The following is a 57,671-nucleotide window of genomic DNA, read 5'->3' as shown; positions in this document are numbered from 1 at the left end:
ACCAGGGCTACTCCCTCCTGGGAGTTGGCATAAATATGTTTAACACCGGATATTTGCCCGATGGCCTCTTCTAGCTTATATACCACCTTGGTTTCAATTTGCTCCGGCGAAGCTCCCGGTTGTACAACGGTTACTGCCACATAGGGAAATTCAGTCTCAGGGTAGTCATTGATATTGAGACCTAGCCAGCTGATAATCCCTACGGCCAACAGTGCCAAGATCGTAACTGTCGCAAAAACCGGCCTTTTTAAACTGAGGTTTGTTAAAAACATAAATTTTCCTCCTGTTACCTGGCGACTTTGATCTTATCCTGGTCTTTTAATTTGTTGGCATTGGTGATGACTACCTCTTGTCCTTCCTTAAGGCCCTGCTTTATCTCAACTAATTGATCCATGATTTGTCCTACTTCCACCGGAACCCTTTTAGCTTGGTCACCTTCGGAAATAAAAACAAAGTACATACCCTGTTTAGTTGTTAGCGCTGCTTGGGGTATCGCTAAGGCATTATCAGCCTCTCCGGTTTTAATGTTTACCTTGGCAAACATGCCGGGTTTTAACATAAATTCTGGGTTAGGTACCTTGATTTTAGCTTCAAATACTCTGGCATCTTTGTTTGCCACCGGGTTAATAACTGCCACCTCACCGATAAATTGTTTATTTCCATAAGCATTCACAGCTATCTCCGTTTTAAGACCCACTTTAAGGTTTGACAGATCCCCTTGGTCGATATTCACCACCACATAAACTGCTGCTATATCCTCCACTGTCATCAGGTCAGGCCCTTGCAGAGAAACCATCTGACCGGTGGTTACATTCCGATTGGCTACAAGGCCGCCAATCGGCGAGGTGATGGTGGTATTGCGCAAATCCTTCTCAGCGTTGGCCACGGCTGCAGTAGCAGAACTGACTTCTGCCTCGGCTAACTTCCGTGCAGTTTCCATGCTTTCAAATTCCTTTTCAGAAACTGCCCCCTGTTTATAAAGCTCCTGGTATCTTTGATAATCAGCACTGGCAGTGGCAAGTCCTGCCTCCGCCTTTTTTAAACTAGCTTGATTAATGGCTAGGGAATGGGTCATGCTATCACTCTTTATATAAACCAAGGGTTGACCCGCAGTTACCTGATCTCCATTATTAACTAATACTTCACTTACACGTCCTGCGGATAATTCAGCACAAATAATTGCTTGATGAAAGGCCTCAATATTTCCGGTCAGAGAAAGGATGTTTTCAATCTTTATTTTGCTTACCGGCTGGGTGGACACAATCTGCACCGGTTCCTCCTGCTTCATTTCATTCTTGTGCCAGAATCCACCTTTAAAGATACCAAGGGCTAAAATAGCTGCCAATGGTATTAGCCAGAGCTTCCATTTCCTCTTCATACTCCTTTTGCTCCTTTATTAAATTCTCTACCCTTCAGAGAAACTGCTACACTTTGCCCACCTTCCTCCCTTTGGGAGACCCTCGTCAAAATTCAAAAGGAACGCCGAAAAAGCCATGGACATTTTTCCATGGCCTTAGCCTCCATTCTCATCGGTAAGCTCCTCTTGCTCCCTGCGTAATCTTCTTAAATAATGCCTGCCTGCTCTGGTTATTCTGTAGTAGGTATGGTTCATGTGCTTTACCCAGTCTTTTTGCCGATGGTAACCCACCAGCATATTACCCTGCACCTTTTCCAACAGGCCCTTATTCAATAAATTTTCCAAACGGCTGCGGGATTCTTCCACATCCAAACCCACATTAATTCCCAAACGCCAGGCATACTCCGGCCCTGCATAATCAATGAACTGTAAAATCTCTAAATCCTTTTCATCTTCAATTTCTTCCGGCAGCAGTCCCAATTCCATTAGCAAAGCATAGACTTGGCCCGCTAACTCTTGACATTCCTTGGCATATTCATGATGCAGGGGGCCTAATTCATGTTCTTCGGGCAATTCGTTGCCGATTAACTCATTTATTTCTTTAAGATCCTGTGCTGCACCTTTCAATTGATCAAAAAGAAGGCATTTCTGATTCAATTCATACAGTCTCTTGGCGAACTGGGGCATTCTTTCTGGATCGGTACTAATCACCGGGTCCCCCAGCTTGCTTTCTACTTCGGAACGTTCCGTATAGAAGGAATCAATCCTCGACCAAATCTCCTCATCGGAAAGGTATTTGGCATTGAAAATGGACATAGGGTTCCTCCATATTAAAATTTTTTTACTGCTTGGTTTCCCCTTTAATTTGAGTAGCCTTTAAGTAAAGAGTAATTTTTTCATCGATGACAACCAGATACGATTTCAGCCTGTACTTATTTCCATTGGCTTCTATTTCACGGTTATCAATTACCCCGGGAATCCATAGTATGTCCAGGCCCTCTACCTCCTGTCCTATTAAGGGAGCAAGCCAGGTTTCTACATTCTCATTGGCTTCTATATTTACGCTAAGTTCATCATATTCCGTTAAACCTTCCCGGGAAGACAGGATCACAAAGGTTTCAATATTGGTTATGGTCCGCTTCTGTCTCTTTTTACTATTATCCCTTAATTTTGTCAATTCGCTTTGGGTGTCAGCCAATTGACCGCTTAGAGTTAGATTGGCCAAGGTAAGATGATCCACCTGTTTGCCAATTACCATATTGGTTGCCGCCGCCCCCACTAAACAACCCAGTATCAGAAATGCCAAGCACCTGAAAAATGCTGCCCTCATCTAGAGTTACCCCCGCAAAGGGTCAGAATCAGGTAATATCCCGCCTGTGTACCGGCCAGGGCACTAACAATATAAAAAATCTGTTTAATCACTGCCCGGACCTCCCCGTTAAAAAGACCACTTTCAAACACTTCAAAGGTGGAGAAGGTGCCACCGATGGCAGCAGCAATGGCCCATATTTTCATATCCCGGGACAATTTTAACATAACTCCCAAGGATGGTTCTCGTACCAACAAGGCCGCCAGGGAGCCGATAAGCACTGAGCCCAACATAATACCAAGGGCTGTAAAGAAAATTAAGATCACTTTATGTTCAAAGGTCTCTATTTTTATCACCCCTCATAAGGACAATCTGTTAAACCTTATTTGGGAAACCATAAAAATATACCCTTGAGATACTATTTCTTTATGAAAAGAAAAAGACCTTCCCAATTACTTTGGCAAGGTCTTTTATACTTACAGGTATTCTTTTATCTCTGGTTCATAGTACTCTTTGCTATGATTGCAGAGGGGGCATTTTTCCGGTGGTTCATTACCCTCATGGAGATAACCGCATTCCCGGCACTTCCATTGGATTTTTTCATCCCTTTGCAGCAGCTTATTATTCTCTAGTAATTCCAGCAGCTTTTTAAAACGCTCCGCATGGTGATATTCTACCTGCTGTACCGTGGTAAAAAATTTAGCCGCCTCCTGTTCCCCCTCTTCCTTGGCTATCTGCTCAAACTCGGGGTACATATCCTTCCACTCGTAGGATTCCTTATCAATGGAAGCCAGTAGATTTTCCTTGGTACCCTTGATGCCACCTAACAGTTTTAAAATGACCTCGGCATGTTCCTTTTCATTCCTAGCGGTTTCTTCAAAAACCTCCGCTATTTCGTGCCAGCCTTCCTTACGGGCCACGGAGGCAAAGAAAGTGTAATAATTTCTGGCCATACTTTCCCCGGCAAAGGCTGCCTTTAAATTGTCCACGGTTTTCTTGCTCATATTTGGTACCCCCAGTATTGGTAATATAATACCATTTTTACCAAATGCCACCTAAATCATACAGCACTTGGCACATTAATATTGACCTGCTACCCGTTTTTTCGCTACAATTTATAGTATGTACCAGACTTATGTATAGGAGTGTTAGCTTTGGTTAAAAAGCAAGAAATCGAATTTACCGTTTCCGGCCACGAAGTAGATAAAGATTTAGCCCGTGTGCCCATTAAGGTATCACCGTCACTTCAAGCACTGATTGCTAACCAGCTTGAATTAATGGAAATTGTAGAAAAAGGCCACCCTGACTACACTATTTTTGTGGAGCAGCACCGTATGGAACTGTTGCAAATTGAACAGGAAATAGCCTATGCCTTTAATAACTATGTCCAAAAAAAGGAAAAGGCGCGGGAGAAGAGAGAGCAAAGAAAGTCTTCTCTGGCCACAGAACCACCAACAATTGAAGAAGAATCTCCCTTTATGGAAGTAGCTTTTTCCGGTGGGCAGACCTCTTTACCTACTAAGGATGATCTTCCCTGGGATGATTCACCCAGACAGTCCGCTGAAGAACAAAATATATCCGATCAGGGTTATGTTGATGAAAGGCCACAACCCTCCCTGGATGCCATGGCTGCCGCCATTAGTCCGGGCCTCCCCTCTGCCAAATACGAACCCAGAACTGCCCCGGTGGAACCAAAGCCTGAAATTGATGTAAGAAGGATTGCCATTGGTGCCGCTATCAAAAGCCTAAGCAAGTTTTTGGGAAGGCAACTGAGCGAGGAAGAGATAATACAGATTGAAAACCAGGTTGATTCTTATTTAAAGTAAACGTAAACAGGGAGCGTCGCAGCTCATAAAGCTGAGACACTCCCTTGCTATTTACTGTCGATTTGATCTCGCAGGCAATGGTCTTGACCGTTCCCCACACAGTCCGATCCATTAGAAACTATATTTTTTATCCTTAGCTGCTTCCTCTTCAACAAGTATCCGCCGCAGAATTTTACCCACGGTGGATTTGGGTAATTCCTTGCGAAACTCGACCCTTTTGGGTACTTTATACTGGGTTAAGTGCTGCCGGCAATACTTGATTATTTCGTCCCTTCTAGCCTCCTCACCCTCATGCAGGACAACAAAGGCCTTTAATACCTCCCCCCTGGTGCGGTCCTTGATTCCAATGACAGCAGCTTCCTTTACCTTGGGGTGGCCATAGATTACTTCTTCTACCTCTCTTGGGTAAATATTATAACCCATACTGATCACCAGATCTTTCTTACGATCCACAATATGGGTGAATCCCTTCTCATCCAGCCGGGCAATATCCCCGGTATGCAACCAGCCATCCCGCAGAACCCTGGCTGTTTCTTCCGGCATATGCCAATAGCCCTTCATGATTTGTGGTCCCCGAATGCATAACTCGCCAACTGCACCAATGGGTAATTCCTGACTGCCAGTTTCCAGATCAACAATCTTTATTTCCGTGTTGGGCATCGGCAATCCAATGGAACCATCCACTTTCTGGTCATTCAGGGGGTTGCACTGGGTCACCGGCGATGCTTCCGTCAGCCCATATCCCTCAACCAGCTTGGCACCAGTAAAAGCTTCAAACTTTTGTTGTACTTCCGCCGGTAAAGGTGCTCCACCGGACAGGCAGATGCGAATAGAAGAAAGATCGTATTTTTTAACCTCAGGGTTGGCAATGACAGCCACATATAAGGAGGGTACTCCCTGAAAGACTGTGGGCTGATACATGACAATTTGTTTTAGTAAATTCATGGCCTCTAAACGGGGAATTAAAATCATTGTGGAAGCCAAGTAAACAGACAAATTCATACAAGTGGTCATGGCAAAGATATGAAAAAAGGGAAGTACACAGAAAAATCTTTCCTTGCCCTCCTGGCACTCCTTCAACCAGTGCCTGGTTTGAATTGTATTTCCTGCTAGGTTACGATGGGTCAGCATGGCACCCTTTACTACCCCGGTGGTTCCCCCAGTATATTGGAGAACAACAATATCCTCATCTATATCCAGAGCCACCTCTGGTGGGGCTGGCAGGGATTTCACCAGCAGCTGTTCAAAGGAAAGGATCTCCTTCACCCCACCATCGCCAACTGTCTGATTAAGATCATTGCCAAGGTCTAGGTACTGCTGCACGCTGGTAGCAATTAAAATCTCTATGGCGGTATCGGGAAGTATCTTCGCCACCTTTGGCTGCAGCTGATCAAGATAAATTAAGGTAGCTGCCCCAGAGTCCTTTAGAATATACGCTAATTCCCTTTCTGTATACATGGGATTCACCATCACTGCAATGGCCCCCAAACGCATGATCGCATAATAAGAAATGACCAGTTGTGGACAGTTGGGCAACAAAATGGCCACACGGTTTCCCTTTTTTATGCCCAGATCACTCAATGCTGTGGCAATACGGTCCACTCTTTCTTTTAATTCAATATAGGTCAGTTCATGGTTTTGAAATATAATGGCGGTGTTATCAGGGTACCGATTGGCCGATTGTACTAAAAAATCATAAAGGGAAACATTCGGAAGGTCTATATATTGGGGTATTCCTTCCGGGTAATGTCTATGCCATAGTTTGCTATTCATTTTGTCACCCTCCTTAAGAACTGGTTAAAATAAAGCCATGGGAATTTTTTCTGTATTAACACCGATTTTTCCTTTAGAAATTATGTCGAAAGAGCATTTTTATCATCACAAAGAGAGTGACTCATCATAAATATTTCCTGTCCAGGGGATGCTATCCTTTATTATCCTTGTAAACAAATCAGAGGTGAAAAATCAATGTGGGATGGCTGGCCAATTTCCAGGGTAATCGTTTTATTTGCAGCAATGGCTTCACTATTAATTTTTATTCAGGTAACTCTTTTTCATTACCGTCAGAATTTTCGTCATTGGGCCATGTGGGGACCTGTATTAACAACGCCCATTATCGGCCTGTTGTTACTGGCTTTGGTTTTCTATAACATGTCCATACTAAAAACTGTCACAGGTATTTTTTGTGCCCTGGGAGTTTTGTCTGGTTTAGTTGGCTTTGGCTTCCATGTAGAAGGTGTTGGTGAACGTGTGGCTGGTTATCGGATGCAAAATTTCCTGGTAGGACCCCCTGTAATACTACCCTTGATGGTGGCGGCCATTAGTACACTGGGCCTTATTGGTCTTTATTGGAGGTACTAGGCTATGGAAGAAAAACGAACCCGTTACCCTTCCTTTGATTTACTAAAGTATCAAGATGAGTGGGATCCCCATACCAGGGAAATTGTGCTTAAGAGGCTGGGGCCCTTTGATCAACCAAAGGTATTAAAAGACGTTGAGGTTAACCTAATTAAAACTATTGCCAGCCATCTGGTGTACGATGACCGGCATGATCTGCTGGATTACATGGTGCATCACATGGACCAAAAACTAACAGCCAAAATGGGTGAGTCCCAACGTAAACCAACCATACCACCAGAAAAACAGTTAATCCAAGAGGGACTAACTGCCATTAACAATTATGCCAAGGGTTCCTATCATCAAAGCTTTACAGAGCTGACTACCGACCAGCAGTTTTCTATCCTTTCCTCCCTTCAGGAGGGACAAATTAAACCTTTACCCGGCTGGGATAAAGAAAAGCAGCAGGCATTATTTAAAAAACTCAGCTCAGAAATTATCAGCGCCTACTTTTCACACCCGATCGTTTGGTCTGAAATTGGCTACGGCGGTCCGGCCTATCCCCGGGGATATGTACGGGTAGAGCAGGGACTTACTGATCCATGGGAGGCCCGGCAAGATGAAAAATAATCATGACTTTGTCACTCATAACTGTGATCATTACGCCGGCCATCGCTACCATGATTTGGACCACCGTAAATATAAAGACGATGCAGATATTTGCATCGTTGGAGCCGGCGCCGCCGGTGGTGTGCTGGCCTATGAACTAAGTAAAGCTGGCTTTAAAGTGATTGTACTGGAGGCAGGACCCTACTGGAACCCCCAAACAGATTTCGCCAGTGATGAACTGTCCATGAATTCCCTGGGCTGGCAGGACACCCGCCTTTCCACCGGCCAAGATCCCATCAGCTTTGGTCATAACAATTCCGGCCGGGGTGTTGGGGGAGGCACAGTCCACTTTACCGGTGTTTTTCTCCGCTTCCACGCCAGTGATTTTAAAGTTAAGACCCTGGATGGTGTGGCTGAAGATTGGCCCATAACCTATGAGGATTTGGCACCCTACTATGATAAAATTGAACGGGACATAGCCGTTTCCGGCCCCAAGGAATTTCCCTGGGGGGAATTTGCCGGACCTTATCCTTACCCCGTGCGGGAACCAATCAGTGCCAATGCCCAGTTATTTCGCCGGGGTTGCGAAAGGTTGGGCATCCGAAGTGTGGTGACACCTCTGGCTATTCTCTCAGCCCCCTTTGAGGGCCGTCCCCCTTGTATCAACCGAGGGTTTTGTAACCAGGGTTGTCTGCCCAATGCCAAGTTTAGTACCCTTATCCACCATATTCCCAAGGCCATTCAACTGGGAGCAGAGGTCCTAAGTGATTGTATGGTCACCCATCTTGATTTAAACAAAGCAGGCCGGGTAAGCAGCGTCACCTTTGTGCATGCTGGCAAGGAATATGCCCAAAGGGCCAGGGTTTTCATCCTTGCCAGCTTTGTGGTAGAAACACCGCGTTTGCTGCTTCATTCGGCCTGTCCCAAGTTTCCCGAGGGCCTAGCCAACAGCAGTGGTCTGGTGGGGAAATGCATTATGCCCCACAGCAGCCATGACCTCTATGCCAAATTTGACCAGGAGGTCAGACTTTATAAGGGTACACCCGTGCTGGCTTCTACCCAGGAATTCTATGAAACGGATCTCTCCAGGTGCTTTGTGCGGGGTTATACCCTACACGCCCACGGTTCCCGGCCGGTGGCCATGGCCAAGGGAATAGCCACCAAGGCTGGCATCTGGGGTAAAGATCTTTACCAAATTATGCGGGACTATAATTATTATGGTCGGGTTACTCTGGTGGGTGAAGTGCTGCCAAACCCAGCCAACACCCTTACATTGGGCGATGAGAAGGATGCATATGGCATACCCCGTGCAGTGTCCACCTTTCGCTACGGTGATAATGACAACAAATTAATTGCCCATGCCATGGCCAAAGCCAAGGAAATCATGGAAGCAGTGGGGGGTAAAGCAGCCTTTGTGACACCGGATTCCGCCCACTTGATGGGCGGCACCAGAATGGGTCAGGAGCCTGCCACCTCTGTGGTTGACCCCTTCTGCCGCAGCCATGATATTGCCAATCTATACATTTGCAGTGCCAGTGTCTTTGTCACCTCCGGCGGCGGCAACCCCACCGAAACAGTCATGGCCCTGGCCGCCCGCACCGCAGACCACATCATCGAGCAAGCAAAGATCAGAGCCTACTAGGTATTCAACACTTATGCAACAAAGGGTGCCAGGCACCCTTTGTTGCATAAGTTCCACTGACTTTTCTATTTAAATAAATAAATTTACATCCGATTCTTCCGCCTCTGCTAAATAAGAAGCCACCCCGCCATATTCAATGCCCTCAATGAGTTCCTCCGCCTTAATACCCATTAGGTCCATGGACATGGTACAGGCCACTAACCGTACACCACTATCCTTGGCCTGTTGAATTAATTCCTCCAGCGAGGCAACATTTTTCTTCTGCATGATATTCCGAATCATCCTGGGACCCATGCCAGCCATATTCATTTTGGATAGTCCCAGCCTTTTGCTGCCCCTTGGCATCATAAAGCCAAACATTCTTTCTATAAAGTTTTTTTCAACCCTGCCCACCACATCTTTTCTAAGGATATTTAGTCCCCAGAAGGTAAAGAACAGAGTCACCTTTCTCCCCATGGCGGCACCACCATTGGCGATGATGAAAGAAGCAATGGCCTTATCTAAATCACTGCTAAAGACAATAATGGATTTGCCGTGGGGAATATCCAGCGGGTTTTGATTATGGGCAGGTACTGGCACCTGAGCATTCCCCTTTTTAATCATCACTCGGTACCCCTTAGCGGTGGATTCGGAACTAAGCAGGGTGTTTCCTGTCCGTTCACACCAGGCCTTCGCGTCTCTGGGAAAGGAAGGATCCGAGGCCAGAACCTCCAGGACCTCCCCTATCTGAAGATTTTCCATTTCTTTATAGACCTTCATAATAGGCCCAGGACATTGCAAGCCACAGGCATCCACTTGCACGGTTTTTCCTTCTAGTGTTGCTACGGGAGAAGGTATATGTTCAAATTTTGTCATTTGCTCATTCAAATCAATACCCTCCGCATATTTATATTGTTCCGCCAAATGCATCTCATAGCCACCACTGAGGTTATATACCTCATACCCCCGCTGGGCCAAAATCCGGTAGGCGATATACCCCCTGAGACCTACTTTACAGTAAATAATAATCTTTTTATCCCTGGGGATTTCCGCCAGTCCCTGTCGAATACGATCCACGGGCATTAGCACTGAGCCTGCTAAATGACCATTATCATATTCTTCTTTGGTGCGAACATCCAGAATCAGATGGTCTTCTCTGGCCAAGCCCTTTAAATCCTCCCAATGCAGGACCTTAACATCGCCTTTCAGGATATTGGCAGCGGTAAAGCCTGCCATATTAACAGGGTCCTTGGCGGAAGAGTAAGGCGGGGCATAGGACAGTTCCAACTCCTCCAGATCATAAACTGTCAGCCCATGTTTGATGGCTGTGGCCAAAACATCAATTCTTTTATCCACACCCTGCCGACCCACAATTTGTGCCCCCAGAATTTTCCCATCGGTGGGTGAGAAAAGAAGCTTCATGGTCAACATAAAGGCCCCGGGGTAATAGCCCGCATGGGAACCAGAGTGGGTAAAGGATTTTAGATAGGGAATGCCAGACCTTTGGAGAAGCTTTTCATTATTGCCTGTGGCTGCGGCAGTAATATTAAATACCTTGATAATAGAAGTTCCGAGGGAGCCTAAATATTTGTCCTTGGCCCCACAAATATTATTGGCAGCAATGCGCCCCTGTTTATTGGCTGGGCCTGCTAAGGGGATCAAGGCATTTTGCCCGCTTAGCCGATCTTTTACTTCAATGGCATCACCTACGGCATAAATCGCCTGGTCCGAGGTCCTGAGATATTCATCCACCAGGATGCCGCCCTTGGCCCCAATTTCTAAGCCTGCCTCTTGGGCTAGCTTTGTCTCTGGCCGTACCCCCGCGGCCATAATAACCAGATCCACCTGCTCCTGCCTGCCACTGCCCAATAGGATATCAATTTGCGTCTCACCTTGGAAGCTTTGAACGGCATCCTTTAGTATCAGGTGGATTCCGTTCGCTAGCAATTCCTGCTCTACTATCCGGGCCATTTCTACATCCAAAGGTCCCATCACCTGTTCCGCCGCTTCAATGACCACCACAGCAAGCCCGGCATGTTTAAGATTTTCCGCCATTTCAATGCCAACGTAGCCGCCGCCTATCACAGCAGCCCGTTGGGGCTTCTGTTCCTCAATAAAGCCCTTAATCTTATCTACATCAGCCATGTTTCTCAGGGTATAGATGCCTTGCCGCTGCATCCCCGGTATAGGAGGTAAAATGGGTGCGGCACCGGGAGATAGCAGCAAATAATCATAGCTTTCCCGGTAGGTCTGACCCCCCGCAAGCACTTCGACTTCTTTGCTTTGCCGCAGAATCCTAGTCACTTCACTTTTCACTCGAATATCAATGTTAAACCTTTCCTGCATCCCCTGAACGGTCTGTACCAACAAATTTTCCCGTTCCTGAATAACCCCCCCGAGGTAGTAGGGCAAACCACAATTGGCAAAGGAAATGTATTCTCCCCTTTCGAAGAGAATAATTTCTGCACTTTCATCTAGCCTTCTTAGTCTGGCTGCGGCACTGGCACCACCAGCAACCCCGCCTATGATTAACACTTTTCTTGACATCTTAATCAACTCCCGCCTCCCATACCCCTAGGGGTATGGGTACTTGTTATAATAAAAATAACACCCTCTACCAGTTAAGTCAACGTTTATTTTAGTGAATTATTGACATCAATTAAAGGAAATTATACACTAATACCATAGGGGGTATGGTAGTAATGCAGGCCAATGTTAATCTTGAATTACAACAGGAGTTAATGAGCCGCTTAAAAAAAATCGAGGGTCAAGTGCGCGGCATCCACAAAATGATTGACCAGAATCGCAGTTGCAGCGATGTAGTGATACAACTTGCCGCCGTTAAGGCCGCCATCAATCGGGTAGGCTTCTCTGTGTTGGCCTGTCATCTAGCCAATTCTATTCAGGAGAACATGGAGCAGGGCATAGAACTCAATGAATCACTGGATGATTTTATGAAGGTATTTAAAAAGTTTTCTTAGCTGTTGGGAAAAGAGCGGGGCAAACACATGGGACATGGGTGAGATAAGGGAACAGGTTGAGACCACTGAAAAAGTCCTGTTTTTTCAGTGGTCTCAACCTGTCCCTCTTGTCCCTAGGCTAACCAATACCTACGGGGTAACGGGCTGTGAAGGTAGTGCCCTTGCCTGGTTGGACGGTGAAGGAGATACTCCCTTTGAGGTAGCGTTCTGTAATTAACTTCATGCTGTAAGTTCCCAGGCCTCTGCCACTTCCTTTGGTGGAAAAGAATCTGTCAAATATCTGTAGTTGAACCTCCCTGGGCATTTCCTTGGAATTATTGACCGAAAAATGCAGTTCATTATCCGTTAGGCTGAGCCCTAGGGTTACAACCTCACCTTGCCCCGAAGCCTCTAAGGCGTTTTTTACCATGTTGCCCAATACCCTTTTCAAGAGTACAGGGTCACTGACCATCGTAATCTCTTCGGCAACCCCTATAAATTCCAGGGTAACTCCTTGGGCAATGGGCTGCCTGACATACTGATCCATAATGCTGTTTAACAATTCCACCGGATCAAAGGGTTCCGGGCTTACCCTTAGCTCGTTATTTTCCGCACTGAGTAAATCCCTTTGGTCGAGGATCTCCTCAATTAAATCCCCGGCTATTTCCTGCAAATCCCTCATCATTTCCTGCACCTTGCCAGAATCTTTGACGGTACTTAATAGTTCTACAATACCCCGAAGACTCCCGGCGGTATTTAAAATATCATGAAAGAAGATGCGCTCCAACGATTTTCTTCGTTTTTCATCACTGATATCGGTAACAAAAATAACAGTAAAACTCTTCTCTTCCAATATCAGGGGTTTAGCAGTAAAAAGCAGTTCCAAAGAAACAAGCTCCCCTTGTCTTTTGACAACCGCCCGACACTCCATCGCTGCCGCTTGACCTGACAGGGCAGCTAGAATGGCTAAGACAGCCCCACAGGTGGAACAATGCTCACTGGTACCGCAACCAGCTTCATTTTCGAAGGCATGAATACAATCCAACACTTCCCCGGGCCTGGCCCCCAAAACCTTATAAGTGTCTTCGATTTTTAGTGCATCTAATAATGCTTCATTGCAATAAACAATCTGTCTGTACTGATTTAGAATTAGAATAATGTTGGGAAAGGATTCAAAAATCGGGTGCACAGCATAAATCTTATTAACCGTTTCCACCTGTTCCAATACCCTATCCTTTGGTAGCCGAGCAGCCGGGGCAAAATGGGTAAAGTGGTCGTTAAACAATAGTTCATTCATCTATCTGACACCTCCTTTAAAATTTGCAAGCCCAAACCTTGCTCCTTTTGTTTTGATACATATTTTTATCTGCAGTATTTATCAATTCATCAAGGCTGCAGGGTAGCTCTGCATCAAAAAAGGCAATCCCAAAACTAAGGGATATACCATATTGCCTGATACCCTTGGCATTGTGACGATTTACGTGATCTATTAGACGAGTTGTTAATTGTGGTACCCTATCTTTCTGGTCCCCTAAAACCAGCACAGCAAATTCATCGCCGCCCAATCGGCTAATGATATCTGATTCCCGAAAGGTTTTGGTTAAAATATTCGCGGTATCAATTAACGCCTGATCCCCCTCGTGATGGCCGAGCTGATCATTTATCATTTTCAGCTTATCAAGGTCAACAAAGAACAGCATTAATTTTTCCCCGGCACGTTTGGTCACCTTTAGCTGTTGCTCAGTCAAAGTGATAAATCCCCGCCTGTTATACAAACCGGTTAACTCATCACGCAGGGATAGATTACGCAATTTCTCCCTTAATTGTACATTTTCCGTAACGTCCCGCAGGGAAGCAAGATAAGCGTTTTTTCCTTCCCAGTTTATTTCCACCACATGCATTTCAGCCACCAGCAGGTCTTTATTCAACCGCTCAATGGTAACTTCCTTTTTTTCTCCTGAAGCCATACTATATTTAAAGGGCTGATCCATTATTTCCTTGGCTGGACACCCAAAGAGGGTTTCTGCAGCAGGATTAACATAACACATTACACCTTGACGGTCAGCCACCACCATCGCATCACTGTTTTTTTCCAAAATTGTGCGGTAATTGTGTTCAAGTATTTTAATTTTATTTAAAGCATCCTTTAGCTGGTTATTGGACTGTTCCAATTCCAGATTCTTTTGCACAGCATTTTCGAAGGTAGAAAGCAGCAGGTCGATAATCTGCATCCGTTCGGAGGTAAGGAAATGCTTTTGCCCCTCAAAGAAAACCTCCATACCCATTTCTGTACTGCCGCAACGTCTCAATTCCTGATTAATTAAGATGTGACGTATGCGTGAGAGTAAAAATTGTTCATTAAAGGGCTTCGTCACAAAGTTATCTGCACCACAGGATAAACCCTTAATAACATCCTTGGCATCGGAGAGTCCGGTTAGCAAAATAACTGGTATACCCTTGAGACCTTCGTTTGTTTTAACCGCTTTACAGAGATCATAGCCATCCATTTCCGGCATAATTATGTCACTGATGATGATGCTGGGTTTATTACTGCTTATATAGTCAAGGGCCTGTACCCCATTATAGGTCACATGAACTTGATAGCCGTTTTGTTCCAGAATATAGCGCAGTTGTTCCGCTTGGGTGCGACTGTCCTCTACCACTAGAATCTTTACTTTATTATTCAACTTTGTCCCTCCAAACCCAAGTTAATTAGTTAAAACCTTGCTCAGATGAACCAGTCACCAATTCCTTTAAGGTTAAAGCAATTGCCTCTGGGGATAGGACATAGGCAGCAGCTCCAATTCGAATGGCCTCCCCGGGCATACCAAAAATAACGCAGCTTTCTTTATTTTGCGCGATGGTAATTGCCTGTCTTTCCCGCATGGTCTTTAACCCTTGGGCACCATCTTCGCCCATGCCAGTCAAGAGTATGCCCACCGCAGAGGAGCCAAAGGCCTTACTGACAGAGCGAAACAAAAAGGAAACCGCTGGACGAATATTCTTTTCCGGTGCCTCCTTTGAAAGCACCAGTCGGCCATTGGATTGTATCCCTAAATGAAAACTATCCGGTGCAAAGTAGACATGTCCCGGCAGGGCATATTCCCCGTGGTAAGCGATGTGAATTGGCAGGGCTGTGGTTTGGTTTAACCAATCAACTAACCCCTTTAAAAATCCCGTAGTAATATGCTGGACAACCAAAATAGGTGCTGGAAAATCGGCCGGTAGTTGAGAGAAAATTTCTTTAAGCACCAGAGGACCACCTGTGGAAGCGCCGATGGCAATGCATTTAATTCTTTTTCCGATATTTTTAGGCCTTATTTGGGGAAGTGATGTCTTTAAGGGTAGTGACAACATTTTCGTTCGTACCTTGACTCTGGCAATGGATTTGATCGTTTGGATCAGCCTTTTACTTTTTTCAGCAAATTCCCGGTGACCAATTCCCGGTGGTGCCTCCTCCACTGCCACTGCACCTGCCTCGAGGGCCTGGAAGGTCATGGCTAGGTTTTCCTTTTGATAATGAGAGCTAACAATGATAATCGGTACAGGGGCTTCTTCTAAAATCCTTCTGGTTGCTTCAAAGCCATTCATACCGGGCAGCTCAATATCCATTGTGATTACGTTGGGCTGATACTTCTTAGCAAAAACCACCGCATCCAAGCCATTACTTACAGTACCAATTACCTTTATTTCCGCATCGGACCGAAGTATATGCTCCAGCAAACTTTGCACAACTGGTGAATCTTCAACGATTAAGACCTTAATCATTTTTGGTTACCCCGCTATTTTATATAAGTCTATTAATAACTGCCAGCAAATCACTATGGTCAAAGCTACTTTTAACAATATATGCGTTGGCACCAACATCAATACCCCGCTCCCGATCTGCCCTTGAATCCAGACTGGTGACTAAAATAACCGGAAGATGCGCTAGTTTTTCATCGGACCTGATCTTACTAGTCAGGTCAAAGCCATTCAGTCTTGGCATTTCCACATCCGAAACAACCAAGTTAAACTCCCCTGTCTTCAAGGTTGTTAATGCATCCACTCCGTCCACCGCAGTGGTTACACGATAACCAGCCGATTCCACAATGTTTTTCAGCAGCATGCGGGAGGTTATGGAATCCTCCACAAGCAGTACAGATTTTCTTTGGTCCGTCTGCCCTGGCTCATTGGTCACCGCCTTTGACTTGTGCGTGGGATATTTGATGGCCGACTTAAGCAGGTCATGGACATTTAGTATAGGTACAACTTGCCCGGAGCCAAGTACCGTGGCACCACTGATATTTCTTACCCGTCTAAGCTGCTTGCCCAATGACTTAACCAGTACCTCTTGCTCACTGATGATTTCATCCACCTGAAAGGCCATCTGTTTTTGGGCTGTACTGATAACAATTATTTTTAAACGTTCAGTATTTTTTGGTTCTGCCCCTTGACCGGGTAGTTCCAAAACCTCAGACAATTTTATCAGTGGTATAGCCTGCCCATTGATCGCTAGGGTTTCCCGGTTTTCCACGGTTTTGATGCTTTCCTCTTTTACCCGCAGCGCTTGATTTATCCCCGAAGAAGGCACAATAAAATTTTGCCCCTCAGCCTTCACCAGTGTGCCACGAAAGGTAGAGATATTTACAGGTAGCAGTAATCGGAAGGTAGTACCCACAGTCCGTGCTGTCTCTACCTTGATTTCCCCGCCAAGGTTTGCCACCTTTTCTTGAACAATGGCCAGCCCCAGCCCCCTGCCGGAGATATCGGTAATAATAGGGCTAGTTGACACTTCCGATAGGAAGATGAGATCTAATAGTTCTTCATTCACGAACTGGTCCTCCGGTTGCTTTGTTAATAAGCCACCTCTGACCGCTGCCTCTTTAACTTGATCCAGATTGATTCCTGCCCCGTCATCGCCGATAATTATTTCAACCCTGTTGCCCCCCACCTGGGTAACCGATATATTGAGCAGTCCCCGGCGTGTTTTGCCAACTCTCTCACGCACTTCCGGTGTTTCAATACCATGATCAATGCAATTCCGTACAATATGTAAAATAGGGTCCTTTAATTGTTCTAAAATCCGTTTATCTACCTCAACTTCTAAACCCTGCAGGGTAAGGTTTACTTCCTTGCCCTGGGACCTAGACAAATCCCGGACAACCTTTGGTATGTTATGAAAAAGGGTAGCCACCGGCTGCATCAGGGTTTTTTTAACTTGCTTCAAAAGATGATCGACATTGCCGGATATATATCGATGGTTATGCTCGGATAGTTTCTTGATGGTCTTGGTATCTTTGTCTAGGTGTTTAATAAAATCAATTTCCCGTTCATAAACCTCCAGCAAAGCCGCAAAGGATTTAAGCAGCTCACTGCTATCACCCAGGGGGTAGCCTTTGTCCATTATTTTCCGGGCCCTTCGCATAAGGGGGGTTAATTTAAATAATTCCCTTTGCCTGGTCTTTACATTGTCAGTTACTTGCCTGAGCTCTGCTACAAGCTGGGCTGCCGCAAGTTTAGTTGGGAGTAATTCCTCCGCCAGATAAAGAATTTCATCTAGTTTTGTAGTGGAAATGCGGATGCTTTTATCCGTACTTATGTTTTGACATTGGTTGTTCGGGATGCTCTGATCAAGGGGTCCCTGCTGAACTACTGGCTCTGTGATCACGGTTGCCGAGGTCTCAGGGGGAATAACTATTTCCATCGTGCTAAGACCAATTTCTTCCTTGTTTCCTTCCTTTTGTACTTCCTTTGACAGGGGTTCTTCCAGGCCCTGTAAGGTTTGCACCAATTCAAAAATTGCAGTTTGATTACCTGCAGGATTGGCTAAGGAACTGATCATAACATCTAGGCTTTTATGCAATATGTCAAATAATTCTAGTGTTAAATTGATTTCCTTTCGTTTCAGAAGGGCTAGGATGTTTTCTAGGGCATGGCAAATAGACTCAATATCCGTAATATTGACCGAGCGGGCTGCCCCTTTCAAGCTGTGTGCTTCACGAAAAATTGTTTCTACAATTTTTTCCTGAACCTCTGGTGGGGGTTGCCCTTCCAGTTGGAGCAGACCCGAAGACATAACCTTTATTCTTTCTTCGGCTTCAACAAAAAACATTTTTTTGAGTCGTTGAAAAAATTCATCCTCTTTCCTGCTAGTCATAAAAATCTCCCTACTATAACTTATAGCTTTGCACCAACTGCCTCAGATCCCTGCCCATCTCGGCCAGGCTTTGGGCAGTTAGCTCCAATTGCCTAGCACCGTCGGCATTTTGCCCGCTGGCCTGTTGAATGCTTTCCATTGCTAAGGCCACTTGATCCATGCCGACAAACTGTTGTTGCACGGAGGCTGCAATCTGCACAACGGACTGGGCCGCTTCGGAAATGGTTTTGGTCATCATTTTTATGGATTCCCCAGCTTCGGCGGATTGCTTTACCCCATCCTCCACGACCTTATAACCCTGTTCGGTTGCCATAACTGCCGAACTGGTAGCCTTCTGAATCTCATTTAAGATACTGCGCACCTGGGAGGTGGCCTGTTTAGATTGTTCCGCCATACTTTTGATCTCCTGGGCCACCACCACAAATCCAATACCCTGATCCCCAGCCTTGGCGGCTTCTATGGAGGCATTCACTGCCAGTAAATTGGACTGTTCTGCCAGGTCATCCACTGTGGAAATAATCTCTCCAATGGCTTGGCTTTGTTCACTGAGTCTGATAATACCCTCAGCAATCAGTTCCATTTTCTCCTTAATTCTGTTCATGCCCTGCACGGTTTCATCCACAGATCTTTGGCCATTTTGTGAAACCTGCACCGCCTTTTGCGCAATTTGCGATACATACTGGGCCTTTTCATTGGAGAGTTGGGCGGTTTGTTTGACTTCTTCCATGGTGGTGGTGGTCTCACTCACAGCCGAAGCTGTTTCATGGGCACCGGTAACAAATTGTGAAGTGGAGGCGGAAATTTCACCCGCTGAAACAACGAGCACCTCAACTCCTGTGGCAACCTTACCGATTTCTTCCCTCAGGTTTGTACTCATCTGATTTATTGTCCTTAGAAGCTGGCCCAGTTCATCCTTTCTGTCCTCCATGGACACATCTACGGTTATATCGCGATTCGATATGCGTTCGGCAACCTCTACCACCTGCTTAAGGGGTTTCTGAATATTTTTCGTGATCATGATACCCAGGCCAAGGGAAACACCCAAACCCAGTAGTATGGTTAGGATCATATTTCTCTCAGCAGTATTTGCATTTAGAATGTTGGCCTCGGATTTTTCTTTCGCCTGGGTTACCTTGATATCCATGATTTTTTGTAAGTCTGCATCAATATTCTGGGCCAGACGATAACCATCGCCATGGTAGATTAATTCCATTGCTTTTGCATCCTTTTTGTTTAAGGCCTGATCAATGATTTGATCCCTTATGACATTGAATTTCTCAATATTTGCCCTGACCTCGGTAAGCTTCTGACTGGCTTCTTTGGCATCCATGGTTTTCTCTAATTTAGCCAGTTCATCATTTATCTTACCATCCAATTCATAAATCGCATCTCTGTATTTGGCATCATGGGTATTAACAATATCCCTCAGACAGACGCGTATTCTTTGGAAGGAAATTGCTGCAACACAAATTTCACTTAAAGGTTGGGTGTTAACTTGGTACAGCTCGAAATCCCTCTGTTTGATTTGATTAAGATTATAAACCGCAATATATCCTAAGATAGCCGTAAAGAACGTTACAAATGTGAACACAGCTAATAACTTGGTGCCAATCTTAAAATTATTTAACCATTTCACTGCTTTTCCCCCTTTAGAAAAGTTTCCTAACTATATAACCTCTTCATCCACGATAATTCTTTTGTCAGAAAGGATTTTTTCTCCTGCCAAAACAATAAGCCGCTCAACCGTAACGCCCCTTTGGTATGCCAGTTGTATGCCTGTTAGAGTATTAAGGGGTGGGCCAATTGCAGCAATGGGTAATGGTCCTGAGCCAGTTATTTCGTCAACCAGCATACCGAATTCCATGTCAGGAGAGTGAAGCAAAATTACCTTTGGTAATTTGTTTTCTCCTCCTTGGGGCAAATTGAATAATTTTTTCAAATCCACAATGGAATGAATTTGTCCCCGTACATTTACTACCCCCAAAACAAAATCAGGTGTACAGGGCAAAGGTGTTAATTCCCTGAGGGGAAATACTTCTCGAATATACTTTGATTCGATGGCATACTGCTCCCCTGACAGGGTAAATCGCACCACCTCGATACAGACCTCTTTGTCCGACCCTTGGCTTTCCTGGGCCAACAGTTCTGCCCTTAACTTCAATATTTTTTTCTTTTCTTCCTGTAAGGGTATGGCAGCGGTGGTTTGAGCTTTAAGCAGACTTTTTTTAACTTTTTCCCACGTGTTACTTTTTTTATCTTGCTCCATGGATTAACTCCTTTGTAAGGATGACTCGATGATCTCTTTGAGCCTACCGGCTGTGAGTCCCTGGAACTCCGGTAGTATTTCTTCCGCTTGATAATTTTTAAGGAGAATGAGTGTATTTTCAAAGTATTTTTTTGATTCTTTGTCTTTACCTATTTGCTTATAAAGATTTGCCATTGAAAAATGAGCCGATAAAAAATCGGGGTTAAGGTAAATGGCTTTCATCAGAGACTGAATGGCTACGGCCACTTTACCCTGCTCCTGGAGTATCGTTGCCAACAGAAAATGAAAATCCGCCCCAAATTTATGCTGGCTAATTGCCCTGTTGCACCAATCCTCCGCCTTTATCAGCTCGCCAAGGTTTGCATAGGCTTTGGCCAGCAGGGCCATTGCTTTGGCTGAGTCAGTATCATTTACCCTGGCCAAGCTTTCTTGCAATCGATCAATAACTTCATCATATTGTCCCATGACAAATAATTTCTGGGCTTCTTGGTAAATGTCATCGTTTTCTCGTGCTGCCTTAGGCGAAAATTCTACTGCTTCAACCGGGCCCTGAGGCTCAAAATTATTTACTGGCTCTTGGTACTTTCGATCAAAATTAGGTACATCATTAGGGGGTAGACTTGTACATATTAGAAAAGGTTCCCCTTCATCCAAGGTGAACTGATTTAGCGAAGCCTTTTTATAAAGGACCAATCCCGGAAAATGAAGGGGTGTAAATTGTTCTTCCGAAACCTGGGGTATTTCGCTGGGGGCAACAATCAATAAACCGTCCGGTGCTAGGCAATGATAAAATTTTTGGATTACCGTTTTCCTTAAATCAGGCACCAAATACATCAAGACATTACGGCATATAATCATATCTGCCAGGGGGTATTGCTCCCTAACTAGATTAAGATAGGAAAAACTTACTTTATCCTTAATCCTTGGGCATACCTCGTAGTGTCCTTTTGCTGCGGCAATAAAATATCTATTCTTTACCCATGCCGGTGTGTCCCGGAAGGACCAGTTCGTATATACCCCTGCCATTGCTTTTTTTAACGAAGCGAGATTGATATCCGTTGCGGTGATAGAAATAAATAATTCTTTAGGCCTGCCAAACATTTTATCCAATAAAATAGCAATGGAATAGGGTTCCTCACCGGTACTGCAACCGGCACTCCAAATCCTTAGGGGTTGTTCCCTTCCCTTGATTAATTTTGGCAATATCAACTGCTCCAAATTCTGAAACAACATTTTATCCCTAAAAAAATACGTTTCTCCGATGGTCAGGTATTGTACCAAGATATCCATTCTTTCCTTAATTATGGGGTGGGCTATTAAATCCTTGATGCAGTCTTCTGCACTGCTGTAGCCAAACTTAGGATATACTGTCAGGAGCACCCTTTCCAGTTGATTCAATCTATTTCTGGCAAAATGTAGCCCTGTATAATCTGCCACGACTTCACTGAATCTTACCAAAAGTGTTTCGGAAATATTTGGTTTCATTCATTTATACTCCCATTGACATATTCGTCAAGTAATTTTTCTTCCGTGGCGGAAAGTAATTCTTCTGGGTCTATGATTAAAATCATACCATCGGCAAGTTTAAGCACCCCGTTTATTAACGCCACTCGATCAAGAAACTTATCTGCATCTACAACCCCATGCCAGTCTTTCTCAACGACCTCGGCAACTTCATTGGCAATCAGGGCCACCTGGCGTTTTTCAGTTTGTATAATAATAAACCGATCATTTATATCGATTTCACGCTGGGTTAATTTAAACAGGCTATAACTATTAACCACAGGTGTAATCCAGCCCTGTATGTTGATGAGGCCCATCATATGATGGCCCTTGGGGATGGGGGTAACCTCAACGGCCCTGATCACCCGCTCAACATGGGCAAGCTTAATGGCAAACCGCTGCCCCTGGATCATAAATATAAGATATTTCATAATTGTCCTCTCCGACATTATTTATCAGCAAATCAATAGATAGCTTTAATTTCAACAAATAAAGGGTTCTTCCTGCAAACTATGGTTAAACTTAAAAACCTTTTCCTAAGAAAATAGGCTAGCAACATAGAGAACTTTATGCTTGACAAATAGCCAATCCTATAATACTATGAATTCAATTTAATAAATAAACCAATGAATAAGAAGAGTAAGAAAGTTTTAGCCTTGACAGAGAGTCGCAGCGGGTGGGATTGCGATATGGTGGACTTTACTGAATGGACTTATGAGGGCAGGCCGAAATGTTTTTTAGAGTAGGCCTTGACGAGAGCTCAGCTCGTTACAAAGTGAGAATGTATGTCAGTACATTATAAAGTGGGTCTTTGGACCAATTTGGGTGGTACCGCAGGATTTAACTCTTGTCCCTAAGCAGGGATAAGAGTTTTTTTATTTTTATATGTTAATTTGAGGAGGATAAGGAAATGAAAAAATCAATTAAGAGATTTTTAGTCGGGTTATGCTGTGCCACATTGTTTACAGGGGTTTTAGCAGGTTGTTCTTCATCAACGAAAGAACCAGCCACTACCCCTGGCGGATCAGAAAAAATGTATCAAATAGGTATTACCCAAATTGCCGACCACCCATCCCTGGATAATTGCCGTACAGGCTTTATCGAGGGTCTTCAGGCCGAGGGTTTTATTGAAGGAAAAAATGTAACCTTTGATTACAAGAGTGCCAAGGGTGAAATAGCTACGGCAAACACCATTGCCACCAGCTTTGTTGGCAACAATTATGACTTGATTTGCGCCATTGCCACTCCTTCTGCCCAAACAGCCTATACTGCCGCCACCGAGAAAAAAATACCCGTTGTTTTCACCGCTGTTTCCGATCCCGTGGCTGCTAAGCTGGTCAACTCCCTGGAAAAACCAGGCAAAGGCTCAACTGGCACCAGTGATGTTATTCCCGTGGAACAACAACTGGAAATGATCCGAGCTTTCATGCCAGAAGCGCAAAAAATAGGTATTTTGTATAACACCAGTGAACCCAATTCCGCCACCCAAATTGCCATGTACGAAGCTGCGGCGGCAAAATATAATTTTGAGATTGTTAAAGTTGGTGTGGCAGCACAGGCTGACATTCCCATGGCCACCGATAACATTTTGTCCAAGGTAGACTGCCTAACCAACCTGACGGATAACCTGGTTGTCTCTAACCTGCAAACGGTGTTAGGCAAAGCCAATGCCAAGCAAATTCCTGTATTTGGCTCTGAAGAAGAACAGGTCAAAAATGGCTGCTTAGCCTCCCAGGGTATCGATTATGTCGAGCTTGGCAAACAAACCGGCAAAATGGCTGCCAGGGTTTTAAAGGGCGAGGACATTAACAATATAGCAGTAGAAACGATTAAGGAAAGTAAATTAGTTGTTAACGAGAAAGCCTTACAGACCTTGGGCCTTACATTACCAGAAAAACTTAAAGCTACCGCACAAATTATCAAATAACAGGCGGAACCTAGCGGAGGCATAAACATGTTTGAAATTATCATCGGGGTTTTTGAACAGGGCTTAATCTACGGCATTATGGCCCTTGGTGTCTATATCAGCTATAAGATATTGAATTTCCCAGACCTGACGGTTGACGGCAGTTTCCCCCTTGGGGCTGCCGTTACCGCCGTTTTACTTACCGCAGGGGTCAACCCCTGGCTGGCACTGGTCTTTTCTTTTCTAGCAGGCATTTTGGCTGGCCTAATGACCGGCATCATCCATGTGAAATTTAAGGTTACAGACCTTTTATCCGGTATTCTTTTAATGACCGCACTTTATTCCGTAAACTACCGCATAGCCGGTAAAAAGGCCAATATACCCATTTTTGATAGTAATACCATCTTTAATAGCGGCATGGCAAAGCTTTTTCCCCCCGTACTATCTGGTTTTATCGTCCTTATTATTGTATTTATGGTTGCCCTTTTAATGAAGTTTATCTTGGATTGGTATCTTAACACAAAATCCGGCTTCTTACTGAGGGCCACTGGTGACAATAAACAATTTGTCACCTCCCTGGCTAAGGATTATGGCACGGTGAAAATTATTGGTCTGGCCATTTCCAATGCCTTTGTGGCCCTGGCCGGCTCAGTTGTCTGCCAGCAGCAAAAACTATTTGATATCTCCATGGGTACCGGAACAATCGTCATGGGACTGGCAGCGGTTATTATCGGCTTAAATGTATTTAAACCGATGAAATTTCTCAAAGCAACAACCATGGTCATCGGTGGCTCAATTATTTACAAAGCCTGTATTGCCATGGCCTTTGAGGTGGGCTTCGACAATGCCGACATTCGTCTTATTACAGCGGTATTATTCCTACTTGCACTGATTGCTAATGGAAAAGTACTTAAAACTCGGGAGGAATGAAATTGCTCACCCTTAATCAGATACACAAGACCTATAACCAAGGCTCCATCAACGAAACCACGCTTTTTACAGGCTTTAATCTTACAGTGGCCGAGGGTCAGTTTATCTCCATCGTGGGTAGTAATGGTTCCGGTAAATCCAGCATGCTAAACATTATCTGCGGCAGTATTGCTATAGACAGCGGCAACATCCTGCTGCGCAACAAGGATATTACTAATATCAAGGAACATCAGCGGTCCGAATTTATTGGTCGGGTTTTTCAAGACCCAGCCAAGGGCACCTGCCCCAGTATGACCATCCTGGAAAATATGTCCCTGGCTGACAACAAAGGAAAAGTCTTTGGACTATTGGCGGGGGTCAACAAAAAAAAGACAGACTATTATAAATCCCAGTTAGAGCAATTAAAGCTTGGTCTGGAGGATAAAATCAACGTTCCAGTGGGCGCCCTTTCCGGCGGCCAACGTCAAGCTCTGGCACTTTTAACCTCCACCATGACACCCATCGATTTACTGATCCTAGATGAACATACCGCTGCCCTGGATCCCAAAACCTCGGAAAACATCATGGAACTGACCGACCACATTGTCAAGTCCAAAGGGATTACCACCCTTATGGTCACCCATAACCTCCGATTCGCCGTAAATTACGGTGATAGAATCCTCATGATGCACGAAGGCAATGCCGTCATCGACGCAGCCGCCGGGGAAAAGCAAAAAATAGGTATCAGCAAGCTGCTGGAAGTATTTAACGAAATCAGCATCGAATGCGGTAACTAACGACTTTACGGTGCTGATTGTTGAAAAATATTTGTTGAATAAATCCAATGGTTGGGGAGGAAAGCTTATGCACGAGGATAAACTAAAAAAATTTTTCCTAAGGGATCGATTCGCCTCCTATAACGGTATCACCCTGGAAAAAGTGGCATCTGGCCATGCTGTAACCAAAATGGAAGTAACTGAAAACCACCTCAATGGGGTTGATATTATTCAAGGTGGGGCTATCTTTACCCTGGCCGACCTAGCCTTTGCAGCCGCAGCTAATGCCTCCGGTCAAGTTACCGTCGGCATTAATGCCAGTATCTCCTATTTTAAAGCTTCCAGTGGCAAAATGCTAATCGCTGAAGCCAAAGAGGTTTCAGCCTCCGCCAAAATCGCCAATTATAATGTCGATGTCGTTAATGAAACAGAAGAACTCGTTGCCAGAGTAAACTTTACCGGATACAGAAAAGGGACTCGAATTGAATTTAAGTAAGCTCTCCCGTGGGGCTGTTGCAAACGAACGGAATCGTTCTTTTTGCAACAGCCCCTTAAAATTTACAGCCCGACTCTAACTTTAGAAAAAGCCCACCCTAATTGAATTCCTATGCCTTTTCCAAACAGTCCTTTAGCTTCAGACTGGGGTTCTGGTTCACCTCGACTAAGCCATCATTTGCCACATTGCTATAGCAAAAATGACTGCCCCATTTATAGTTTAGATCTTTGTAGGAAATATGATTGCCGTATAGAATAATTTAGGGCAACAACCTTAGAAGGTTACCATTATATTCGAATAGGGGGAGTATTGTGGAAAAGTATTTTATAAACAAACAAGATGCTGTTTTATTGGTCATTGATATTCAGGATAAACTCATGCCGGTTATGAAGTATGGGGAACAGGTTATAAATAACACCAATACCCTAATTGCCATTGCTAAAGATTTGGCTATTCCCATTATGGTTGCAGAGATGTACCCCAAAGGTCTAGGACATACCGTGCCAGCAGTTAAAGGCTTAGAAGATGTTCCTATCTTTGAAAAGATAACCTTTTCCGCCTATACCCATGACCTACGTGCTGCCCTGAAGCAATTAGGGAGAAAAAGCATCCTTGTAACCGGCATGGAAACCCATGTTTGTGTTTATCAAACCGTGAGGGATCTACTCTTTGCCCGTTACAATGTATTCTTGGTGGCTGATGGAGTTTGTTCCCGCACCAAGGAAAATTATCGAAGCGGTTTATCCCTTATGTCTACCATGGGTGCCGTGATTACCAATACCGAAACCGTCTTTTTTGACTTGATGAAAGAGGCCGGAACACCTCAATTTAGAAAACTGTCCAAGCTGATAAAATAGCGGACGGGTCATCCCCTTGTGGGGCCAGGCCAATTAAGGGTAAAGGTTTCAGTTAAAAGAAATTTGTGCTACGGGAGTCATTCAGCCATGGTGCCAGTCATCATTGTGGTTAACAGAACTAAACGGTAAGCCCTGATCAGATGACCAGGGCTTACCATATTTGTTATTCAAATATAACAAGCTTTTTCCGTGCTATGGCTATTCCAGTCTGGGTTCAAGTTTATGATTGACTTGCTCAAATTCTACCGGTTTTTTTTGATTCATTCTCCTAAATTCAAAAAACAATAGTAAAGCTGTTAAGGTTACAGCAAAAGCATCGGCAATGGGTGATGTTCTCCAAACTCCCTTAAGTCCCCAAAAATTAGGCAGGATAATTAAGAGTGGGATGAAAAAGAGCACTTGTCTGGATAAACTCAGGATCGTTGATTGAATCGGTTTACCCACAGCCTGAAAATAATTTGATCCAATGATTTGAAAGCCAACGATTGGCAGAAGTGCCATAAATATTACCAGACCGTCAACGGTTAACTGCGTCAGGGCAGTATCCCCTTTACTAAAAAGTGCTACTATAGGGGTTGCATAGGTTTGAATTAAAATAAATCCAAAGATGGCCAGACCCGTACCGGCAATGATGCCTTTTTTTAAGGTTTCTTGCACTCGGTCAAACTGCCTGGCTCCATAATTAAAACCAATCAAAGGCTGGGCTCCTTGACTGATGCCAACAATGGGCATGATAAGCAGCATGGCTAAACTCATGATAATACCCACTGCGGAAAGCCCTAAATCTCCACCATAGGCCATGATCGTTTTGTTTAAAATCGTTTGCTGAATACTATTGGCAATCTGCATGGCAAAAGGAGCAAAGCCTATTGAGCAAATCTTTAACACAATGGGCCATTGGGGCTTTAGGCTGTTAAGGCTGATTTTAATCCTACTATTGCCCTTAAAGAAGTAATGGAGCACCCAAATTGCTGTGACCGTTTGTGCTATGACCGTTCCCCAGGCTGCCCCTTTGATACCCCACCCTAACGGGAAAATAAAAATGTAGTTTAAAACAACGTTGATCACCGCAGCAACTATTTGCGTTAACATGGCAAAACGAGGATTTCCTTCGGCCCGGATAAAGTTACTCATTCCATAGGAAATCGCACCTGGTACGATTCCCAGCATGATAATATGGATATAGTCACGGGCATAGGGCAGCACTTCTTGGCTGGAACCAAACAACATAAGAATTGGGTTGGAAAAAAGGAAATAGATACACGAAAGAATCAATGGCAGTAAAATTAGCAATAGGGTAGCATTGCCAGCAATCTTTTCTGCCTCTCGCATTTTATGTTGCCCTAGACGAATTGAAATTAAAGCGGTTGCACCAACACCAATAAGCATAGCAACAGCAATATTAATCGTCATAATCGGAAAGGCAACCGTGGTAGCAGCAATTGCCACAGAACCAATACCTCGTCCGACAAATATACGGGCAATGATATTGTAGAGGGCACTCACTAGCACACCAATGATGGCTGGCAGTGAAAATTCCCAGAGCAGCTTGCCAATATCGCCATTTCTGATGTCCAAGTTCTTGGCCATATTCATTTATCCCTCACTTCTTTGAATGTATGCTTAGAAACTAGGCTCGTTTGCATTAATTGACGCAAACTCAGCGGGCTTGCTCATCAAGGTTTCGGGCAATTTTCTGGTAAATACGAATAAGATGATTAATATCCTCTTCCGATAACCCTTCAAAGAACTTACTCGTTACAAGCTTTTGTTTTTCAGTCATTGATTCTACATAGCTTTTCCCCTTGTCTGTAATTTCCAGGTAAACGACACGGCGGTCACCCTTTGCCCCTTTGCGTTCAGCATAACCCTCGGAGACAAGTTTATCTGAGACACCTGTAATCGCACCAGGAGTCATTTGAAGCAGTTCAGCCAATTCTGTCGCCTTTCGTGGACCAGAATGGTTAAGAGCCTTAAGCATAAAATATTGAGAAGGGTTCAGACCATGCTCCAATTGTTTAGTCCACTCTTTTTTCATTTTTTTAAGTACATTGGAAAACAAATCAAGCAACTCTCTATTATCAAACATTTTCTTCTCCTTTATAACTAAATATTTTAGTAATAAACTATTTAGCGATTAACTATTCAATTATAGTTTCTCAAACAACACGTGTCAACCACAAAAAAATGCCAGGTGTTGATTCGTTCAACACCCGGCACAGGTTGACTTTAAATACTATCGCCTTTCGTAAAAGAAAAGCCACCCGAAGGTGACTTTGTGCTTATATGTATGGTGGAGGCGGGGGGAGTTGAACCCGCCGTCCGAAAGAGCAACCACAATAGGCTCTACGAGCGTAGACTATGTTTTAAATTTCGCTTCCTTGGCGGCCATAGACAGCCTCCGCGGTTGCTAGTCCGGTAGTCTTAGCTATAACCCTCCGAACATCAGGCTATAGAGCGTCCCGTTTAAATGACCCCCTATCCTGCACAACGGGCGCAGCAGGTAGAAGGTTAGACAGCAATTAAGCTGCTAAAGCGTATTCTTCGTTAGCAATTATTAGTGTTCACCGTTTAACGGGTAGGTGAGATCCCGGCTCGCTCCTCCTGCCATCGCATCCCCCGTCGAAGCCATTTCGCCCCCTGAGTGTATGAGAATGCTTTTGCTAACGGAAAGCTTTTTAGTTTATTACATTTTCTGCCGTTCACGGATGGCACGATCCATATCTCTTTTGGCATCCCTAGCGGCAATATCATGTCGTTTGTCGTAGGTCTTTTTGCCTTGGGCCAGTGCTAGTTCTACTTTTACTTTCCCTCTGGGATTAAAGTACACCTTTAAGGGTATTAATGCAAGTCCTTTTTCTCTAACTTTACCATATAAACGTAAAGTCTCTTGCTTGTGCATCAAAAGTCTGCGCGTTCTTTTGGGCTCGTGATTAAATCGGTTGCCTTGTTCATAAGGGCTGATGTGTAAATTATAAAGCATCATTTCGCCATTTTCAACCCGAGCAAAGCTATCTTGGAGGTTGGCCTTGCCAGCCCGCAGTGATTTTACCTCCGTACCGGATAAAGAAATGCCAGCTTCATAGGTTTCTAAGATGTGATATTCATGCCTGGCACGGCGATTATCTGTAACTGTTTTAAAACTTTTTTCTGATGCTTTGGTAGCCATAAAATACACCTCTGACAGTTAAAGCCCAGGTACTCATTTGAGACTCGGGCTTTTGCAAACAATTTATAAGCAAGTATTTATATTATAGCAAACTAATCTTTTATGTCAAGACATAGATTTTTCTTCATTGTCCACATTGCCTTTTCCCGATTCAATTTGCAGACCTTTCTCTGTCTTGATAAATTTTGCTGTGGCTTTGGCTACCTGTGTGCCATCGGCCAATGTAATTTCCGCCTCCATGTTGGCCAATCTACCCCTATCAACCTGCTGTCTGGCAGTCACCACAAGGGGTTCACCGATGGGTACTGGTTTTAAATAACGGGTTGTCATTTCTACTGTCATGGCAGGGTTACCTCTGCTCCAAAGCCAGTGACCCATAACTTCATCCATAATGGTGGTCAGAAGTCCGCCGTGCATCATATTTAACCAGCCGGAATGCTCTAGTCTGGGAGTAAAGGTAGTATAGGTTATATCACCTTTATGTTTAATTGCTAATTTTAACCCAATGGGGTTGTTAGGCCCGCAACAAAAACACTTGTTAACCTCTTGCCATTGTTGACTACCATATAATTCCTTATAGTCCGTCAAAAATACCACCCCCATTTTGTTCTTACTGTAATATCTTACTAAATTTTTTTGTCGGTGACAAGTTTGGGTTGATCCCTGCCGCAGGCGGCAACAGCAGAAAATGAAAAGCTTTGAGCAGCAACGGCTCATGGCCATTTTTCGGGATAATTAATAAAAAGGAGAGTATCGCTTGTCAGCGACACTCTCCTTGCTTAAGTTAATCTTACAGTTTGGTAAGAAGGGGCCCAAGGATCAGGGAGATTGTACCTGCAACCTTGATCAGTGGGTTCATAGCAGGACCGGAGGTATCTTTGCAGGGGTCACCTACAGTGTCACCAACAACGGCTGCTTTGTGTGGATCGGACTTCTTGCCACCCAGGTTACCTTGCTCGATCCATTTCTTCGCATTATCCCAAGCACCACCGGCGTTGGACAGGAACAGAGCCATCAGAACACCTACAACAGTCAGGCCAGTTAAGAACCCTGCCAGAGCGGTAGCACCAAGTATGAAACCTACCAGGATTGGGGAAATAACGGCAACTAGACCAGGGGCAATCATTTTAGCGATTGCGGAACGGGTAGCAATGTCAACGCAACGGGCATAGTCAGCTTTTACACCAGGCTTGCCTTCCAGCAGACCAGGGATTTCACGGAACTGACGACGAACTTCTTCAACCATACCAAAGGCGGCTTCACCAACAGCACGCATGGTTTGTGCGCCTACTAAGAAGGGAATGGAGCCGCCGATAAATACACCAACCAAGACCATTGGATCAGTTAAGTTTACGATAAAGGCACCATCAGGATTCAACCTTGAGAGTTCATCTGCGAACCTGTGCTTAACGCCGTCTACATAGGCACTGAACAGAGCCAGAGCGGTCAGAGCAGCGGAACCAATGGCAAAGCCCTTGGCGATAGCGGCAGTGGTGTTACCAACTGCATCAAGTTTGTCAGTCTTAACACGAACTTCGGAAGGAAGTTCAGCCATTTCAGCAATACCACCGGCGTTATCAGCAACAGGACCAAAGGAGTCCATAGCAACAACCATACCAGCGGTGGATAGCATACCCATAGCAGCCATAGCAATACCATAGATAGCCCAAGCAGCAGCATGCTCAGGAGGAGCAGCATTACCAACAGACCAGAAAGAGAACCAGATCGCACCGGCAAATACCAGCATCGGCAATACAACGGATTCCATACCAACAGACAGACCATGGATTACGTTGGTAGCAGGACCAGACTTGGAAGCTTCTGCAATACGGTTAACTGCAGGCTTGCCAGCACCAGTGTACATTTCGGTTAACCAACCGATTGCTACGTTAACAAGCAAACCGGCTAATACAGCCATGAATACACCGAAACCAATACCTTGATCAGCGAAGACATTGACAGCCAGGAAATATACGCCAACAGCGGTTAATACGTTAGTTGTCCACAGGCCAACGTTTAAAGCGGACTGAGGGTTACCATCTTCGGTGGTACGTACAAAGAAGGTACCGATAATCGATGCAATAATACCAATTGCGCCAACCAACAATGGGAAGATAACACCTGTGAAACCAAACAGAGTATTACCAATCAGCATAGCAGCAATGGTAGTTGCAGCGTAAGATTCAAATAAGTCAGCACCCATACCAGCTGTGTCACCAACGTTGTCACCAACGTTATCAGCAATAACGGCGGGGTTACGTGGATCGTCTTCAGGAATACCAGCTTCAACTTTACCTACAAGGTCAGCACCTACGTCGGCAGCTTTGGTAAAGATACCGCCGCCAATACGGGCGAAGAATGCGATAGCAGAAGCACCAAATGCAAAGGAGTTAATGATTAGTGGGTTTTGGAAAATAATAAACAATCCGGAAACACCTAACAGGCCAAGACCAGCAACGGATAGACCCATAACTGCACCAGCCCGGAAGGAAACGTTAAGGGCTTTCGCCATACCATGGCTACGAGCAGCCTCAGTAGTACGGGCGTTAGCCTTTGTTGTTGAAGTCATGCCGATGTAACCGGCAACTGCTGATAAAACAGCACCAACTAAGAAAGAGATAGCGGAAGCTCCGCCAACCGGCAGGTGCTCCCCGCCTTCAACAAAAAATTGGGCCCCATAAAGAAGTACAAAAATAACTACTACAAAAGGAATCAGTGTCTTGTACTGACGGTTAAGGAAAGCCATCGCGCCTTCGTGAATGGCTTCGGAAATTTCACGCATTTTTGGTGTGCCCATATCTTCTTTTAGCACGCTAGATAAAGTAAATAATGCAAAAAGCAGAGCAATCGCGCCGGCACCCGCAGCGTAATAAGCGAGCATCATATTTTCCACTTGAAGTTACCCTCCTCGTCCCGATATTAATTACTTAGGACCTACTTCCATACCACTAAAACCATCGAAGTAATTGCAAAGGCAATAGCGATAAAGGCTGTGAGCCTGCCGAGTTTTTCATCTAAACCTTTCTTCTTTCCCCCAAACAGTTGCTCAGCCCCGCCGGCAATGGCACCGGACAAACCGGCACTCTTACCTGACTGCAGCAGAATCGATGCTATCAATGATACTGCGATTAGTACATGAATGGCAGTCACTAGACCTTTTAACAAAACTCCACCTCCTTTTCTTGGTATATGTAAAAAAAAGGTCTTGTATACTTTTGTATTATAGCACAACGTGAAATAAGTGACAATCTTTGTACATGTAAAAATAGGTAGCCAAGGCTCTTTCTTACACTCCCTGGCTCCTATTTTCGCAGGTTATGTGATTATTTTAACAAACCCCTAGTACTTTAAATTGTAAAAGACTTCTTTACCACGATAACGTGCTATAGGGCCAAGCTCCTCTTCTATACGTAGTAATTGATTATATTTGGCAACCCTGTCTGTTCTGGAAGGTGCGCCCGTCTTAATTTGTCCTGCATTGGTAGCTACAGACAAATCAGCGATGGTGGTATCATCGGTTTCACCGGAGCGGTGGGATACCACAGCGGTATAACCGGCACGCTTGGCCATTTCGATGGCATCCAGAGTTTCCGTAAGGGTACCAATTTGGTTTACTTTAATGAGAATCGAATTGGCTACGCCGCCTTTAATCCCTTTGGCTAAACGCTCGGTATTCGTTACAAAGAGGTCATCCCCCACCAGCTGAATTTTTTGGCCTAGGGTTTGGGTTAGTTTAGCCCAACCTTCCCAATCATCTTCGGATAACCCATCTTCAATGGTAATAATGGGGTATTTATCTACCAATTTCTGGTAGAAAGCAATCATTTCATCAGCTGTATAGGTTACCCCTTCACCCTCCAGCAGATATTTACCGTCCTTGTACATTTCTGTGGCTGCAACGTCCAATCCTAAGTATACATCCTGTCCTGGCTTATAGCCAGCCTTTTCTATGGCTTCGATAATAACAGCCAGGGCCTCTTCGTTGCTCTTTAGGTTGGGAGCAAAGCCGCCTTCATCACCCACAGCCGTGTTTAAACCCCGGGCCTTCAGCACAGACTTTAGGTTGTGGAAAATTTCAGCACCCATCCGAAGTCCCTCGGAAAAGCTTTCAGCACCCACTGGCAGAACCATAAACTCTTGAATATCTACGTTATTGTCAGCATGGGCACCGCCGTTAAGAATATTCATCATTGGTACTGGTAATTCCTTGGCATTTACACCACCGATGTACTGGTATAAGGGCAGGCCAAAGTAGTTGGCAGCGGCCTTGGCCACAGCCAAAGAAACACCCAGGATAGCATTGGCACCCAATTTTCCTTTGTTCGGCGTGCCATCCAAGTCGATCATGAGGCTGTCAATACCGATTTGGTCTGTAACATCCATACCAATCAGTTCCGGCCCAATAACTTCATTAACATTATCCACTGCTTGAATAACACCCTTGCCCAGATAACGCCCTTTATCACCATCCCGCAGTTCAACTGCTTCATAGGCACCCGTTGAAGCACCGGACGGTACAGCGGCCCTGCCCACCGTACCGTCTTCTAACCATACTTCTGCTTCCAAGGTGGGATTACCCCGGGAATCCAGAATCTCCCGGGCAAAAACATCACTGATTATTGTCAATGTACATACCTCCTATGGTTTTTTCATATTTTTCATTGCTTGGCAATAAAAATGAGGCACATGTAAAAAAGCTGACGGCTAATGGCTAGACCCCAACGCCTATCCCTTCAGCAAAAGGCTGCTGCCCGTCATTTCCTTCGGCTTAGGCAGGCCCAGGATATCCAGCATAGTGGGTGCTATGTCAGCCAGGCTGCCATCATCTCTTAGTTTAGCGGTCTGGTATTGTTTTCCCATTAGTATAAAGGGTACCGGGTTGGTGGTGTGGGCTGTGTAGGGACCGTCTTTTTCATCTTGCATTTTTTCGGCATTACCGTGGTCAGCGGTAATAATGACTATTCCGTCCTTCTCTAATAGGGCCGAAACCACCCGATCCAGGCATCTATCTACTGTTTCAATGGCGGTTATCGTTGCTGCTAGATCTCCGGTATGTCCCACCATGTCTGGGTTGGCATAGTTGGTAATGAAGACGTCAAAGATTCCTTTATTAATATTAGCGATAAAGGCCTCTGTCACCTCATTGGCGGACATCTCCGGTTTTAAGTCATAGGTGGCTACCTTGGGTGACGGAATCAGCACCCTCTCCTCATTGGGATTGGGTGATTCCACGCCACCATTAAAAAAGAAGGTAACATGGGCATATTTTTCAGTCTCGGCTAGCCTCAATTGCTTCTTACCCTGCATACTCAACCATTCCCCCAGGGTGTTTACCAGCTTATGAGGGGGAAAGGCCACTGCTGCTTCAATGGTTTTATCATAGACTGTCATGCAGACAAAATGTACCTTTGGCCGAGCAGGACCCCGGTCAAAGCCAGTGAATTCTTCATCCACAAAGGCCCGGGTAATTTGTCTGGCCCTGTCTGGCCGGAAATTTATGAAGACCAGTGCATCCCCATCGGCAACCTTAACCAAGGGCTGTTTACTGTCATCCGTAACCAGGGTAGGCTTAACAAACTCATCCGTTTCCCCCCGCTCATAGGCCACATCGATGGCTTCCAGGGGGGAGTTGGCATGTAGCCCTTCGGCATAAACCATGGCCCTATAGGCTAATTCTGTACGCTCCCAGCGGCGATCCCGATCCATGGCATAATACCTGCCACTGACTGTAGCCACCTGCCCTACCTGTTCTTCTTCCATTTTTTTAAGCAGTGCCCTCATATAAAGCTTGGCACTGGAAGGAGATACATCCCGGCCATCCAAAAAGGCATGAAAATACACCTTTGTTAGGCCCTGCTGGGCTGCCAGTTTAAGTGCCGCAAATATATGTTTAATGTGGCTATGTACACCACCGTCTGAAAGCAAACCCATAATATGTAGGGCCGTATCCCTTTCCTTGACACACTTTATAGCCCTCAAGAGTTCTGGGTTTTGAAAAAAATCCCCTTCTTGAATGGCCTTGGTGATACGGGTTAATTCCTGGTAAACCACCCGTCCGGCACCAATATTTAGGTGTCCCACTTCTGAGTTGCCCATTTGGCCTGCGGGCAGACCCACTGCCTCCCCGGAGCAGACTAGGGTTGTATGGAGATAATTCGCTAAATAATTCTTCATATTTGGTGTCTGGGCCTGGGCTATGGCATTACCATGCTCCTCTTTATTTAACCCCCAACCGTCCAGTATAATCAAGGCCAGGGGCTGACTATTTTGACTCAAAATTTGGAACCTCCTCTTTGCGAGGGTAGAAATTACCTGCAATTTTCGATAATTCCTGCAAAATCCTCCACCTTCAGGCTTGCACCGCCCACCAATCCTCCGTCAATATCTGGTTGGGACATCAGCCCCCGGGCATTACCCGGCTTCACACTGCCGCCATATTGAATTCGAACTGCTTCTGCCGCAGCACTGCCGAACCGCTGGGCAATCACTTGACGAATGCTTTGATTGACCTGCTGGGCATCCTCATCAGAAGCCGTCCTGCCGGTACCAATGGCCCAGATTGGTTCGTAGGCAATGACGAGACCTGCCACTTGCTCAGGGGTCAGATCCTTTAAAGCCCCCTCCGTCTGCAGGGTTACAATTTCCTCAGTGGTACCTGCTTCCCGCTGCTCCAGGGTTTCACCCACACAAACAATGGGTACCAAACCAAAGGCCAAAGCGGCCTTTACCTTTAGGTTGACTCCCTGATCCGTTTCCCCAAAGAACTGCCGTCTTTCGGAGTGGCCTAAAATTACATATTTAACCCCCAGTTCCTTTAACATGGCCGGGGATATCTCACCGGTATAGGCCCCCTGGGTCTCCCAGTGCATATTTTGGGCCCCCAGGGCAATATTGCTTCCCTTTAGGGCTTCTGCCACCGCTGCCAGCGCTGTAAAGGTCGGACAAACCACAACTTCAACCTCGGTGCCACGATTCTTTTGTTTTAGTTCCTCCACAAAGCTTACCGCTTCGGCCACAGTTTTATGCATTTTCCAATTTCCAGCGATAATAATTTGCCTCAAAATAACACCCCCTTGAAATACGAGAAGTGAGAAGTTAGCAGTGGGTTTCAAACCCTTACTTCTCTTCTCACTTCTTACCTAAAAACCTTCTATTTATATAAAAATATTTTGCATGATATTTTATTTGTCCTGCAGTGCAGCTACCCCTGGCAGTACTTTTCCTTCGAGGAATTCCAGAGATGCCCCTCCGCCAGTGGAAATATGGCTGATCTTATCAGCAACCCCCATTTTATTTATAGCCGCCACAGAATCTCCGCCGCCTACAATGGTGGTGCCCTGGGACTCACCTAAAGCTTTGGCCACAGCTTCGGTCCCCTTAGCGAAGGCCTCCATTTCAAAGACACCCATAGGGCCATTCCAAATCACAGTGGCTGCATTGCGGGCTGCAACAGCATAGCGTTCTGCGGTTGCTGGACCAATGTCCAGAATCATCCAATCCGCCGGAACTTCGTTCACTGGTACAACCTTTTGCTGGGTGGTTGGTTCCATCGCCAGTGCCGCCACTGCATCGCCGGGCAACAAGAATTCTACCTTTTGAGTTTTGGCCCGTTCCAGCAATTTTTTGGCCAGCTCAATTTTATCTGGTTCCACCAGAGATTTACCAATGTCATAGCCCTGGGCCTTTAAGAAGGTATTCGCCATGCCACCACCGACAATCAACGTATCAACCTTATCTAGCAAAGTATCAATTACACCAATCTTATCCGAAACCTTGGCGCCACCAATGATGGCCACAAAGGGACGCTCGGGGTTAGAAACTGCCTTACCCAGGTTAGCAAGTTCCTTTTCCATCAAAAATCCCGCCACCGCAGGTAGATATTCAGCAATTCCAGTAGTGGAAGCATGGGCCCGGTGGGCCGCCCCAAAGGCATCGTTGACAAAAAGCTCCGCCAATTCAGCCATCTGCCTGGCATGCTTCTCATCATTTTTTGTTTCTTCACCGTGGAAGCGAACATTTTCCAGCAGCAGCACATCGCCTTCGTTCATCTTGGCAATGGCCTGCTGGGGTTCTGTTCCTACGGAATCATTTACCTTGATTACTTCTTTACCCAGCAGTTCGGACAGTCGTTTGGCTACCGGAGTCAAACGATATTTTTCCACCACTTCCCCCTTGGGACGACCCAGGTGGGAAGCTAGGATGACCTTGGCTCCCTGTTCCATTAAATATTGAATGGTCGGTAAAGCCCTTTGGATACGGGTATCATCGGTAATATTCCCTCCAGCCAAAGGTACGTTAAAATCCACCCGGACAAAGACTCTTTTACCTTTGACATCAACATCCTTGACAGACTTCTTTAGCATGTTTACAGCCCCTTTTCAGCTACCATCAGTGCTAAGTCAAGCACCCGGTTGGAATAACCCCATTCGTTATCATACCAGGCAATTACCTTAGCTAAGTTACCATCAATAACCATGGTAGACAGACCGTCTACAATAGAGGAATTGGGATTGCCATTAAAGTCTTTGGATACCAGCGGCAGTTGATTAAACTCCAGAATACCCTTCATCTTTCCTTCGGCTGCTGCCTTTAGGGTGGCATTAATTTCTTCAGCAGAGGTTGCTTTTTCTAATTCAACCACCAGATCCACAACGGATACGTTGGGGGTGGGAACCCGCATGGCAAAGCCATTTAGTTTGCCCTTCAACTCAGGCAGTACCAAAGCAACTGCCTTGGCTGCACCCGTGGTGGTGGGAATGATGGACATGCCCGCAGCCCTAGCTCTACGCAGGTCCTTGTGCGGTAGATCAAGAATTTGCTGGTCATTTGTATATGAGTGAACAGTGGTCATTAAACCTTTGATAATTCCGAAGTTGTCATTGATAACTTTAGCCACCGGGGCTAAGCAGTTGGTGGTACAGGAAGCATTGGAAATAATGTGGTGCTTAGCAGGATCATATTGATCATCGTTAACACCCATGACAAAGGTGCCATCTACTTCTTTGCCAGGAGCAGAAATAATGATTTTCTTGGCTCCTGCCTCCAGGTGTTTAGCAGCATCGGGACCTTTGGTAAAGCGACCAGTGGACTCAATCACAATATCTACGCCTAGTTCTTTCCAGGGCAGTTTGGCTGGGTCCCCTTCGGCTATTACTTTAATCTCCTTACCATTAATAATGATACTGTCTTCCGTGGCGGATACATCTGCATTCAAAATACCATGCACCGAGTCATACTTTAAGAGGTGTGCTAAAGTCTGGGCATAGGTTAGATCGTTGATTGCTTTAAAATCTAGACGACGGGATTTATGGTTAACTAATGCTACTTCAAACTCGTTACGCTCGATGGCGCAACGCAGCACATTTCTTCCGATACGTCCAAAACCATTAATACCCACTTTAATAGGTGCCATTTGCAAAACCACTCCTTAAAAATTTATTATGTCACAATACATTGTGCTCCTATTAAATTGTATGTCTCATTCAGGAAATGTTTTCAACATTAATCGTAAATTCCCTGCATAAATGATAAATTTTAATATCTTTTTCTTCTGGTTGTGGCAGGAATGCCCAATTCATCACGGTATTTGGTTACCGTTCGCCGAGATATCTTGATCCCCCGCTGTCCAAACATTTCGGCAATCTTTTGATCACTTAAGGGAGCAGAGGTATCTTCCTCTTGAATAATCTCCTGTAAAATCTTTTTTAGGCTTTCTGAGGATACCTGAGAGCCACTGGTATCACTGAGACCAGTGGAAAAGAAATACTTCATTTCAAAGACTCCCTGAGGAGTCTGAATGTACTTATTCGAAGTGGCACGACTGACCGTGGATTCATGGACACCTACTATATCTGCTACTTTTTTTAAATTCAAAGGCTTAAGGCCCTTTACTCCATGTTCTAAAAATTCCCGCTGCAAATCTACTAAACAATTGGCAACCTTATATAGGGTTAAGCGCCGCTGTTCAATACTGCGGATTAACCAAGCCGCTGCATTTAATTTTTCCTCAACAAACTGTTTCGTATTCTGATCTGCGGAACTATTTTTAGATAATACCGTACGATAGGTATTGTTAATGGAAAGTCTTGGAATAGCTACATCATTAACTAAAATAATGTATTGCCCCTCCACCCTCTCCACCACCACATCGGGAGTAATATAACGCAATTCGTCGTGTTGGGTTAAATTTCTACCCGGCTTTGGTTCCAGCTTTTTTAATATATCCGCTGCCTCCTGCACCTCCAGGGGAGAAACATTTAATTTGACAGCAATTTTAGCCAGCCGACCACTGGCCAGGTCTGGTAAATACTCATCGATCAGTACTTTTACAAGTTGATTATCAATCTTCAAAAAATCCAATTGAATCCTCAGGCATTCCTGTAAATTTCTTGCCCCCACTCCTGGTGGGTCAAAACCTTGCAGCACCTTTAAGGCTTCTTCTAACCTTGGTGTTCCTACACCCAGTTGTTCATTCGCATCCTCCAGATCAATACCCAAGTAGCCCCTGGAATCGATGTTGCCAATTAAGTATTGCACAATCTGCTTAAGCTCTTTACTTGCCCGGCTAAGGCTAAGTTGGAAGGTCAAATGCTCTATTAGCGTAGGGGCTTGACTAACAAATTGCTCGTAGCCAGGTTGTTCTGAAATTTCCCTTTGACCCCGTATGGGAGAAAGACCCAGGTCACTGCGATCCTGAAAATATTCTTCCCAGTCCAGATCCAATTCCTTCTTGGGATTGTTGCTATCTATGTCTACATCCTCCTGGGGAGCAGCTATTTCTTCGCCGCGCTCCTGGTCATGATCTTTTACTTCCAGCATGGGATTCTCTAATACCTGTTGCTCAACATATTCCACCAATTCAAGGGAGGACAATTGTAATACCGTGATGGCCTGACGAAGTTCCGGTGTCATAATAAGTTTTTGGGTCTGCTCCAAATTAAGTCCAAAATCGATTCGCAAGATCCATCACTCTCCTTTAGTAATTGCTGTTAGCGTTTATCCATTAACCCCACTATCCTGTCCTGATTCGAGTAATTTCTCAATATTAAAGTGTGCACCGTCATCCGCATAAAGTGTTTTGACCCCGCTCTTTTTCTCCACATAGTAGGCCATGGCGGGGCGTAGATCTTCCGGACGCAGGCAACAATGGTTGAAATGTGTCATAATACAAAGTTTGACATTACTGTTCCTAAGCAGATGGGCTAGCCCCAATGTGGTTATATGCCGATGGGCATACACATTATGACTGGTGACATTGGCAATAAGGACGTCAACCTGGCTAAAAGCTTGCTTAATGTCCTCACGGTAATCCACAATATCCACTAAATCTGTAATAGGTCCCCGATAGGATAAATCCTTGACTCCTTTGGGTGTGGTATAACCCTTGATGTAATTTGTGTCGCTGGTGTAGCCAAGGGTAAGATTCCCTGTCCTTAAAATAAATCCATAATTTTCTTCAGCATGATGGGCTGGTACCGGATTCAGGGTGACATCCCCAATGGCAACAGGCTGCAAAGGTACAAGTTTTTTTACTGCGGGGCCTCCCTTATACCCTGAAAGACTATCCTTGCCCTGATGATAGATGCTGATCAGTCGCTCTCGTTCCAAAACTTGGCCTGGTGCCAATACCAAACCCCTGCGGCAAAACATGCCCCAACACATGGCCTCTATCACGGCCTCTGCACCGGCATAGTGATCCAAATGACCATGGGAAATATATACTCCGTCCAAGGTACCTAAGTCAAAGTCAGCCTCCCGGGCCCGTACCACCGCCCCTGGCCCTGGATCCACATAAAGCCTTACCCCACCCACCGTGAGGATAAAGCCGGCAGTCCGGGGAACCTGGCTAAAAACCGCCTCGGGATTACCGCCAGTACCTAAAAAAAGCACACTGGTACCTGGAGCTGCGGCTCCAGGCTCCTCCCGATGTCGATAATTGCAAAAGGATTCATAAGCAGCGACCCCTGTTTTTTTCCTCAATTCCTGATCAATTTTGTTTAGGTCCATGTTCTTCCTTCCTAGAACGAAGCCTTTCCGCCATACGTTCTATTTTACGCATGCGATGGTTGACACCAGACTTACCCACCGGGGGATCCCATAGCTCTCCCAGTTCTTTCAGGCTGGCATCCGGATGCTCCAAACGGTATTCTGCCGCTTCCCGCAGGGCCTTTGGCAATTTGTCCAGTCCGATGGTTTCTGTTAGATACTTAATATTTTCTAGCTGCCTTACCGCAGCATTGACAGTTTTATTCAAGTTGGCCGTTTCACAATTGACCAGCCGGTTTACCTGGTTACGCATATCCTTATAAATGCGGGCATTCTCAAAATCCAGCAGGGCCGAGTGGGCCCCCATCAAATTCAAACAGTCAATAATTTGTTCACTGCCCTTCAGATAAACCACATGCCAGTTTTTTCTCGGGCTAACCTTAGCGGGCAGGTTAAAGTACTGCATCAGTTCTGTTAGATCCTGTGCATGCCTTAAATTATCTGTAATAATTTCTAAATGATAGGTCCCCTCAGGGTTATTAACAGAGCCACCACCCAAAAAGGCACCCCTTAGATAGGCCTTGCGGCAGCAATCCCGGGAGATTAAGTCCTTGACGATACCCTCTTCCATGAAACTAAAGCCTCCGGCCTCAAAGCCCAGGGCCTTAAAAATCCCATCGATGCCTGGTTGGGGAGGAATACGAACTAAATAAACATTATTTTTCCGCAACCTTACTTTGCGCCGCACCATGATCTCCGTGGCCAGTCCAAATTGATTTTTTAATAGTGTAAATATTTTTCTGGCTACGGCAGCATTTTCCGTGACTATATTTAAAGAAAATCTCCTCATACCGTTAATCTGCACACTGCCATCCATTTTAATCAGGGCAGCCAGTTCCGCCAAACGGCAGCATTGTTTATTTCCAACTACACGAGCTAATTCGTTTTTCGTTACTGCCGAGAAGGACATATCAAACCCTCCACTCCAATGGATATTATACCACAGTTAAAATAGTACAGAATGGTCTGTTGCAAATTTTATACCAAAAATTCTGTAATTGACCGATATGTCTGGTTTGTTTTTTGTTACTAAATAGACAAAGGGCTTTCCTTGGCAATGATTTCCACTTATAATATTCTGGGGAGTGATTTTCTTGCGTAGAAGTTTTGAGCAAATACAAAAAATTATTATCGTATCAGCACTTACCTTAGGCCTTCTGATATCGGCGGGTGGGGTTAGCTACAAATACCTATTTGCGAAGGAGCATAAGGGAGCGACTGCACAGAATGCCTCTGATTTTGCATCAACCTCACTATCTGACAATCTTTACACGAAACTACAGTTAAGTCAGCCCATAAACATTGCGGTTTTAGGATCTAGCGGGGCCACCTCCAAGGAACAGCAAGAAAAGTTGCTGAATAAGCTAGCCACAGAATTTAGCTGTAAAGTATCCCTCTTTTCTCTGGCAAGTATAGATGGCTCCAGTTGGAGTACCTTAATGGCCTTAAATACTTTTATATCCACCAAGCCGGAGATGCCCGACCTGATTATATTATATCCAAGTGCGTCGGATCAGTCTGACATAAGCATGGAGCAATCCCTCGTTATCTATGAAGCTGTTCTACAAACAGCCAGCAAGGCCTTTCCCCAGGCTGAAGTTATATGTATGCAAAGTGACAACCTACCAGAGTCTATGCAAAACTTGACCGAGCATTATAACCTGCCCCTAGTGAAGGGTGATCATGGATTGGCTTTAATCGATCTATTAAAAGAGAGGTCGGCCAAGGAAATTACAAAGAACAACATTGACGATGTAAAACCAATTTCAGATTTTGATCGATATCTGTCCTGGCAGCGAATCGATAAGGCTTCCCTTATCCAGCAAATGGACAAGCCCAATGTTAAAGGGAACGTACCAGTATTGGTTGGGTCACAAAATGGGGCCTTTGTGGAAAGTAATTTTACAGGCAGTGCCGTAGGAGTACGGGTGAAGTGTGTGCCAGATGGCGGCATGGCTAACGTATATGTGGATAATAACAGGTATGGTCTCATCGATACCTATGCCCCGGAGCCTATCATGCGGTATTTCCTGGTGGCAGATGATCTGGCACCGGGCGAGCATCGGATCAGGCTCATCGTGTTGGGCCAGGGACACTACCCATCCAGTGGAACGAGGATTATTTGGCATGGTTTTGATGCAACTGGGGAGAGCCTAGGTAATAATAGGCCGGCTCCACAATAAAATTAGATTATGAAAACAAGGGGAGTTTCGCTTACCACTTAGACAAGTAGTGCGACACTCCCCCTTATTTTAGAAGATATTCTTGCATTTTTGGGCAATCATGATTTGTGCCTCAAGGTTTTTAATCACGGTATCCAATTCCTTATTGTCTAAACTTTGCAAATTACGAGACCCTAAAGCAGCCCTTACAAAGTGTTCAGCCTCGGAGGGCTGATAACCCTCGTCTACTAATTTCTGTTGTAACTTTTCAAGCTTATGCAGTCTGGTCCCTTGATCATTTTTATCAGAAACAAAAACGCCTCTCAGGGCTTTCAAATAAAATGACAAAACATACCCTCCTTGAGCCCCGACTATATTAACATTGTTATCGGCAGCTCGGCTGCCCTAGCTACAGCTTTAGGCCCGTGGCTTTGCGTCCTGCCCTTTCGGGAAGTTTGCCTTTGTCGGAACATATATGATCCTTTTTATAATTATCATTCAACAGATTTTTATATATCCTCTTCTTTCAAGACTCATTTAAGACTCTTGTAACTATTTGATACAAATATGTCTATAATTTACTTAACAGTTGTTGTCTGCGTTCTTTTTTTTGCTGTTGGTAGGCTTGCCGAACCTGTTCCGGCACACTGCTTTGGTAGCCATACTCTTGAAGTTCATTCTCAGCATAGGCAATGGCAGCGTAAACCCGTGCGTCACATTGGGCCTCCATGCCTTGGGCTAGGCCTAAGTACTTTTGAGCTAAGGCAGATTTAGAACCAGTCTTTTGACCAGAGGCAATTTGGTTATATTCATCTTTTGCAGAGGCAACCAAGCCACTTATATTCGCACTATATTCCCCTTGCAAAGAGGATAATTTTTGCTTTAGTCGGTTCTCAATGTCCGCTTTTTTGGAGTTGTCAGTGGTAACTTGTGTAGTATTTTTATTACCAGAGGAAGGTACTCCTTGACCTGCTTTCGTATCTAGTGCACCACCCTTTTTCAATTCCTTTTCTTGTTCCTTTAAAGCTTGCACCTCCGGCAAATCAGAAAATTCTTCCTTCGTCAGCAGCTCGCTTTTTTGCTCTTCCTTCGTTTTACTATCCATATCCGAAGTGGCATTTAGTACATTTCGGTCAAAATATAGATATCCTCCGGCAGCAAGCAAAACCAAACAAACAAAAAATACCCCTATCTTTTTAATTCCCTTCACCACCTTGCAAATAACTAGCGCAGCAAACGGTTTAACCGCTCAAAAAAGCTCACTTTTTTCCTGTGTCCAGCCCTTTTTCTGCTTCGGGGATAGGGCTCTATGTCGCCCTTCTTTATAACTTCACCATTAATTAATTTTGTCGGATTGCCAATAAACAATTGATTGGCCCCTTCCTCCCCCACCAGTTCCACAGCCTCAGCCCAGGCTTCTTTCATTTTAAAAGGCCGCCTTACGGCATCATGAGCATCGGAGGCAATAAAGTCTACCCAGCCAAGGCGGAGAAAATCCTGCGTCAGTTGCTGTATTTTTGACCCAAAGTGACCTGTTAGACTACCGGCAGTAACCTGAACCAGGCAGCCCTTTTCAATGAGCTGAAATAATATTTGTGGGTCTTCTGCTATTTCTTTGTTTCGTTCCGGATGGGCAATAATGGGCTTAATGCCTTTGAGCATGGTTTCAAAGATAACTTGTCCGGCATAGGCGGGAACACTATTCATGGGGAATTCCAGTAGTACATATTTTCCGGTATCATTTAATGTCAGTACACTGCCATTAGCCAGCCTTTGGGGTACGTCTAAGGTTAGATGAACCTCCATGCCAGGTAGAATGTTTAAAGATAATTCTGCCTCATCTAGGGCGTTTTGTAGCCCTGCCACCGCAGATAATACTTCTTGCCTTTTGGTAAAAAAGACCTCAGGGATACAGTGGGGGGTGGCAATGATGGATGTAATCCCTTCCTCTACAGCAGTTTTAGCCATTTGCAGGCTTACTTCTATATCCTTTGCACCGTCATCCAGGCATGGCAAAATATGACTATGAACATCTATCAAATGTATGATACCCCCTGAAAACAAGACCCCGTCAATTAAGACAGGGCCTTATTTTTTCTGTAGATCCTATGATTGGGTAGGTACAAAAACCTTACTGGTGTTTATAATCAAGTCCATCAAATCCACGATAGTTGCATACTTACCTTCATCCCCCTGTACTTCGGAGACCAGGTATTCCTTCATTAAGCGAACTTTACTTCCAGTTATAGTGTCAAACTCCTGTTCAGCAATAAGCTCCTTAAGAAGTTTTTTGTAATCACTATCTCCCTCATTTACAGTGGAATAATCACTTTTGATTCTATCAAAGGCATCTTTAGCTACTGTTTTCAGATCTTCATGCATGCCACTCCGCAGTTCCTTTAAGGCTGCACTATATAAATCAGATTCATAGGAATTGTTGTTAATCACATATTCCCCAGTAAGAATCTCGTCATACATATAGACTAGATAATTATATACAGCCTTTTGAGTTACACCTTTAGCTACTAACTTGCTAATCTGTTCACTATAGGTTGTTTTTAATTCTTTAACCTGTTCAATAACCTTTGTTCTGTTGTCATAACCAGTATCTTCACCTAGGTAAGCCACACTTCTAATGATCGCGATCGTGACCCGTGCCTGTTGATCAGTAACGGTAGAATTAATAACACTCTCAAAGGCCTTTTCAAGTCCAGTATTTTTTAGGGCCTCTATGATTTGATCATCCGTATAGCCTAACAGCCTATCCCTATTTTCCTTTAATTTTTCCCAGTCTTCTGGGCTAATCTGAGCTAAAGCCTCTTCAACAGCATCTAAAATTTCTAGCAAGTTGTTGCCGGGAATGGCTATAGCAGAAGTTGTAATTGTTTTAGCGGGTGATTCTTTCGATGTGAAATTATATTTGTTGCAAGCAACAACTGTATAGGTATATTTAAATCCTGCCGCTAGATTTGTATCTGTATAGCTGGTAACTGCAGTTTCACCAATTTTGTTCTTATCTCTGTAGATCATATACTTTGTTGCGTTATCTACACTATCCCATTCTAAACCAACACTTTGATTAGTAACATTGTAGGCTGATAATTCTCTTGGTGCCGCCACTTTTTTGGAAACACCAACAGGACTTAAGGTAGTTTTAAAAACAACCTTATGATCAACCACCGAAGCCTCTCTATAATCCCACATGCCAGTAACGGTATTATAGTGATATGCTGCAACGGTAGTTCCATCCAAACCATCTGGTAAAGGAAGAGCTATGGTTACTTCTGTACCAGGGGCACCCTCAAGAGTAATATTAAAACCTAAGAAAGGTATTTCAGGATCATTGGGAACAAGAATGTTCGCTGCAATCTCTTCAACTTTTAAACTGCAATCTTTTCCTATTGCAGGGATATCAATTTCCATGGCAACACTCTGACCTGAAGGCAGCTTTACCTCCGCTTTAACCTTTGTTGGTTTATTCACTACTCCAAGGGACACTGAATCACCTAGTGGTATTTCTTTCTCAATTATGACGGTATCTGCTGGGGGGGTGCCACCACCGCCGCCACCACCGCCGCCGCCTGAACTTTTGCTAACGGCAAAATGAGTTTTTAATGTGCCAACGTCATGCTTACCAGCAGCACCTACCGCCAAGCTTTCTGTTACTAAGTCTGGTTCCTGATCTTTTTTGTCAGGATTATAAGCTCGCATGGTATAGGTATGGTTTGCCAACACGGCTAAAGAATATTTACCATCATTATCAGTGGTAGTAATAAAGGTAGGATTAGTGGTAAAAGCGACGGTTGTCTTCTTAACCACATTATCGTCCTTATCTTTCAGTATACCGCTAACTACAGCAGCTTTTTCCATCGATAGGCTTACTGATGTCAGCTTGCCCCCACCTACTTTAACATCGCTCTGATAGGCTATTTCATTTTCAGTAGCAACAGTTATATCATAGGTTCCTGCATTTAAATCAAATTTAAAGGAGCCATTGCCAGTGGTTTTAGCTTCTTTAAATACTTTAAAACTGTTGGCCTCGAAAACTTGCACAACCGCATTGTTTACTGACTTACCGTTAAATGTAACGGTACCTTCTATTCCATTGCTTCCGACTGGTATTACACCAGAACCAGATAAAGCCCTGTCCAAAGCCACTACGGCTTCCGCCCTAGTAATACTTTTTAAAGGTTGAAAGGTATTATCCGGAAATCCTTTCATAAAACCACTCTTAACCACGGCACCGATACTATTGCGAGACCAATCCTGAATACGGGCAGCATCAGCAAATTGACTAGTTCCCTCACTTGTAGGTTGCAACTTTAACAGCCTGACTAAAATACTGGCTACTTCTTGGCGGGAAATGGTTTGATTGGGTCTAAAAGTACCATCGCTGTAGCCGCCAATATAACCGGCAGCTTTTGCATTCACTACTTCAGCAAAGTACCATTGCTCAGCTTTTACATCGGAAAAGACACTGGTTGTACCGCCAGCTGGAATTGCAAAAGCACGATTTACCAGTGCAACAAATTCTGCCCTAGTGACTTCTTTGTTGGGCTTAAAGGTACCATCCGCATAACCACCAGTTAAACCCTTATCAGCCCATTGACTTATTTGGCTTTCTGCCCAATGCCCTGTCAAGTCTGAAAACCCAGCTGCTAATGCGTAACCAGACATGGATACTAATAGGGCAACACATAATACAAGTGATAACCATAATTTCTTCTTCACTCTGTTTAGAACCTCCTTATTTCTTTTTTCAAGCCTAGTACTTTTTTATAGAACCCCTCCTCCAGAATTTTTTTAATAATCACCGCAAATTTTTTTTAATAATCACCGCAATTTATTTAGTCAATATGTTTCTTAACATAACTGTTCCTTCAGCTCTAGTTGCATAATCCTGCGGAGCAAAGGAAAGCCCCTTGATAGTTGTCTTACCATTAACAATTTTACTTGCTAAAACATTGGCCACAGACTGCTTCGCCCAATCGGCAATTAACATATTATCTGTAAACATGGATAAAGCAGCAATATCTCCCCGAACCTGCTTGCCTTGATAGTTTAAAGCATTACAAATCATTACCGCCATTTCCTGCCGAGTGATCGGTGCCTGTGGCGCAAAGGTATCTGCCCCTTTACCCTTTGCCAAACCCGCTTTATAGGCTATGGCCACACTTGAGTAATACCAAGACCCCTTGGGTACGTCTTTGAATGCAATGCTACCTTCTTCCTTTATACCTAAGACATTCACTAGCATAGCGACAAATTCCGCTCTGGTTACTTGCCGTTGGGGACCAAATTCACCTTCACCGATACCTTTAACATATCCTTGGCTGGCCATGTACTCAATATCAGAAGCAGCCCAATGTCCCTGTATATCTGAAAATTTTACATGTGCAACAGGTGCTAGGGGTACATTGGTTTGACTTGTTACCTTTTCCAGCAAAGCGTATTTACTAAAGGAACTGGTTGTAAAAGACACTGCATTTTTAGTAGAATCATAGGTTCCACCTAGCAGTTCCCCTTTATCTGTCTTTTCGTTATAGCAATAAACCATTAAATTTCCTAAAGAGGCACCCTCTTTGTAACCATTAGGTACGGGAAGTGAAACGTTAACAGTCCCTTTAAATGCCGTGATTTCTTTTACAGTATCTGTATCATCTAGTTGGTATGCCGCAAGCTCATAGATGTTTCCTGCAATCTTGAAGAGTGTTTCACCTTGCGCCACTTCCATTGGTTTTTCTAAATTGACCTTTTTGACTTCAACCCTAAAGTGAGAATTGTCCTGGTTTAGTAACTGGCTGATGTTTAAGGAATCTTTGTTAAAAGATATATTTACATCCTCAAAAACCATATTTAATGTTTTATTCCCGTTTATTAAATCCCTCATCTGTTTGCTTGTTATATTTATATATTGTTTGCCACCGGCATTTACCTCAGCAGTAGTACCATGGGAGCTAATTTTAAATTCTTCCTTGGATATTACTCCCCCGCTACTACCTCTGCCTCCACCGATTGGCGTCTTTTCGGTAAGTCCATCTCTAAATAAATTGCCGAGTTCCTTAACCGTGTTTTTTGCCGCTTCATAACCCTGGGATTGTATTAAATTAGCAATGGCATTGGTAAACTCATCGTTATCATAACTAATGACTTTATCTGCCACTACCCCTTTAATATAAGAATCATCATTTATTTTGCTCATATCCAAGTCATTAACCACATCACGCACAAAACCATCAGCAGTTGATTTGTCAACCTTTAATTGGTTGTTGACAAAATCAGTATAGGTAGGGTTGCTTGTTATATCTTTAACCGCCTCATCAACTGTTTTTGCCATAGCTACCGGGGCAATTAATAATTGGCTGGAAAATGCTAATGTTAATGTAACTGCACATATTTTCTTCCTTAACATCTCTATCTCCCTTTTCTTCAAATTTTAAAAAGAAGCCACCTTGGCACTTTTACTTCTACTTTTACCTTTCTTCTTACCGTCACTGCCTTCACCATAGTAGTAATAGTAGTAATAATCCTGACTATCCTCCTCCACCATGTTCAACATGGTTCCAAGAATTTTCGCCTTACCATTCAGCAGCATTTGCTTGGCTCGCTGAGCTGCTTCGATTTTGGCTTGTCCAGAAGCAACCACCAAAACAACCCCATCCACTTGGGGTGCCAAAAGGGCAGCATCGGTTACGGCAATAACAGGTGGTGTGTCAATAATAATGATGTCTGCATGTTCTTGGAAGGCGGCCAGCAAAGTGGTCATTCTTTGGGAACCTAACAACTCTGCTGGGTTAGGAGGAATGGGGCCCGTGGTTATGATATGTAAGTTTTTCATGGGCGAGGGTTGTAGGGCTGTGGATACATCGGTGTCCCCTAACAATATATTGGTGAGTCCTATGCTATTGTCAATTCCCCATACTTTATGTTGGGTGGGCTTCCGTAAATCTGCATCTACAATAATGACACTTTTACCGGACTGGGCAAAGGCAATGCCTAGGTTTGCGGCAGTGGTAGATTTGCCTTCGGCTGGTCCAGAACTGGTGACCAAGATTGTTTTAAGGACCTTATCAACTGCTGCAAATTGAATATTGGTGCGGGCAATGCGATAGGCTTCTGCAACTGGTGATTTAGGATTTTCTAAAACCACAAGTTTGTTATTTGACATCTTAATGCTCCTTTTATTCAATCTTAGGAATAACCCCAAGTACTGGCAGATCGAGATGACGCTTTACATCATCCCCGGTCTTGATGGTTCGATCCAGGAACTCCAGCAAGAAGATAATTCCTAAAGCAACCATAAAACCAACAACCCCGGCAATGACTACATTTAGTTTTTTATTTGGTTTTACCGGTGCGCTTGGTACCACAGCATGATCGATAATATTAACGTTATCAACCTTCATAATTTCAACTACTTTGCCCATAAAAACATTGGCTGTGACATTCGCTAGTCTAGCTGCCCGTTGGGGATTGACATCTTGCACGGTTATTTGTATAAGTTGTGTATCCTTGACGGGTTTAACATCAATCACCTGACTTAATGACTCATAGGTTGTGTCAAGCTTTTCAGATTTCATCACCTGTTCAACCACAGTACGGCTTTTGGCAATCTGGCTATAGGTCTTAACTAACTGATTAGCTGTTAAAATATCATTATATTGCAGCATCATGGCATCTTGGCCAGAGTATGTTTTGCCGACCATTAAGGTGGTAGAGGCTTCATAACGGGGGGTGAGAACAAAAAAACTGATAATACCGCTGGTAATCATAGCTATTAACGGTAGGCTTATTAATATCCATTTACCCTTTTTGATTATTCGCCAAATATCCCTTAGATCAATAACCTCAAAATCCTCCCTGGTGTCAAATCTGTCCTCGTTCAACTGAATAATCTCCTTTGTCAAACAGCATATTTAAACAATTAATCTGAAAATATTCCACTAATAGACTCCTTAATCCTGCATGATTTTCCTATTTTTGCCGTCAAATTGCGACAATGTGCACCTTATTATAATGTGTACTTACTTTGAATTACTCCTCCTTGGCAGCGGCTACTTCAGCAACCGCCTTGGTAAAATTACTGCGTTTTTGATGCAACTCATCCAGATACCTGGCAAACTCTAAGCCAAAGTCTGGCGATTCCAGGGCATATTCAACAGTGGCCTTTAAATAGCCCAGCTTGTCCCCGGCATCATAGCGGATGCCCTCGAACATACAGGCATAAACTCGCTCCCTTTGAGCCTGGACCCTTAGGGCATCGGTAAGCTGGATCTCGCCACCTGCACCAATTGGCAAATTTTCTAAACAGTCAAAGATCGAAGCATTTAGTATATAGCGACCCATAATGGCCAGTCGAGAGGGTGCCTTTTCCGGGGCAGGTTTCTCCACTAAATCCTTTACCTGGTATACCTGTCCCATACTTTCCCCGGGTTGGATGATGCCATATTTGTTAACATCGGAAACCGCTACTTCCCGTACACCAATGACACTGGCGTGATTTTTCTCAGCAATATCGATTAACTGCTTCAAGGCGGGAACCTTTGATTTTATAATATCATCACCTAATAGCACCGCAAAGGGTTCATTGCCCATAAAGGACTTTGCACAGTGCACAGCATGTCCTAAACCGAGGGGCTCATTCTGTCTTATGTAGTGAATATTGGCCATCTGGGTAAGGTTAATAATGGTTTCTAACTCTTCGGATTTACCCTTGCCCCCCAGGGCAGCTTCCAATTCGGGAGAACGGTCAAAGTAGTCGACAATGGGCCATTTCCCTCTGCCTGTGATAATTAGAATATCTTCTATGCCAGAATTAACGGCCTCTTCAATAATGTATTGAATAGTTGGTTTATCAACAATGGGCAGCATTTCTTTGGGTAAGGCCTTTGTAACAGGGAGAAACCTTGTCCCAAGGCCAGCAGCAGGAATAACCGCTTTGCGTACTTTCATCTTCTTACCTCACAGAAATTTTTCAGGAAACCTTTAGGTCAATTAATAAGTTTTTACAATGAATTATATCATATTGTGATCATATAGTTGCTTTTGTTATTTATTTTTAATATTTTCCTATTCCTCATAACCATTGGGGTTATTAAACTGCCAGTTCCAGGTATCCGCACACATTTCCTCAATCCCTCTCTCGGCAACCCAATTAAGCTCCCTTTTCGCCTTGGCCGGATCGGCAAAGCAGATGGCCACGTCACCCGGACGGCGGTCTACAATGGTGTAGGGAACCTTCCTGCCGGAGGCTTTTTCGAAAGCCTTAATCATTTCAAGCACACTGTAACCCCTGCCAGTACCAAGGTTGTAGACAGCTAAACCAGTGGTGGGTAAGATCTTTTCCAGGGCCCGTAGGTGCCCAATGGCTAGATCCACCACATGAATATAGTCCCTGACCCCTGTACCATCGGGTGTGTCATAATCCTGGCCAAAGACCCTCAGTTCTTTCAATTTGCCAACTGCCACCTGTGAAATATAAGGCATCAGGTTATTCGGTATCCCTTCCGGGTCCTCACCAATTAGGCCGCTGCGATGGGCACCTATGGGATTGAAATAACGCAGCAGAGCAATACTCCATGTCTTGTCGGATATATACAGATCTCCCAATATTTCTTCGATCATTAATTTAGTACGCCCGTAGGGATTCGTGGCACTGAGGGGAAAGTCCTCGGATATGGGAACACTTTGTGGATTGCCATAGACCGTGGCTGAGGAACTAAAGACTAGCTTCTTCACTCCATATTTTTGCATCATCTCACAAAGAACCAGTGTCCCAGTAATATTATTGTGATAATAGCGCAGGGGTATTGCCACAGATTCCCCCACTGCCTTCAGCCCGGCAAAATGGATTACTGCCTCGATTTGATTTTCCGCGAAAACCCTTTTAAGTCCTTCTTTATTCAAAACATCGATCTCGTAAAATTTAATTTCTTGACCAGCAAGGGCCCTGATGCGCCTTAATGACTCCGGTTTGCTGTTCGAAAGGTTATCCACAACTATTATTTTATGACCTGCATGAAGCAGTTCCACACAGGTATGGCTGCCAATGTACCCTGCTCCTCCTGTAACCAATATGGCCAATAGACTCTCTCCTTTAGCTTAATTGTTTCTTTTCTTTATTCGCCCTGTCTAAGCTCCCATAAATCCAAATCCCTACAAGTGCCCCGGCACTATCTATTAAAACATCCTTAATCTGACCACCCCTGCCTGGCACAAATAGTTGATGTACTTCATCACTTACAGCAAATGCCACACATATGCCGAAAGCTAAGAGATAACCCCCCCGTCCCTTAACCCTTCCTTTTCTAATTGCATTCATCAGCAATGCCCCTAGTGCAAGGTAAGCGAAGAAATGGGCATTTTTTCTTAGCAGATGATTCAATCTTCCCATATCAAACTCCGACCCGGGAGCCATTTTCTCTATAGTTTCTACAATAACCGTTGTTAACCCTTTGCTTAGACCATTCGATTGTTCCGCTGGTTGGGCTGACAAAGTAAAGATAAGTATCATCCATAGAATAACAAATACCCATGGTAGGAGACGAAGCCCACCCTTAATCAATCTATGCATATAAAATCTTCTCCGTAACATAAATCCCTTTGCAATTTTGTCCTAAATGTGGTGCCCTTACAATTTATAACTATTATCCAATAATTCTTTTTACATCTGCAAATTCCCTTTCTTTTTACACAATAAACCCTAGCGACTTTTTCCTTCATTAATAGTATACTAACCTGGATCTATTATATGAAAACTCCCCTACTGGCATAATCCAGCAGAGGAGCCGTTTAGTTTCGTGTGGCTACTCCGTTAGTTTATCTTTAACCTCGTCTGCAACATCTAGTAAATCTTCAGCCTCCGTTATAATATGAGCCAAGAGCAGCAATATTTCCTCATCTTTTGTCTTTTGGGCAATACACCGCGAGTAACCCATAATTCTACCTGCATGATCTCTTAAATTGGATATGATCGTCTTGTTGTCCATTCATTCCACCTCCCTTATTAAAATTCGCAGTTTTCAACAAATACATATATTTTTTGATAATCACCCCCCTATAAATATCATGACAGGGGCGTTACACTAAAAAATGTAGCTAATTATCAAAATTTGTAATATGTTCTAAAAGAATAAAAAAATGGCAAACCCTCCCAAACGGAAGTTGCCATTTTTTAGAGCTAGCACTAAAACGAATCTGTAGATTTATGGAAGTACCATGATATTGGTAGCCATGGATCGCTGAATGCCATCAGAGGGTCGGTTTAAGACCTTTCCATTAAAAATAAAGACGCTCGAACCCCCTCCGTCAAGATTATAACCTTCCTTTACACCCAGCTCGATCAGTTTAATCTGTAATCGCTCCAGAGTAACTCCACTACTCCAGTCTGATTGACGACCATCTACAACTATTAGTATCAGATCACCATTGGCATACTCGCCAATTATAGTTCTGGGATGCTTCGTATTTTGCCATTTCCGGGGCAGAGGAACGGGTTTGCCCTCTTGGATTAAGATGGGCACAAAGCTAACTCCCTGCCAGGGTTTCTGCTTAAGAAGTTCATCCCTTTCAAAAAAAATACCCCCTATTAATTCCCCATCCCGTTTAATGCCGGAGAAAAAAATATCCTCAACGGATGATTGAAAACCTCCGACCAGTTTTCCGTCAATAACCGTGTTCCCTATTGGCAAAGTATACTCCCGGCCATCCTGCATAAACCTGTAAAAGCCGCCACCATTGACGCCAAGTATTGCTCCGGTTCTGCTTGTTGCCTCCCAGGGGGTTTCCTTTTCACCGTATTTGTCTCGGGCCAATACCACACGAAAAGCCAATGGATCATGGAGTTTTACCTTGGCAATATAACCCCGGTAACCTAATTCGTCCAATTTAAATACCTTTATTTCGACCCTTTCAGACTGATGAAAACCTACCGGAGGGCCTAACATAGCCAAAATGCGTTCTTCATATATCTGATTGGACAGTCTTATTTGATTTGAACTCTTTCTTGACAGTTCTTGGATAACTTTTTCCTGTTCCCGGTATAGGCGTTCTTGCTCCTCAACCAATTGGTTTATAAAAGAGATATTGTTGTTTATATCCTCCATCTGCATTTCGGCAGACTGAACTGCTATTTCTGTATTTTTAAGGGGTAGTCCCATGGCTTGGGTATGGTCGTCGAAGTTAAAAACTGTAAATAGAAAACCAACCACTGGAGCGAACAGAAGAAGAAAAAATATGTTAACGGTTCGCATCAGGGGCCTCCTTTAATACATTTAAGCTTTTCTCCAGAGCTTGTAATTGTTTATCTAGTTCGTTAATCTTATCTCTCAGGGCCTTTTGGGTTGAGTCAGAACTGGTAAGGGTTTGGTCTGTATTCTGCAATAATTCTTTAATTTGCTTCATCTCTTCACTAAGAACACCTAGTCGTAACTCCAGGCCTTGCACATTCATAGCGTTAGTTTGCTGTACACTTAACATGGTTTTATCGATATAGTCTTTGGCAAGGTAAGCTGAGCCCATGAAAATAATTAGCCATAGAACAATTATCCCCGCAAAAAATTGATAACGCTTATTCGTCCGTTCCTTCGCACTTCCTGTAGACTTCAGTTGATTTTTCAACATCATCACATCCTTTAAAACATTTTTCTTTACTCTTCTTCATCATTCTATAAACTAAATGTTGATTCCTGTCAAAAATCCTAAATAAAATACCACAGGGAACCTACCCCTGTGGTATTGGATAACCCCCATTTCAAAGATTGTTTCTGTCTTTATGGGTGACCGTTTTAGCCTGAAGGAGAGCTAGTTTTCCCTCAGTTCCATTATACAAACCCTCCCCAGTTTTTATCGTCTAAATACTGACGCAAGTGAGGACCGACCCCTTCTGGGTAAAATTGCAGGTCCCGAGGAGGGGATTTCAGTTTCTCTCTGGGCAACAGCTGCAACAACGATATACTGGATCAGCACATCATTCCCTGTATATCCCGAAAATCCAGCAGTCTATCCTTTATCTGAAGAAGAATACGCACATTAAACATTGCAAACACGCACAGCGCATTGCAATTCTACAACTCAATAAAATGGGCTATTACTGATGTAAAACACAGCAAAAATTTAGTGTAGTGTGATATTGCACAGTAAGCTAAAAATAATTTACAAATGGTCTGATTTATCTATCTTTTTATCCGGCATACCTTTTGCATCATAAAATATGATTACCCTTAGGAAAAGGCGGAACCAGGATATCATACAAATTTCTTCCTTCACACCCCATCAAGCTTATTTCCTAGATTCCCGCCCATACATAACGAGGCGGTGATAATAAACGTTCGAACCTCTTGAAATAGCTAGATTTATTGACATTATATGCTAGGCTCTTTAATCGTTATGTGTTATAATATACATAACGAGGGGGGATGATTGAT

General features: G+C 44.2%; 54 protein-coding genes, 1 other RNA gene, 1 riboswitch and 1 other annotated feature (1 of these 57 running past the window's edge). Of the genes, 11 read left to right on the top strand and 44 right to left on the bottom strand.

Annotation, left to right across the window (positions count from 1 at the left end; genetic code table 11):
• The 6 genes from AC1U9Z_RS13575 to AC1U9Z_RS13550 form a co-directional block, all read right to left on the bottom strand.
• Positions 1–272: the beginning of an efflux RND transporter permease subunit gene (locus AC1U9Z_RS13575; protein WP_479957851.1), read on the bottom strand. It extends 2,818 nt beyond the left edge of the window; only the first 272 of its 3,090 coding nucleotides appear in the window; it begins with the start codon at positions 270–272; its stop codon lies off the left edge, out of view.
• Between the two features lie 14 nt (positions 273–286).
• Positions 287–1,378 (bottom strand): efflux RND transporter periplasmic adaptor subunit, encoded by a 1,092-nt coding sequence (locus AC1U9Z_RS13570; protein WP_479957849.1) that lies wholly within the window; start codon positions 1,376–1,378, stop codon positions 287–289.
• Positions 1,379–1,513: 135 nt separating this feature from the next.
• Positions 1,514–2,173, bottom strand: coding sequence for a DUF2250 domain-containing protein (locus AC1U9Z_RS13565; RefSeq protein WP_479957847.1), 660 nt, complete (start codon positions 2,171–2,173; stop codon positions 1,514–1,516).
• Positions 2,174–2,198: 25 nt separating this feature from the next.
• Positions 2,199–2,687, bottom strand: coding sequence for a sporulation membrane protein YtrI (locus tag AC1U9Z_RS13560; protein ID WP_479957845.1), 489 nt, complete (start codon positions 2,685–2,687; stop codon positions 2,199–2,201).
• Positions 2,684–3,022 carry a YtrH family sporulation protein gene (locus AC1U9Z_RS13555; protein WP_479957843.1) on the bottom strand — a complete coding sequence of 113 codons (339 nt, stop codon included), beginning with the start codon at positions 3,020–3,022 and terminating at the stop codon, positions 2,684–2,686. The genes AC1U9Z_RS13560 and AC1U9Z_RS13555 overlap by 4 nt, the downstream gene beginning before the upstream one ends.
• A 120-nt stretch (positions 3,023–3,142) precedes the next feature.
• Positions 3,143–3,670 carry a rubrerythrin family protein gene (locus AC1U9Z_RS13550; RefSeq protein ID WP_479957841.1) on the bottom strand — a complete coding sequence of 176 codons (528 nt, stop codon included), beginning with the start codon at positions 3,668–3,670 and terminating at the stop codon, positions 3,143–3,145.
• 150 nt (positions 3,671–3,820) lie between these two features.
• On the opposite strand from AC1U9Z_RS13550, the gene AC1U9Z_RS13545 reads away from it, so the two are divergent.
• Complete coding sequence (locus AC1U9Z_RS13545) at positions 3,821–4,492, top strand: hypothetical protein (protein ID WP_479957839.1); 672 nt, start codon at positions 3,821–3,823, stop codon at positions 4,490–4,492.
• Positions 4,493–4,603: 111 nt separating this feature from the next.
• Here the strand turns inward: AC1U9Z_RS13545 and AC1U9Z_RS13540 are convergent, their stop codons facing one another.
• Positions 4,604–6,265 (bottom strand): long-chain-fatty-acid--CoA ligase, encoded by a 1,662-nt coding sequence (locus tag AC1U9Z_RS13540; protein ID WP_479957837.1) that lies wholly within the window; start codon positions 6,263–6,265, stop codon positions 4,604–4,606.
• A 195-nt stretch (positions 6,266–6,460) separates the two neighbouring features.
• Here AC1U9Z_RS13540 and AC1U9Z_RS13535 point away from each other — a divergent pair, with 195 nt between their 5' ends.
• The 3 genes from AC1U9Z_RS13535 to AC1U9Z_RS13525 are packed head-to-tail and all read left to right on the top strand — an operon-like array spanning position 6,461 to position 9,080.
• On the top strand, positions 6,461–6,853 hold the full coding sequence (locus AC1U9Z_RS13535) for a hypothetical protein (protein ID WP_479957835.1): 393 nt from the start codon (positions 6,461–6,463) through the stop codon (positions 6,851–6,853).
• A 3-nt stretch (positions 6,854–6,856) separates the two neighbouring features.
• A complete protein-coding gene (locus tag AC1U9Z_RS13530; protein WP_333531736.1) occupies positions 6,857–7,459 on the top strand; it encodes a gluconate 2-dehydrogenase subunit 3 family protein in 603 nt (200 codons plus the stop codon).
• Positions 7,449–9,080 carry a GMC family oxidoreductase gene (locus AC1U9Z_RS13525; RefSeq protein ID WP_479957833.1) on the top strand — a complete coding sequence of 544 codons (1,632 nt, stop codon included), beginning with the start codon at positions 7,449–7,451 and terminating at the stop codon, positions 9,078–9,080. The genes AC1U9Z_RS13530 and AC1U9Z_RS13525 overlap by 11 nt, the downstream gene beginning before the upstream one ends.
• A gap of 69 nt (positions 9,081–9,149) precedes the next feature.
• Here the strand turns inward: AC1U9Z_RS13525 and AC1U9Z_RS13520 are convergent, their stop codons facing one another.
• Positions 9,150–11,606, bottom strand: coding sequence for a DsrE/DsrF/DrsH-like family protein (locus AC1U9Z_RS13520; protein ID WP_479957831.1), 2,457 nt, complete (start codon positions 11,604–11,606; stop codon positions 9,150–9,152).
• A 146-nt stretch (positions 11,607–11,752) separates the two neighbouring features.
• Here AC1U9Z_RS13520 and AC1U9Z_RS13515 point away from each other — a divergent pair, with 146 nt between their 5' ends.
• Complete coding sequence (locus tag AC1U9Z_RS13515) at positions 11,753–12,040, top strand: metal-sensitive transcriptional regulator (protein ID WP_479957829.1); 288 nt, start codon at positions 11,753–11,755, stop codon at positions 12,038–12,040.
• 118 nt (positions 12,041–12,158) lie between these two features.
• Here AC1U9Z_RS13515 and AC1U9Z_RS13510 read toward each other — a convergent pair whose 3' ends face one another.
• From AC1U9Z_RS13510 to AC1U9Z_RS13475, 8 genes are read right to left on the bottom strand one after another with little or no spacing between them, the layout of a single operon-like run.
• A complete protein-coding gene (locus tag AC1U9Z_RS13510; protein ID WP_479957827.1) occupies positions 12,159–13,316 on the bottom strand; it encodes a PAS domain-containing sensor histidine kinase in 1,158 nt (385 codons plus the stop codon).
• Positions 13,317–13,332: 16 nt separating this feature from the next.
• Entirely contained in the window at positions 13,333–14,706 is a 1,374-nt protein-coding gene (locus AC1U9Z_RS13505; protein WP_479957826.1) for a diguanylate cyclase domain-containing protein, read from the bottom strand.
• 25 nt (positions 14,707–14,731) lie between these two features.
• The gene (gene cheB / locus AC1U9Z_RS13500; protein WP_479957825.1) at positions 14,732–15,787 is read right to left on the bottom strand and encodes a chemotaxis-specific protein-glutamate methyltransferase CheB; all 1,056 of its coding nucleotides are present in this window, start codon (positions 15,785–15,787) and stop codon (positions 14,732–14,734) included.
• Between the two features lie 19 nt (positions 15,788–15,806).
• A complete protein-coding gene (locus AC1U9Z_RS13495; RefSeq protein WP_479957823.1) occupies positions 15,807–18,158 on the bottom strand; it encodes a hybrid sensor histidine kinase/response regulator in 2,352 nt (783 codons plus the stop codon).
• Between the two features lie 13 nt (positions 18,159–18,171).
• Positions 18,172–19,794, bottom strand: a complete 1,623-nt coding sequence (locus AC1U9Z_RS13490) for a methyl-accepting chemotaxis protein (protein ID WP_479957821.1) — start codon at positions 19,792–19,794, stop codon at positions 18,172–18,174.
• A 30-nt stretch (positions 19,795–19,824) separates the two neighbouring features.
• On the bottom strand, positions 19,825–20,424 hold the full coding sequence (locus AC1U9Z_RS13485) for a chemotaxis protein CheW (RefSeq protein WP_479957819.1): 600 nt from the start codon (positions 20,422–20,424) through the stop codon (positions 19,825–19,827).
• Positions 20,425–20,427: 3 nt separating this feature from the next.
• On the bottom strand, positions 20,428–21,909 hold the full coding sequence (locus AC1U9Z_RS13480) for a CheR family methyltransferase (protein WP_479957816.1): 1,482 nt from the start codon (positions 21,907–21,909) through the stop codon (positions 20,428–20,430).
• A complete protein-coding gene (locus AC1U9Z_RS13475) occupies positions 21,906–22,358 on the bottom strand; it encodes a chemotaxis protein CheW (RefSeq protein WP_479957814.1) in 453 nt (150 codons plus the stop codon). The genes AC1U9Z_RS13480 and AC1U9Z_RS13475 overlap by 4 nt, the downstream gene beginning before the upstream one ends.
• Positions 22,359–22,544: 186 nt before the next feature.
• Positions 22,545–22,785, top strand: a binding site (T-box leader).
• A gap of 52 nt (positions 22,786–22,837) precedes the next feature.
• Here AC1U9Z_RS13475 and AC1U9Z_RS13470 point away from each other — a divergent pair.
• The 5 genes from AC1U9Z_RS13470 (at position 22,838) to AC1U9Z_RS13450 (ending at position 26,871) form a co-directional block, all read left to right on the top strand.
• Complete coding sequence (locus AC1U9Z_RS13470; protein WP_479957812.1) at positions 22,838–23,854, top strand: ABC transporter substrate-binding protein; 1,017 nt, start codon at positions 22,838–22,840, stop codon at positions 23,852–23,854.
• 27 nt (positions 23,855–23,881) lie between these two features.
• Positions 23,882–24,763 carry an ABC transporter permease gene (locus AC1U9Z_RS13465; protein ID WP_479957810.1) on the top strand — a complete coding sequence of 294 codons (882 nt, stop codon included), beginning with the start codon at positions 23,882–23,884 and terminating at the stop codon, positions 24,761–24,763.
• Positions 24,764–24,765: 2 nt separating this feature from the next.
• Positions 24,766–25,539, top strand: a complete 774-nt coding sequence (locus AC1U9Z_RS13460; RefSeq protein ID WP_479957860.1) for an ABC transporter ATP-binding protein — start codon at positions 24,766–24,768, stop codon at positions 25,537–25,539.
• A gap of 67 nt (positions 25,540–25,606) precedes the next feature.
• Positions 25,607–26,014, top strand: a complete 408-nt coding sequence (locus AC1U9Z_RS13455; RefSeq protein WP_479957808.1) for a PaaI family thioesterase — start codon at positions 25,607–25,609, stop codon at positions 26,012–26,014.
• A gap of 311 nt (positions 26,015–26,325) precedes the next feature.
• Positions 26,326–26,871 (top strand): isochorismatase family protein, encoded by a 546-nt coding sequence (locus tag AC1U9Z_RS13450; RefSeq protein ID WP_479957806.1) that lies wholly within the window; start codon positions 26,326–26,328, stop codon positions 26,869–26,871.
• A 198-nt stretch (positions 26,872–27,069) separates the two neighbouring features.
• On the opposite strand, the gene AC1U9Z_RS13445 is transcribed toward AC1U9Z_RS13450, so the two are convergent.
• From AC1U9Z_RS13445 to whiA, 15 genes are all read right to left on the bottom strand, one after another.
• Positions 27,070–28,461 carry an MATE family efflux transporter gene (locus AC1U9Z_RS13445; protein ID WP_479957803.1) on the bottom strand — a complete coding sequence of 464 codons (1,392 nt, stop codon included), beginning with the start codon at positions 28,459–28,461 and terminating at the stop codon, positions 27,070–27,072.
• A 70-nt stretch (positions 28,462–28,531) separates the two neighbouring features.
• Positions 28,532–28,960: a MarR family winged helix-turn-helix transcriptional regulator gene (locus AC1U9Z_RS13440; RefSeq protein WP_479957801.1), complete on the bottom strand. Its 429-nt coding sequence runs from the start codon at positions 28,958–28,960 to the stop codon at positions 28,532–28,534.
• 202 nt (positions 28,961–29,162) lie between these two features.
• Positions 29,163–29,512, bottom strand: a transfer-messenger RNA (tmRNA) gene (gene ssrA / locus AC1U9Z_RS13435).
• Between the two features lie 45 nt (positions 29,513–29,557).
• Positions 29,558–30,040, bottom strand: coding sequence for an SsrA-binding protein SmpB (smpB, locus tag AC1U9Z_RS13430; RefSeq protein WP_333531757.1), 483 nt, complete (start codon positions 30,038–30,040; stop codon positions 29,558–29,560).
• Between the two features lie 105 nt (positions 30,041–30,145).
• Complete coding sequence (locus tag AC1U9Z_RS13425; RefSeq protein WP_479957799.1) at positions 30,146–30,628, bottom strand: PaaI family thioesterase; 483 nt, start codon at positions 30,626–30,628, stop codon at positions 30,146–30,148.
• Between the two features lie 202 nt (positions 30,629–30,830).
• On the bottom strand, positions 30,831–32,924 hold the full coding sequence (locus tag AC1U9Z_RS13420; RefSeq protein ID WP_479957858.1) for a sodium-translocating pyrophosphatase: 2,094 nt from the start codon (positions 32,922–32,924) through the stop codon (positions 30,831–30,833).
• Between the two features lie 50 nt (positions 32,925–32,974).
• Complete coding sequence (gene secG, locus AC1U9Z_RS13415; protein WP_333531759.1) at positions 32,975–33,205, bottom strand: preprotein translocase subunit SecG; 231 nt, start codon at positions 33,203–33,205, stop codon at positions 32,975–32,977.
• Positions 33,206–33,379: 174 nt separating this feature from the next.
• Positions 33,380–34,666: a phosphopyruvate hydratase gene (eno, locus tag AC1U9Z_RS13410; RefSeq protein ID WP_479957796.1), complete on the bottom strand. Its 1,287-nt coding sequence runs from the start codon at positions 34,664–34,666 to the stop codon at positions 33,380–33,382.
• 99 nt (positions 34,667–34,765) lie between these two features.
• Positions 34,766–36,316, bottom strand: a complete 1,551-nt coding sequence (gpmI, locus tag AC1U9Z_RS13405) for a 2,3-bisphosphoglycerate-independent phosphoglycerate mutase (RefSeq protein WP_479957794.1) — start codon at positions 36,314–36,316, stop codon at positions 34,766–34,768.
• Positions 36,317–36,348: 32 nt separating this feature from the next.
• The gene (gene tpiA / locus AC1U9Z_RS13400) at positions 36,349–37,101 is read right to left on the bottom strand and encodes a triose-phosphate isomerase (protein ID WP_479957792.1); all 753 of its coding nucleotides are present in this window, start codon (positions 37,099–37,101) and stop codon (positions 36,349–36,351) included.
• A gap of 120 nt (positions 37,102–37,221) precedes the next feature.
• On the bottom strand, positions 37,222–38,403 hold the full coding sequence (locus AC1U9Z_RS13395) for a phosphoglycerate kinase (protein ID WP_333531763.1): 1,182 nt from the start codon (positions 38,401–38,403) through the stop codon (positions 37,222–37,224).
• Positions 38,404–38,405: 2 nt separating this feature from the next.
• On the bottom strand, positions 38,406–39,452 hold the full coding sequence (gap, locus tag AC1U9Z_RS13390) for a type I glyceraldehyde-3-phosphate dehydrogenase (protein WP_333531764.1): 1,047 nt from the start codon (positions 39,450–39,452) through the stop codon (positions 38,406–38,408).
• Positions 39,453–39,574: 122 nt separating this feature from the next.
• Positions 39,575–40,999, bottom strand: coding sequence for an RNA polymerase factor sigma-54 (gene rpoN, locus AC1U9Z_RS13385; protein ID WP_333531765.1), 1,425 nt, complete (start codon positions 40,997–40,999; stop codon positions 39,575–39,577).
• A 36-nt stretch (positions 41,000–41,035) separates the two neighbouring features.
• Positions 41,036–42,046: an MBL fold metallo-hydrolase gene (locus AC1U9Z_RS13380; RefSeq protein WP_333531766.1), complete on the bottom strand. Its 1,011-nt coding sequence runs from the start codon at positions 42,044–42,046 to the stop codon at positions 41,036–41,038.
• On the bottom strand, positions 42,027–42,995 hold the full coding sequence (gene whiA / locus AC1U9Z_RS13375) for a DNA-binding protein WhiA (protein ID WP_479957788.1): 969 nt from the start codon (positions 42,993–42,995) through the stop codon (positions 42,027–42,029). The genes AC1U9Z_RS13380 and whiA overlap by 20 nt, the downstream gene beginning before the upstream one ends.
• 184 nt (positions 42,996–43,179) lie before the next feature.
• Between whiA and AC1U9Z_RS13370 the strand changes: the two genes are divergently transcribed.
• Entirely contained in the window at positions 43,180–44,268 is a 1,089-nt protein-coding gene (locus tag AC1U9Z_RS13370; RefSeq protein WP_479957786.1) for a hypothetical protein, read from the top strand.
• 69 nt (positions 44,269–44,337) lie between these two features.
• On the opposite strand, the gene AC1U9Z_RS13365 is transcribed toward AC1U9Z_RS13370, so the two are convergent.
• From AC1U9Z_RS13365 to AC1U9Z_RS13305, 13 genes are all read right to left on the bottom strand, one after another.
• Positions 44,338–44,595: a hypothetical protein gene (locus AC1U9Z_RS13365; protein WP_479957784.1), complete on the bottom strand. Its 258-nt coding sequence runs from the start codon at positions 44,593–44,595 to the stop codon at positions 44,338–44,340.
• 39 nt (positions 44,596–44,634) lie between these two features.
• A riboswitch (cyclic di-GMP riboswitch) is annotated at positions 44,635–44,717 on the bottom strand.
• Between the two features lie 101 nt (positions 44,718–44,818).
• Positions 44,819–45,418: a hypothetical protein gene (locus AC1U9Z_RS13360; RefSeq protein WP_479957782.1), complete on the bottom strand. Its 600-nt coding sequence runs from the start codon at positions 45,416–45,418 to the stop codon at positions 44,819–44,821.
• Between the two features lie 53 nt (positions 45,419–45,471).
• Positions 45,472–46,287: a tyrosine-protein phosphatase gene (locus AC1U9Z_RS13355; protein WP_479957780.1), complete on the bottom strand. Its 816-nt coding sequence runs from the start codon at positions 46,285–46,287 to the stop codon at positions 45,472–45,474.
• A gap of 66 nt (positions 46,288–46,353) precedes the next feature.
• Positions 46,354–48,978, bottom strand: a complete 2,625-nt coding sequence (locus AC1U9Z_RS13350; RefSeq protein ID WP_479957778.1) for an S-layer homology domain-containing protein — start codon at positions 48,976–48,978, stop codon at positions 46,354–46,356.
• 112 nt (positions 48,979–49,090) lie between these two features.
• Positions 49,091–50,659 carry an S-layer homology domain-containing protein gene (locus tag AC1U9Z_RS13345; RefSeq protein ID WP_479957776.1) on the bottom strand — a complete coding sequence of 523 codons (1,569 nt, stop codon included), beginning with the start codon at positions 50,657–50,659 and terminating at the stop codon, positions 49,091–49,093.
• A gap of 24 nt (positions 50,660–50,683) precedes the next feature.
• On the bottom strand, positions 50,684–51,415 hold the full coding sequence (locus AC1U9Z_RS13340; RefSeq protein ID WP_479957774.1) for a CpsD/CapB family tyrosine-protein kinase: 732 nt from the start codon (positions 51,413–51,415) through the stop codon (positions 50,684–50,686).
• 13 nt (positions 51,416–51,428) lie between these two features.
• The gene (locus AC1U9Z_RS13335; RefSeq protein WP_479957772.1) at positions 51,429–52,133 is read right to left on the bottom strand and encodes a YveK family protein; all 705 of its coding nucleotides are present in this window, start codon (positions 52,131–52,133) and stop codon (positions 51,429–51,431) included.
• Positions 52,134–52,281: 148 nt separating this feature from the next.
• A complete protein-coding gene (gene galU, locus AC1U9Z_RS13330; RefSeq protein ID WP_479957770.1) occupies positions 52,282–53,199 on the bottom strand; it encodes a UTP--glucose-1-phosphate uridylyltransferase GalU in 918 nt (305 codons plus the stop codon).
• A gap of 117 nt (positions 53,200–53,316) precedes the next feature.
• Positions 53,317–54,330, bottom strand: coding sequence for a UDP-glucose 4-epimerase GalE (galE, locus tag AC1U9Z_RS13325; protein WP_479957768.1), 1,014 nt, complete (start codon positions 54,328–54,330; stop codon positions 53,317–53,319).
• A gap of 13 nt (positions 54,331–54,343) precedes the next feature.
• Positions 54,344–54,820 (bottom strand): VanZ family protein, encoded by a 477-nt coding sequence (locus AC1U9Z_RS13320; protein WP_479957766.1) that lies wholly within the window; start codon positions 54,818–54,820, stop codon positions 54,344–54,346.
• A 232-nt stretch (positions 54,821–55,052) separates the two neighbouring features.
• Positions 55,053–55,235, bottom strand: coding sequence for a hypothetical protein (locus AC1U9Z_RS13315; RefSeq protein WP_333531772.1), 183 nt, complete (start codon positions 55,233–55,235; stop codon positions 55,053–55,055).
• A 216-nt stretch (positions 55,236–55,451) separates the two neighbouring features.
• The gene (locus AC1U9Z_RS13310) at positions 55,452–56,498 is read right to left on the bottom strand and encodes a phosphodiester glycosidase family protein (protein ID WP_479957764.1); all 1,047 of its coding nucleotides are present in this window, start codon (positions 56,496–56,498) and stop codon (positions 55,452–55,454) included.
• Positions 56,485–56,865, bottom strand: a complete 381-nt coding sequence (locus AC1U9Z_RS13305; RefSeq protein ID WP_479957762.1) for a hypothetical protein — start codon at positions 56,863–56,865, stop codon at positions 56,485–56,487. The genes AC1U9Z_RS13310 and AC1U9Z_RS13305 overlap by 14 nt, the downstream gene beginning before the upstream one ends.
• Positions 56,866–57,671 lie beyond the last annotated feature (806 nt).

The sequence above is a fragment of the Desulfotomaculum sp. genome, from assembly GCF_982386235.1.
The sequence above is the reverse complement of the archived record's forward strand: the minus strand, read 5'-3'. Positions and strand labels throughout refer to the sequence as shown.

Excerpts from the sequence above, each read along its gene's own strand:
- AC1U9Z_RS13570 (WP_479957849.1), bottom strand. The coding sequence starts at position 1,378 with ATGAAGAGGAAATGGAAGCTCTGGCTAATACCATTGGCAGCTATTTTA.
- AC1U9Z_RS13565 (WP_479957847.1), bottom strand. The coding sequence starts at position 2,173 with ATGTCCATTTTCAATGCCAAATACCTTTCCGATGAGGAGATTTGGTCG.
- AC1U9Z_RS13560 (WP_479957845.1), bottom strand. The coding sequence starts at position 2,687 with ATGAGGGCAGCATTTTTCAGGTGCTTGGCATTTCTGATACTGGGTTGT.
- AC1U9Z_RS13550 (WP_479957841.1), bottom strand. The coding sequence starts at position 3,670 with ATGAGCAAGAAAACCGTGGACAATTTAAAGGCAGCCTTTGCCGGGGAA.
- AC1U9Z_RS13540 (WP_479957837.1), bottom strand. The coding sequence starts at position 6,265 with ATGAATAGCAAACTATGGCATAGACATTACCCGGAAGGAATACCCCAA.
- AC1U9Z_RS13535 (WP_479957835.1), top strand. The coding sequence starts at position 6,461 with ATGTGGGATGGCTGGCCAATTTCCAGGGTAATCGTTTTATTTGCAGCA.
- AC1U9Z_RS13530 (WP_333531736.1), top strand. The coding sequence starts at position 6,857 with ATGGAAGAAAAACGAACCCGTTACCCTTCCTTTGATTTACTAAAGTAT.
- AC1U9Z_RS13525 (WP_479957833.1), top strand. The coding sequence starts at position 7,449 with ATGAAAAATAATCATGACTTTGTCACTCATAACTGTGATCATTACGCC.
- AC1U9Z_RS13520 (WP_479957831.1), bottom strand. The coding sequence starts at position 11,606 with ATGTCAAGAAAAGTGTTAATCATAGGCGGGGTTGCTGGTGGTGCCAGT.
- AC1U9Z_RS13515 (WP_479957829.1), top strand. The coding sequence starts at position 11,753 with ATGGTAGTAATGCAGGCCAATGTTAATCTTGAATTACAACAGGAGTTA.
- AC1U9Z_RS13510 (WP_479957827.1), bottom strand. The coding sequence starts at position 13,316 with ATGAATGAACTATTGTTTAACGACCACTTTACCCATTTTGCCCCGGCT.
- cheB (WP_479957825.1), bottom strand. The coding sequence starts at position 15,787 with ATGATTAAGGTCTTAATCGTTGAAGATTCACCAGTTGTGCAAAGTTTG.
- AC1U9Z_RS13495 (WP_479957823.1), bottom strand. The coding sequence starts at position 18,158 with ATGACTAGCAGGAAAGAGGATGAATTTTTTCAACGACTCAAAAAAATG.
- AC1U9Z_RS13485 (WP_479957819.1), bottom strand. The coding sequence starts at position 20,424 with ATGGAGCAAGATAAAAAAAGTAACACGTGGGAAAAAGTTAAAAAAAGT.
- AC1U9Z_RS13480 (WP_479957816.1), bottom strand. The coding sequence starts at position 21,909 with ATGAAACCAAATATTTCCGAAACACTTTTGGTAAGATTCAGTGAAGTC.
- AC1U9Z_RS13475 (WP_479957814.1), bottom strand. The coding sequence starts at position 22,358 with ATGAAATATCTTATATTTATGATCCAGGGGCAGCGGTTTGCCATTAAG.
- AC1U9Z_RS13470 (WP_479957812.1), top strand. The coding sequence starts at position 22,838 with ATGAAAAAATCAATTAAGAGATTTTTAGTCGGGTTATGCTGTGCCACA.
- AC1U9Z_RS13465 (WP_479957810.1), top strand. The coding sequence starts at position 23,882 with ATGTTTGAAATTATCATCGGGGTTTTTGAACAGGGCTTAATCTACGGC.
- AC1U9Z_RS13455 (WP_479957808.1), top strand. The coding sequence starts at position 25,607 with ATGCACGAGGATAAACTAAAAAAATTTTTCCTAAGGGATCGATTCGCC.
- AC1U9Z_RS13445 (WP_479957803.1), bottom strand. The coding sequence starts at position 28,461 with ATGGCCAAGAACTTGGACATCAGAAATGGCGATATTGGCAAGCTGCTC.
- AC1U9Z_RS13440 (WP_479957801.1), bottom strand. The coding sequence starts at position 28,960 with ATGTTTGATAATAGAGAGTTGCTTGATTTGTTTTCCAATGTACTTAAA.
- smpB (WP_333531757.1), bottom strand. The coding sequence starts at position 30,040 with ATGGCTACCAAAGCATCAGAAAAAAGTTTTAAAACAGTTACAGATAAT.
- AC1U9Z_RS13420 (WP_479957858.1), bottom strand. The coding sequence starts at position 32,924 with ATGATGCTCGCTTATTACGCTGCGGGTGCCGGCGCGATTGCTCTGCTT.
- AC1U9Z_RS13395 (WP_333531763.1), bottom strand. The coding sequence starts at position 38,403 with ATGCTAAAGAAGTCTGTCAAGGATGTTGATGTCAAAGGTAAAAGAGTC.
- gap (WP_333531764.1), bottom strand. The coding sequence starts at position 39,452 with ATGGCACCTATTAAAGTGGGTATTAATGGTTTTGGACGTATCGGAAGA.
- AC1U9Z_RS13380 (WP_333531766.1), bottom strand. The coding sequence starts at position 42,046 with ATGGACCTAAACAAAATTGATCAGGAATTGAGGAAAAAAACAGGGGTC.
- whiA (WP_479957788.1), bottom strand. The coding sequence starts at position 42,995 with ATGTCCTTCTCGGCAGTAACGAAAAACGAATTAGCTCGTGTAGTTGGA.
- AC1U9Z_RS13345 (WP_479957776.1), bottom strand. The coding sequence starts at position 50,659 with ATGTTAAGGAAGAAAATATGTGCAGTTACATTAACATTAGCATTTTCC.
- AC1U9Z_RS13340 (WP_479957774.1), bottom strand. The coding sequence starts at position 51,415 with ATGTCAAATAACAAACTTGTGGTTTTAGAAAATCCTAAATCACCAGTT.
- galU (WP_479957770.1), bottom strand. The coding sequence starts at position 53,199 with ATGAAAGTACGCAAAGCGGTTATTCCTGCTGCTGGCCTTGGGACAAGG.
- AC1U9Z_RS13320 (WP_479957766.1), bottom strand. The coding sequence starts at position 54,820 with ATGCATAGATTGATTAAGGGTGGGCTTCGTCTCCTACCATGGGTATTT.
- AC1U9Z_RS13315 (WP_333531772.1), bottom strand. The coding sequence starts at position 55,235 with ATGGACAACAAGACGATCATATCCAATTTAAGAGATCATGCAGGTAGA.
- AC1U9Z_RS13310 (WP_479957764.1), bottom strand. The coding sequence starts at position 56,498 with ATGCGAACCGTTAACATATTTTTTCTTCTTCTGTTCGCTCCAGTGGTT.